This window comes from Streptomyces sp. NPDC002602 (assembly GCF_042889445.1).
In the GTDB taxonomy this organism is placed as follows: Bacteria; Actinomycetota; Actinomycetes; order Streptomycetales; family Streptomycetaceae; genus Streptomyces.
Genome location: NZ_JBIAQX010000018.1, coordinates 1 through 56,285, shown reverse-complemented (window position 1 = coordinate 56,285; position 56,285 = coordinate 1). Strand labels below are relative to the sequence as shown.

Sequence of the window (56,285 nt, the reverse complement as noted above, 5' to 3'; positions counted from 1 at the left end):
GACTGGTCACCAATCCGGCACCACCTCGCTACTGTGCGAAATAGGCTTCACCACATGGAACTTCGGAGCAGGCGGCCGGGAGGAAACAGGAGGTGCTGTGCTACTTCTGCGGAGGCACCACGGCGATCCTGGCCAACCGCCGGGGCCCACCGACCGAAGAACCGAGCACTGGTCTGAAACCCCATCCGCCGGCCCCGCAGCTGCACCACCGCCTCCCCGTCGCCGACGTCCAACAAGACCGGCGACGTCGCCGATCCCGGACCGAACCGAGCCGCGAACGACCCGACCGGCGAGCGCCCCAAGCCACCCGGCCGGCAACACCGACCGGTGAACTCACCGGTGAGTGAACCGGTGAGTTCAACAACCGGTGAGTTCGCCGCGCAGGGCCTGTGACTGGGCCGGTGACCCTGTTACCCGGCCAGTTACCGAGTCGGTTACCTCCGCGCCCGCTACAGGGCCTGACCAGCGGAAAGACGCCCCGCAGGGGCACTTGCGCACTTAGGTAACCGGGGTTGCACCGGAGGATGCGCGGTCATGCCGTCGCCCGCCCGGCCGCGACGCCGGTCCGAGTACGCCGGTCGTGGTCGTCGTGCCGGGACATCGGGAGTGGTCCTGACACCCGACGCGGACACCGCCGCGCGCGGCGAACCACTCCCGCCGAACCCGGCGGTGACGCCGGCGCATCAGGCGTCAGGACCCGGGTCCGACACGGACATCGCGGTCAGGGTCTGCCCGCACCGGTGTGGATCCCGGCTCTTCAACGACCCGGCGCGCCGCCGGTTGCGGACCGGCTCCCGGCGGTCGGTGCCGGCGGTTGGAGGCCGAGCTGGACCGCCGCCAGGGCGACCGCCTCGACCACCGACAGGCCGTCCCCGCCGTCGCGGCCGGCCTCCGCGCGCAGCCGGGCCGCCCGCGCCTCCAAACGCCGCGCCAACTCGTCCTGGACGTCGGAGAGGCTCCGGCAGCCACGCCGCCGCCCCGCGTAGTGATCCATGCCCGCCACCATAGGAAGTCCCCGCCCCCGTCCGCACACGTCACGCACGCGTGTCGGGCCCCCACCATCCCCGCGGCCCGAAGCCCGTGACGGTATCGACGAACAGCCGGCGACGTGGATCTTCGGCAAGGAAGTCCTCCTGCCTGCCGGCACCGTCGTCCGCGTCGACATGAAGGAAGAGGAGATCAAGGTCAACCTGACCAAGGAGCAGATCAAGAACTCCCCCGAGTACGACAAGGACAAGCACCGCGGCAACGCGGCCTACCGCGACCAGGTCGGCCAGTACTACGGCCGCAACATCGGCATCTGAACCACCTTGTGCCGCCGCGGCCCCGCGACACGCGGAGCCGCGGTCCGCACAGAACCGGTGCGCCATCGCGGGCCGACATCGGTTCCCCGTTGGCGGCTGATTCGGTGCCCGACTTGGCCGACGGAGCGGTCCTGACACCCGACAGCTTTCCCAGCACCGCGCAGCTGGTCAATCTGACAGCGTACGAAGCCGACGGGGAGAAGGTCGGCACCGATAAAGCAGCTCCCTGCCGAGAGTCGAGAGCCGACGACCCTGGCATGCAACGCGCCGGCCGACCAACGCAGCCACATACCGGCCGGTCTGTACCGAGGTGACGGCACACACGACGCAGCCCGCCGACGAGGCCATCGCACTGCTTTCCCAGCCAGAGCCGGAAGGCGACGGGCCATGGGCTGATGGGGTGGCGTTCCATGGTTTGCCCGGCCCGGGCACGAGGTGGCTCCGAGTTCAAGGTGAGTTCCGCCCCGAGGCTGGGCGGCGTCACGAGCCGAACCTCCGTGAAGGATGAACATGCGCACTCGCAGCACTGCCCTTGTCGCCTCCGCCGTCCTCGCCGCTCTCAGCGCCATCCCGGCCGCCGCAGCCTCCGACATCGACACCCCGCCCGCCAAGACGCTCCCGGCGATGGACCACCACGACCTCCGAGCCGTGGGACTGACCGGGGACCAGCGCCTGGTGGAATTCGACGTCGACCATCCCGGAAAGACGTCCTCGATCGGCCGGGTGTCCGGCCTGGCCGGAGACACCAGGCTCGTCGGGATCGACTTCCGCGTCCAGAACGAGAAGCTCTACGGCGTCGGCGACCGCGGCGGCATCTACACCCTCAACACCGACAACGCCCGCGCCACCAAGGTCTCCCAGCTCACCGTCGGCCTCTCCGGGGCCCAGTTCGGCGTGGACTTCAACCCGGCCGCCAACCGACTGCGCGTCATCTCCAACACCGGCCAGAACCTGCGCCACAACATCGACGACCCGGCCACGCCGCTGACCACGACGGTCGACGGCACGCTGACCAACCCCACCACGCCGCCGTCGACCGCCATGGGAGTGACCGGCGCCGCGTACACGAACAACGACCTGAACGCGGCGACCGCGACCTCACTGTTCGACCTCGACACGCTGGCCAACCGGATCTCGCTCCAGTCCCCGGCCAACGCAGGCACCCTCGCCCCGACCGGGAACCTCGGCGTCAACGCCGAACCCGACGCCGGATTCGACATCTACTACAACGCCAAGACAGGGACCAACACGGGCTTCGCGGCCATCAACACCGGCAACGGCTACGGCCTCTACGCGGTCAACGTCCTGACCGGCAAGGCCACCAGCCGGGGCGCCTTCCCCGACCGTCAGCAGATCACCGACATCGCCCTGCCCCTCAACCAGAACTGACCCACCGCTCCCAACCGGGTCGGGACCGCTCGGGGGCGGCCCCGACCCGGCACGAACTCCATGGACCCGGCGGACTGCGGGGCGAAAGAGTCTGGCGACCCAGGCACCGGTGAGGCCGTCTCCTCGACCTACGCTGTGATGCCCGCGGCCGTTGCCCACCCGATGTGGGGAGCCGTCTGGGGCGCAGGGCAGGACTGAGCGGTGTGGCAGGCCCGTCGCACACGAGAGCTGGTGTGTAGTACGTGCGTGCGCTCGGGATGGCAGGTGCGGCGCGGCATCCGGCCCTGCCACCCCGGTGCGCCGCGTGCGACCGGGCAAGAACAAGTCGGACAAGAACCGGGGCGAGGTAGCGGGGACCGCTCCCGTCAGCTTGCCGATGCGCTGCCGAACCGCCCTGAACATCGCGGCACGGTCCGTGTTCGGGCAACAGACGCGGTCGTAGCGCGGTTGGAGCGGCGACGAACCGGCATCATGCGGCGCCCGGGCCGCGCCCACCCGGCGGTCGCTCCGCCTCGGTGGCGAGGACATCGATCAGACGACGCAACGAGTGCAGTGCCAGGTCGTCGGCGGGAACGTGGCGCAGGACGATGACCGCGTTGTTGTCCAAGGCCCGCAGGAGGCGGCCGGCGTTTGGTTGTCGGCCTCGCGCAGGGCGGTGCGTAGCGATTCCTCCGTCCACGGCGTCCGTGCGAGGGCGGCGACGAACTCGGCCTCGCCGTCCGACGGTGTCCAGTGGCCTTGTTCGTGTGCGGTGAGCAGGCGGGTGGCGTCGTGTTCCAGCGCTCGCCAGGCGAGGTCGGCCGGGCCGAGTTCCTCGTGTTCGCGGCTGGGTCTGCGCGAGTGGCAGCGCGAGCACAGGTCCACCCGGAGGGCCGGACCGGAGGCTGGTCGAAAGGTGACTGTGCGCGCCGGTTCGGCGGGGCTCTGGTCGCGGTGCGAGCACAGGTGACACGCGGTCGCGGCGTTCGCCGGCCGTAGCGGCCTGACGTTGCCGGTGTGGGAGGTCGGATCGGTCATTCATGCCCAACGACGGACACCGGTGGCCGTAACGCACCGGGGCGGGCCCCGAGGCGGTCGCCTGAATTCCGCCGGGGACGAAACAGGTTCGCGGTCCGTCGCTCGACACGATCAGCCCTCGTGCGTGCAGGTGGGGAACGTCGTGGAGCGCCTTGGTGCACGGGAGGCGGGGTCCGACGATCAAGCCATGTCAGAGCGGTGGGCTGTCGGAGGCCAGGATCCGGGATAGAAGGTGCGCATGATGGCACCGAAGACGCCCTCATCATCCAGCACGTCGCCGAACGCATCCTGAAGGCCCGGATCGACCTTGCCGCAGGGGATGTCCGCGATGCGGTGCAGACGGCCTACGACGAGTTCCGTTACGCGCGGGTGCGTACCTATCTGCCGGTCCTGCTGGAACGCAGGGCAGGCGACCTGCTCCACAATGACGGGGATTCCCGAAGCCGCCTCTGACCGGCCCTCTGCCCGCTGGGGCGACGTACGGGTCCGCGCCCTGCCCGGAACGCGTCAACGTCGCACGACAGAGTTCGTGACCCGCGGGTCGGGACCGCGTTACAGGGCTGCCGTCGCCGGGGGTCCCCCGCTTACCGCGCGACGGCATCCCGGCGCTGGGGCCCTGCCCGGACACCCACCGCCGGGACACCCCGGCCACCACCGCCAGACGCTCAAGCGCTCGACCTCCTCCGTGCCGAGGTACCTGCCTGGCTTCCTCCCTCCATGCGTCGCTCAGGAGTGCCCCGGTCCGCGAACTGATCCAACGGCGGTGACCGCCTCGCAGGGCGAACAACCCCTTTAGTCCACAGCGCTCCTGGCGGGACTCTGTACCTGGGCCAGGCAGGGACACGGCCGCCGCCAACCCGGAGCACTCCGATGTTGGCGCCTGTGGCGGAGACGGACCCGCCCCACCTCATACCGGGGAGCCCAACCGACCTGTCGGTATGACTTCTTCCCCGACGCGCGGCAGGGCCGGACGAACCGCCACGACGCCATGTCCTCCACAGGCTGCCCCCGCGACTGCGGCCCGGCTCCTACAGGCATCCGGCCAGCAGCCGGGAAACGGCGTCCGCGGGCGGGAGGCAGGTGGGAGGAACGGGCAGGCCACGAACAGAGCGGAGGAAGATCGACTTCCGGGCCGCAAGCCGCTCCGCAAGACTGAGGGAGAACTGTTCCCGGAGGACTGGAGTACGCGATGGCGGAGGCCGAGGATGCGCTCGTCATCCGCGATGTCGTCGAGCGGTTGATGAAGGCACACCCTCAGCTGGATACCCGCCTGGTGCGGGTATCGGTGGAGACGGCGTACGAGGAGCTCCGGTACGCGCGCGTGCGCACGTATCTGCCGATCCTGATGGAGCGCCGGGCCAGGGACCTGCTGTCCCCCGACGAGCACACCGACCGGTAGTCAGTCCTCTCTGACCACCGCGTCGCGGGAGCGCTTCGACGCGGGCCGGGAGGGCGCAGCGTCTCGGCCCTGCTTGTCGTACCGGGAACCGACGGACCGCGGCGATGACCACCCCGGGCACGACGAGCAGGGATGCCTCGGCACGTACGGCCGACTGCCTCCGGTCAGCTCTGGGCCGCCTGGCGGATCAGGTCGGCGACGGCGTCGGGCTGCGAGACGTAGACGGAGTGGCTGCCTGCGACCTCCACGGTCTGCGCGCCGATCCGCTGGGACATGGCGTGCTGGGCCGGGGGCGGAATCATGCGGTCCTCGGTGGCGATCAGGTACCAGGACGGCTTCGACTGCCAGGCCGGCTGGGAGACCGCACCACCCAGAGCGTCGACGCCCCAGGGCACCTGCGAGTCGGCCATGAACTCGGCCTGCGATCGGGGCAGGTCGCCTGCGAAGGACTCGGCGAACTTGTCCCGGTCCAGGAACAGGAAACCCTCGTTGGGCGGCAGGATCGGCGGAACGGGTGCGCCGGGAGGCGGGTCGGCGATCAGGGTGCTGACCGACTCGCCCTTGTCGGGAGCGAACGCGGCGATGTAGACGAGCTTGGTCACCTTCGGGTGGTTGCCCGCCTCCGTGATCACCACCCCGCCATAAGAGTGACCGACCAGGGTCACCGGGCCCTCCAGTGCGTCGATCACCTGCCGCGCGGCGGCCACGTCGCCTTCGAGGGAGAGGGTCGGGTTCTGCACGACGGCAACGCGGTAGCCGTCGGCTTTCAGAGCGTCGTACACGCCCTGCCAGCCCGAGCCGTCCACGAACCCCCCATGGACGAGTACGACGTTTCCGCGACCTGCTGCTTCGTCGGTCATCAAAACCTCCGGTGCTCTACGGGCCGGCACCTGCACGACCCGTGCGGTGAACATACGAATGCGGCAGATTTCGCCGCTCTGTCATCGGACCACGAACGCGTCCCCCACTCCCGAACACCCGCCGCGGCCCAGGTGCGCCACCACCACGTCGGCGGCAGCCCATCCTCCCTGCCAGGCCGCAACGCGTGGCGCCCGTGAGGCCGGCACCGGAGTGCCGGGCAGGCATCCACCGGTCAGCAGGGCCGGTAGGACGAGATCTTGTCGTTGATCCACCCGGGGATCGTGGCCCACCACTCGCCGGGGCCGATCCTGAACTCCAGACCCCCGTAGTTCCTGTGCTCGTAGAAGCACATGGAGAGGTTCGTGCTGTTGCCGATGGAGGAGGTGGTGTCCTTCGCCGACCCCGTCAGCTCCGCGACCTGCACCGGCGCACCCCCCGGATACACCGGGATCGAATAGTTGGGGTTGGCGTAGATGAAGACGCCGCTGAACGCGGCGGCGGGAGTGGCGGTCCCCACCACTGCCGCCGTCGTGACAAGGGCACCCAAGACACCGGCCACCGCCAGACGCTGCTTGCTCTCTCGCAGGAACGACATGAACTCTTCCTTCTCTTCAGGAAAGGAGCCCGACCCTGGAGCGACGCAAGCCAGGCCGGATGAAAGCCGCACCGAGACGCCACGCAAGAACTTGCTGCAAACAGCCGAAGGATTTCACGAGGATGACGGACAGACAACACCCGCGCACAGACTGACAGTTCCCCATCCGGGCGCTCACTCCCGCATGCCATCGAGGGCGCCCACGAACACCACCCGCGGACGACGCCGGAACCACACGGGGCGGACCGGCCCCCGGCCGGCCGGCTTCGTGGACAGCTACAGGACACGCGCCGCCTCGACGGTGCCGGCGGTCGGGAACAGTTCACCGGCCCCGGTGAGGTCCAGAAGCCGGGCCAGTTGGGCGGGAATGGGGCCGGCCAGGACCAGGCGGCCGGTGCGCAGCAGGAGCAGCATCACGTTGAGCGTGGAAGAGTCGGCGAAGCGAATGTCGGTGACGTCCAGGACGATCCGTTTCACTTCGGGGTCGTCGGCGGCCGCGGTGGAGGCTGCTTTAAGGGGGCCGAGGGTGTCGGCGTCGAACTCACCAACGCAGACGATGACGCGCACCCCGTTGTCGTCAGGCAATACCCGTACCTGCTGTTCCACGAGCCGCTCCCTTTCGTCGGCGGCGCGCTGCCGCGCCCGGTTTCGGGTCAACCTACCCATGAAACAGACCGCACAAGGTAAGGGTCCAGGACCTTGACGGCGATGCCGCGCTGGAAGAGGTCGTTGAGGACGATCAGCTCTTCGAGACGGTTGCGGCCGAGGCGGTCGTGCGGCGCGGGTGCCTGCTTCGTCCGGCACGCAGGGGGCGCGCGCTGGTGGGGCGTGAGGTGTGCTTCGACGGTGTGTGTCGTGCGCCGTGGCGGGGGGTGGGGCCGGTCCTACGGTGCGGGTCGTCGTCCCCGTCACCGCCCTGCCCGGCCCGGAGGCCGGCGAGCCGACCACGGAGATGTTCGCCCTGGAGGCCCTCGGGCGGGTCTTGGTGGCCACCCTCCGAACCTGGGCGCAGGCGGGGCCGGAGGCCGCGGAGGGCATCGCCTGCGCCGTCATCGACTTCGTCCTGCAGTTCCTTACCGACGACCACGAGGACGTCGCCGATGTCCTGCGCCAGCTGGAGGCAGTGGGAGTAGGCCAGGGCCTCGATGCCCACCCCGCACCGGCCAGCGCCCACCTGGTGCGCCTCTCCATCGTGTAGTTCGCGGCGGAGACGACGGCGGTGCGCACCGCGCCCATCGGGTGGCCTCCACCCAATGGGCGCGGTGCACGCACCACCGCACCGCACCGCACCGGGGCGGGGCGGGGCGGGGCGGGGCGGGGCGGGGCGGGGCGGGGCGGGGCGGGGCGGGGCGGGGCGGGGCCATAATGCGCACCACCGTGCATTGCACCGCGTGCGCTTCCGTGTTGGCGCGGCCCTATCACACACCCCCTTGACCAGGCCCTGATCGGCGGCCGCAACCGGCTACGTCAAGGAGAAACGTGCCAGTGGAGAGCCCGGTCAAGGGGTGGCGCCGAGCGTGGACAAGGGGGTCGTCCGAACCTGGACAAGGGGTGGCTTGACGAGGGTGCTGATGGTCCGCACCCGGTGCGGTGCGGTGCGGGACATCGTGGTGCGCCCGCGAGTGGAGTCCACCGTCAATCGGGTGCGCACCGCGGTGGACTCCACCGCGTGATCCACCGCGTGGGTGGAGTCCACCGAGTGGAGTCCACCGCGGGGAGTGGCGTCCACTGGGTGGAGTCCACTCAGTGGAGCCACTCGATGGGATCCACCCGGTGTCGGCATCGGGTGGTCCACTCGGTGGACGATGCTGGGGATCGTCACCACAGCCAGGCGTTCGAGTGCCGCATCCGGGACAGAGCGCGGGCATCGCGGCGGGCCCCGGCGCTGCCGATGCGGTTCTGCCGGGGCCGGGGCCGGCGCGACTGGGCACCGTAGAACCGTCGGACACCGGCCGCCTTGAGCCGCTTGCGCTGCTTGGCCAGCTCCGCCTTCTTCGCCTTGATGGACTTCGGCTTCCGGGGCCGCTTCCAGATCGGCTGCCAGACCGGCGGCGGGCCGAACGCTCCGGCGCGCTCCTGGGCGGCCTCCTTCAGCCGGGCTGCGACGGCTTCGATCCTCGGGTCCGCGGGCGGCATGTCGGTCATGCGATTCCTCCGGTGGGTGGTGTCCGGCCCTGTGCGGGCTGGACAGGCTGCTGGGAGTACGGCGGTGGGGCCGTCGCCGGGGCGGGCTGTGATGCAAGGCGGGCGGCAGCTCGTTCGCGGACGCCGGCCTGGAGGCGGGCGGCCATCTCGGCGGCGGCGGCCTCCAGCGTCCGGCTGGTCTGCTCCGCCGCGGCGACGTCCGTCATCGGCCCCAGGTCCCGGCCGGCCCTCCGCCCGGGGCGGGGGCTCAGGGTGGCTGACACGGTGACATTGCGCGGCCGGGGCCGGGAGTTCAGCCGGTCCGCGCGGCGAAGCGCGTGGACGCGGGCGGTCAGTGCGGCAGCGGCAAGACAGGCTCGCTCGTACGGGGAGGCGGACCTCTTCCGGGTCAGCGCGCGCAGCACGGCCTGGTCCCCGATGTCGTGCGGGTACAGGGCGCGCAGGTCGGCGGTCATCATCCGCCGGCTGGCCGGGCGGGTGTAGCCGTCGATGGCCGCCTGGACTATCTCCTCGTCCAGGCCGGGCCGGTGGGGTCGGCCGCGAAGGACGTAGGAGAGCTGGCGGCGGGCTTCGGCGAGGAGGTGGTGGTGCTTGAACCCGCCGCGCATCACCGACACCACGGCGGCGACGTTGACAGCCGCCAGGGCGACGTCGACGACAGGGCGTACCCGGGCCCATATCGCCGCAGCCGCTGCTCGGGCGCGCTCCGCCAGCCGGTCGACGACGTCGGCTCCGTACAACCGACTCGCCGAATCCCGCCAGACGGCGCGCAGCTCGGAGAGCGAGCGCAGCTCCTTGCGTTTGGGTGAGCGGGTCTGGTCGGCGGCCTGGCAGGCGAGTGCGTAGGCGGCCCGCTCCCCCGGCGGGTGCCCTTGCCGGGCCTCGTACTCGGCGGTGAGGACGGGGAGCGCTTCCTCGATCTGTTGGCGGCGGGTGAACTGCCAGCCGATGAATCGCTGGTCGATCCCGGCGATCTCCATGACGGGGCGGCGACCGGGCGTCACCTCGCGCGGCTCCCACGCCCACCCGAGCCGGGCCGAGACCTCCTCCATGAAGAGCAGGGTGTAGAGGGTGTCAGCCGCGACGATGTGCGTCATCAGTGCGGCGGCTGTCTGGTTGCCCCACGTGCCGTCCGGCCGGCGGGCACGGATCGACACCACGGCGTGGTCGTGAAGCAGAGGCCGCGAATCGACGGCACGGGACTCGTAGTGGCGGAAGACCACGACGATCAGACCGTCGCGGACACGGGCGCGCCTCGTGCCGGCGCTCTTCCAGCGGATCTCCGCGACCGCTTCCTCGAGCCACGCCAGCGTCTTGTCCCGTGCGATGTCCTGGCACAGCTCCAGCACCCGGCGGGTCTCGTCGTCCATGAGGGCCCACGCGATGTGCACCGTCGACGGCGCCCGGAACACCAAGTCCATGCCCAGCCAGGCCGTCCGCTCCTTGGCCTCCTCGGTCTCGGGCGACTGGTTGTGCTCGATGGGCCTGCCCAGCACGGTCGCCCGCCGGGCCTTCGCCGGGGTGTCCCCCGCCGCCAGGCGCTCGCGTTCGATCCGGTCGGCGTCCGGGTGCCGGCCCTCGCCGAGGAGGAGTTCGGCCTGCCGCTCGCTCACCACGTCCCCGGCCGTAAGGCCGACCGCGGCCAGGCCCCGGCCCTTCCACACACCGGGCGGAACACCGGCCTTCTCCTGGGCGGCGCGCGCAGCGACGTGCCCGCAGGGCGCCGACCATCACACCGCGGAACAGGTACTGCACCCCGTCTCCCGGACGGACGTTACTTTTGCTGATCACCCGGTCATGGAAACCCGCTCATGACCTGCGCAGAGGCACGGGCCGGGGGTCGTCCCGCCGGGCGGGAAGCCGTCACCAACTCCTTACCCCCAGCGCCCGCCAGGCGGGCCACCGACGGCAGACCGAGACGGTAGCCCGCGCGCGCGTGCACAGTCCGCCGCACGAATCACGAACTGCTCCACGAAGACCCCTGCCCGCTGTGCCACCGACCGCTCCGGATCGAGTACGGCCGCACCCGCCCCTCCGCCCAACAGAGCCACCCGGCCTCCACCTGGATCACAGGGCTCCCATGTGCCAGCTGCGAGGCAGTACGCGCCCAAGAGTTCTAAGACTCAATGCGCACCCGCTACGAGAACTGACGGCAGCCGTGCGAATGCTGCGCCCCACCCACGGAATCCCACTCCAACCCAATCGAGCGTCATCGAACGCACACCAGCACACGACAGCCCCCACCACCCGCAACCGCTGAACAGACCACGTCACCGACGCCCTTCACCACGCACAGCCACCCGCCCCCGGCCACCTTGCGTTCCAGTGGTCGTCGCAACACCCCAGCTCAGGGGCTGCGATGGACTTCGAGATCCGGGAGAACCGGACGCCGGGCGGCGGGAGGCTGGTGCGGGAACGCGCCGCATACTTCGAGCTCATGGAGCAGGGCTACAGCACGAGGGATGCGGCGCGGATCGTCGGGATCAACCTGCGCACCGGCAAACGGTGGCGTAACGGCTGGCACTCACCGCCGCACGGCCAGAAGCCGGTCCCTCCCATCTTCGGGACCGGGCCGGCTTCCGCGTCGCCTGAGGCCGCCGACAGCCCAGGAACATCTCGGTTCCTGACCGAGTCCGAGCGGATTCACATCGCCGACCGGCTGCGGGAGAAGGCGTCGATCCGGCGCATCGCGTGCGAGCTGGGACGCAGTCCTTCCACCATCAGCCGAGAGGTCCGGCGCAACCGCCGGCCCATGCCCAAGGGCGGTTTCGCCTGCCAGCCGTTCCACGCCCACCGGCGGGCCGAACGGCGACGCGCCCGGCCCAAGACCGGGAAGATCGGGCAGAACCCCGAGCTGCGGGACTTCATACAGGACCACCTGACCCTGCGGTGGAGCCCGGAGCAGATCTGCCGGGTCCTGCGCGCCCGCTTCCCTGACCGGCCGGAGATGCACGTGACCCACGAGACGATCTACCAGGCTCTCTACGTCCAGGACCGCGGGGATTTCCGCCGGGAACTGACGCGGGCTCTTCGCACCGGACGGGCATACCGCCGGCCGCACCGTCACGCCGCCAAGCGCATTAGCCGCCCGGTCAAGAACATGGTGATGATCAGCGAGCGTCCCGCCGAGGCGGCCGACCGGGCGGTCCCGGGCCACTGGGAAGGCGACCTCATCATCGGTAAGGACGGCCGCTCCGCCATCGGAACCCTGGTCGAGCGCGCCACCCGCTACGTCATGCTCGTCCACCTGCCCCACGGCCACAACGCGCAAGCGACCCGCAATGCTCTCGCCACCGTGGAAACGCTTCCTCGGCACCTGTGGCGGTCACTGACCTGGGACCAGGGCTCGGAAATGGCCGCCCACCGGGCATTCAGGTGGCCACCGACATCCCGGTCTACTTCTGCAACCCGGCCAGCCCATGGCAGCGCGGTTCCAACGAGAACACCAACGGCCTGCTGCGACAGTACTTTCCCAAGGGCACCGACCTGGCGGTCCACAGCCCCGAGCACCTTGCCGCCGTGGCCGCCGAGCTCAACAGCCGCCCACGCAAGACGCTCGACTGGGAAACCCCAGCTGGACGCCTGTCTACACTGCTCACGACGCACTGAGCCGCTGGAGGTGTGGTGAAAGTCCCCGCAGAGCTGGTCGGTGCCCGTGTCACCCGCAGCGCCTTCGACTACCAGGTCCGGATCAGCTTCACTGATCACGAGCCCGACGGCCGTATCCGCCTCGAAGGCGAGCTCGTCATCGAAACGCCGATCACCTTCACCGATGCCGCCGCCACCCAGGCCATCCTCTTGCCCGGGGCGGGCACGGCCCTGGCGCCGCTCCTCGGCCTGTTCACCAAGACCGTCACCAAAGCCGAGGTCACAGGGCTCGGCACCCTGTCCCTCGGCTTTGACGACGGCACTCGACTCAGCGTCGATCCAGATCCCGACTACGAGTCCTGGAGCCTCACCGGCTCAGGACTCGAACCAGTCCTGGTAGGCCCAGGCGGCGAAACCGACTGGCAGCACTGAACACTTCACCTGTGTTGCAACGATCCCTGGAATCCGCCCACCGGCCGGGGGCTTCGTGCTTCCCGGAGGAGTTCACGTGTCCACGACGAGGCTCTGCCCCGCTTCACCGCCGACCACCGGGATGTCGTGCACTCCCCTGGCCGATGTCCATCGGAGTGTGATCAGGTCAGAACCGCGTTCAAGGCTCCGGTGACCGCAGCGGCGAGAGTGAGGACTGCGGCGAACGCAGTCGCCGCCACGAGGCACGCCGCCGGGTAGGTCGCGCCGTCGAGCCGGGCGAGCTTCGCCGCTGCCGCGGCAGCGATGAAGGCGGCGATCATGATCAGGCAGACGGTGAAGAGAACCACGGTCAGAGCAGGCATGTCGAACTCCCCGAAGAGGTGGAACGGCTGATGCACCGACCCTCGCGAATCGGGTGTGCGACAGGGTTCAGGCGGACGATGATGAACACTCCTGAACAGTCACGTGCACGTGGGCCGGGGGAATCATGAGTGGCGCAGGCGAGGACCATCCCGTTCCGGATGGTCAGCAGGACGCACTGGCGCGGTTGCAGGCCCAGATCACGGATGCCCTCGCCGCCTCCGGCCAGTCGGTGACCTGGCTGGCCGGTAAGTCCGGTCTGGGGCGTACGACGGTGAGCAATGTCCTCAACCGAGCGGAGATTCCGTCCGCACGGACAGTGGCGGCCTTGGCGCGGGTCTTGAAGCTCGGCGCGGAAGGCCTGCTGGAACTGCGCCGCCAGGCGGAGAAGGGAGGCGGTTTCCGGCCCAAGTCCGCCGGGGCCGAGCCGCCTGCCGGACCACGCTGGCAGGCCTCATCTGCCGCGGCTCATACGCGCGGGCTCCGTGTCCGTAACGAAGTACTCCCGTTCGAGGAACGCTATTGCCGCTTCGTGGCCGAGCTGCACGGCAAGCTCACTGTGGTGGGCCTCGATCTGAGCCACTCGGGCCGCGCTGCCTGGCCGCTCAACGCGGCTTATCTCAGTCTTGAGTTCGCGCAGCCGAATGACAGTTGGCGGATGACGGGGCTGCATTCAGGTTCTCCACCCGTGGTACGCCGTGCGGAGCAGGCACTTGCGGGAAACCCTCGCGTCCTGCTGAAGGGGCTCGCCGGCAGCGGCAAGTCCACGCTGCTCCAGTGGCTTGCGGTCTCAGCGGCTACCGAGTCTCTGCCTGGCGAGCTCTCAGACCTGCAGGGCCGCATTCCGTTCGTTCTTCCGCTGAGAACACTGGTCCGCCGCGGCCGGCTGCCCCAGGCGGAAGAGTTCCTGTCCGCCGTCGCTCCTCCCCTGGCTGCGCTCCAGCCCGCCGGCTGGGCGGACTCAGTTCTCTCAAACCGGGCGTTGGTGCTCGTTGACGGGGTCGATGAAGTTCCCAGGGAACTCAGGCACTCGACCAGCCTCTGGCTTCGAGAACTCCTCGCGGCCTACAAGGACCTGCGTGTGGTCGTCACGACACGGCCCTCCGCCGTTCCGGAAGGCTGGCTCTCACAGTACGGATTCACCGAACTCACCGTTCAGCCCATGACCGCTGCGGATACGCGCGTGTTCATCAGCCGTTGGCACACGGCCGCGCGCCACAACGCTGCAAGCGACGAAGAGCGCACGTACCTGCACCAGCTCGAAACCGCCATGCAGACCACGGTGCGCAGTGAGCGTGATCTTTCACAGCTGTCGACCACGCCGTTGATGTGCGCACTGATCTGCGCGCTTCACAGGGAGCGGCGCGGCCATCTGCCTCACGGCCGGATGGAACTGTACGCGGCGGCGCTTTCGATGCTCTTGGTTCGCCGGGATCACGAACGTGGCATCGATGTCCCCGAGGGTCTCCAGCTGACCCAGCAGCAAAGCGTGAGACTGCTGCAGCGGCTCGCCTACTGGCTGATCCGCAACCGGCAGACCGAAATGTCCCGGGGGACCGCCTTGGTGTTGCTGGCCGATGCGCTGCCAGCGATGCCGTCGGTAGCAGGTCAGGGCGATGCCGAATCGGCCCTGGCGCATCTGATCGGCCGTACCGGACTGCTGCGGACGCCTGCTGTCGACACGGTGGAGTTCGTCCATCGCACCTTCCAGGACTATCTGGGCGCGCAGGCAGCCATCGAAGGCCATGACAAGCCGCTGCTGATCAACCACGCCCACGACGACCAGTGGGAAGACGTCATCCGCATGGCCGTGGCCCACGCCCGCCCTGCCGAGGCCGATGAGCTGTTGCTAGGGCTCATCCAGCGGGGTGATCGCGAGGAACAGAACAGGGCCCGGCTGCATCTTCTGTCAGCGGCAAGCCTGCACTATGCCACCGAGGTCGACCCGCACATTCGCGGACTCGTCGAAGAGCGGGCCAGCGGATGGTTGCCGCCCCGGAGCGAGGAGGAAGCCGACCTGCTGTCCGCACTCGGGCCCGGAATCCTGGACCTGCTCCCCCGCACCGCAGAAGGCCTGGAAGCGGACGAAGCCGCAGCTGTCCTACGCACGGCTGCCTCCATCGGAGGCGACCAGGCATACGGAGTGCTCCAGCAGTTCACCTCCACGCTTCCATCCGGCGGGCTGGACACGCAGGCGGAGTATGCACTCAGCGTCGGATGGAAACAGTTCGACGCGTTCGAGTACGCGCGTGACATCCTGCTCCCCCGGCTCGCGGCTTCTGCCTCCCACAGCGTGACGGTGACGACCCGCGAACAGCTCGACGCGCTCACCGTGCTTCCTCCACTGCGCCGCGTCACGTTCCGAGGACCGTTCACCGCCGCGGAGATCGCCCCACACCTGTCCGTCGAGCATGCTTCGCACCTACAGATCTACGAGGGCGACGCGCTCGACTCGGTCCGGTTCGTGCGTGACTTCCCCTTGCAGGAACTCGCCTTATCCGGCTGCACGCAGATCACCCACCTCAAAGACCTGGCCGGCATACAGCTGCCTCATCTGCACCTGCTGCACATGGCCGACACGTTCGCTTTCGACGCCCTTGCTGACCTTCCGGCCCTCAATCGTCTTGCCCTCTACACCCTGCTGCCATGGAGAGACCTTCGTCATCTACCGGCCCGCTGCGAACTCACCGAACTGGCACTGGGAGGGAACGTGGCAGCCTCCATCATCGGAGTCTCCCGGTACTCCCGCCTGCAGGCACTCACCGTCAACCTTGAACTTGACGAAGTCGAGTGGGAAGAGATCGCGGCCCTGGCCCACCTGACAGTCCTGGGTCTCGGCGAGAACAGTCTCGACAATGCCCTCCCCATGCTGAGCATCAAGCACCTGAGCCTTGTCGGCCGGCGCAGCGACATCGCTCTCCACCGCATACCCGACTGCTTCCCCAACCTGGAGACCATCCATCTGGGATCTTGGGGCTGGGCACCCGACATCGCTCCTCTACAGGAACTACAGGGCGTCCGCATCACGATCTCCGGCGCCCAGCGCGTGGTTGGCCTCGACGGATTCCCACCCGGCACCGTCATCCTGCACCCCCGCCCACGTCTCCCCCCACCACCAGGTACGTCATAGTCAGCGTCCCGTCAGAGTGCCGTCCCGTGATCCTGTACCCCAAGTCGATCCGGCTCGCCGTGCACTCTCCAGCTCTCCAGCCGCACCCGGATCCATCCACATGCAGAGGCCGGACTCGGATTCTCACCGAGTCCGGCCTCTGCGTTCGGGCGCTGCTTGAGCACGGGCCTCGATCTGCGCTCCGTGTCGATCAGATAGCGCCCAGGTCGGACGCCACTGCGGCCAGGATCGCGGCAAGTTGAAGGCGCCCTTCTGGCGGGAGACCACGCGCGAGGTCAGCGACCAGCGCCTCCTTGCTCCCGCTGCGCTCGACATAGCCATGGAGGAACCGGCTTCGCTCTGATGGCCCCGGCGAGGTTGGCCCTGTCGCATAACGTGCGCCTCTGGCCGCTACTCGTCGACGACCGGGCAATGATGCACGCGCCTGCATACCAGTGACCGCCGGGCCACCGGCAACCGCTGTGCAGTGTCGTTTCGTCGGTGAACCTGTCGCCTCGGCCGGGTGAACCCGGCTTCAGAGGGCTGTTCCTGATGCCGGGTCGGCCGGTACAACCAGCCTCATGATGATCATGAAGTGGGCCGCGACCGTAGCCGCCGCGGCGCTCGCCCTGTCCCTGCCCGCCACGACCGCCCACGCCGCCGAAACCGGGCCGGCCGCCGCCCCGCAGGTCGTGCCGATCGGCGTCGCGGTGTCCGCTCTCCAGCTCGCGATCGAGGACCGGACCGGATACCAGCGCACCTCCTTCAAGCACTGGAACGCGGGCGCGAACCCGTTGGACGGCTGCAACACCAGGTTGGAAGTCCTCATCTCGGAGGCGGTCGAGGCCCCTGAGATCGGCCCCGGTTGCACGCTGACGGGCGGGGTGTGGTGGTCGTACTACGACGAACGACCCGTGACCCCGGCCGGGGCGCTGGACATCGACCACTTGGTCCCGTTGGCGGAGGCCTGGGACAGCGGAGCCTCCGCCTGGACGGCAGCGCGCCGGGAGGCGTACGCCAACGACCTCGGCCAGGAAACCTCCCTGGTGGCGGTCACGGCCCGCTCGAACCGTCAGAAGTCCGATCAGGATCCGGCGGAGTGGCTGCCGCCGTCCGCGGACGCGCTGTGCCGCTACGGCTCGGAGTGGACCGCGACCAAGCTCCGCTGGGGCCTGGCCGTCGACGAACTCGAGCGCGACCGCCTGCTGGACATCGCGGCCGGATGCGGCGGCACCGAAGTGGAGTTCACCCCCGCCCCGTAAGCAGACCGGCAGGATGGAGGGCCGTCGCCCCGCACGGGCGGCGGCCCTGCGTCGTCGACCCGTGCACGGGATCCGGCGCACGAGGTACTGCCCGCGGGGAACCGGACCCGGCGGCCGGGTATCACGAAGTACTCCTGCCGGCGGGGCCACACGCTGGCCACCCCCGTCACACCCTGGGCGTCGGCGAGCCGGTGTGATCGCCGGGCAGGGCAAGACGTGAGCCGAGGCGAAAGCGCATCTCACCCGCGGCCCGGCGAACCTCCTCGGAACGGGTCTCTTCCTCCAGGGCGCCGAGCAGCATCATGACCGCCCTGGCTTCGTCGCCGGTGAGGAGCTTGAGGCGGGTGTCTGTCGCGGCGTCCAGGAGTACTCCGAGGAAGTCTTCGTCGTCCATGTCCATACCCGGGACAACGCCGCGCCGCGGCCACCGGTCACCACCGAGCCACCCCGCCTGTGGAGACGGGGACACCCGCCCGCCGGGGACTCCCTTCAGTGCCGGCCTGTTGCTTCGAAGGCACGGTGCCCGAGTGGCCAGGCCCCCTCGCCGCCCTGCCGGCATCCATCGGACGGAGCCGTGGCCGGGGGCGGGTCGGTGGCCGTCGGTCAGCCGTGGGGGTGCCAGCCTCCGAAGCGGGCCAGCAGGCCGCGGATCGCGTCGACCGACAGGCCGAGATCGGCGGCTACCGTCTGCGGGTCCTGGTCGCGGGCGTCGTGGGCCGGCCAGTGCGCGGTGCGTTGGGCGATGAGTTCCAGGGTGCGGGCGGCTTTGATGGCGGCGGTCGGTGAGTCCTGGGCCAGGTTCTCGATCGCGGCGGTGACGGTCTGGAAGAGGGCTTCCAGCTCGGTGGGGAGGGGGATCGTGGTGGTGGCGACGGTGCGGAGGTGGGTGTCCCAGTCGTCCTCGCACCGCTCGGCGGTGGGCAGTCCGCTCTCGTGGAACGGGGCCTCCCCTGCTGTCGTCCAGTCGACGGTGTGGCGGGTTCCGGTCCAGCCGCAGGAGCACTCCGCGCGCAGCAGGTGTGCCTTCGGGCGCGGCTGGTAGGTGCCGGCGCCGTCGTAGACGCTCCAATGGCTCACTTCCCAGCCTGAGCTGCCCGATGCCGAGTCGAAGTAGACCGGTTTCGGGGCCGTCCCGTCATCGAGGAGCACGCCCACCCGGCCCTCGTGGGACGTCCGTACTCATCCGACGTCCACGTCTCGTCCGTCTCCACAGACACCTCCAACACCGTCCCACCGGGCCGCGGTCCACGACCCCGGGGACGACGATCCCGCACCCCGGGGTGCACGCGGGGCCGGAATCGGCGAGTTGACTCCGGACCACGATGAAGACCCCGGCAGGAAGCGGACCGGTGAACCGCCCGCCGCCGGCCCTGCACCGGGCCGGCGATCAGCGGTGATCTTCAGGGGGACATCGCCCGCCGTGTCACGGGACCGGGCCCTCGACATCGGGCGCGCGGGGGCGTGGAGCGCCTGGCCGTGCTTGGTGACCGGGGCTGGGCATGGGTGTGTGCCGGGCGGCTGGCGGACTGCCCGGCACACGCTCATCACGGGTTCGACCGCCGCCCGTTCACGAGCGGCAACCGTGGCCCGGGTTAGCGGCGGCGGCCCCAGGACTCGGTGTCCACCGTCCGGTTGCGGTCGTCGCGCAAAGTGGCGGTGTCGGAGCGGTTGTCCCAGACGTGATCGCGCTTGCCCTGGAAGAGGTCGGTGCGGGTGTCGCGGCCGGATCCGGTGTGGATGCGAATGGTGGCGTGGCCTCCGATGCGGGTGTCGTTGAAGCGGTAGCGGTTGCCGTCGGAGTCCCGCAGCGTCCAACCGCGCAGGTTGACCGGCTGGCGGGTGGTGTTGCGGATCTCGACCCACTCCCCGTTCAGGGAACGGTTGGAGCGATCGTCACGCCCGGGAGCGTCGGCCTGAACGCGGGAGATCTCCACCCGCGGGTACCGGTCATGACCCCGATCCGCAGCGGTGGCAGGCAGAGCGGCGGCGGAGACGATGGCGCCGGCGGCGAGGACGGTCGCAGCGACACGACGGGCGGTCGACGAAGCAGACATACGGTGACCCCTCAAGAACAGTGCCTCACCCGCCGATACGAATCACGTAGCGGTGCGGGTGCCCGACCCGTGGTGGGCCGAGGACCCAAACTCTCGACCCGACACGGGGCCCACCACAGCCCCCGACGAGGCCGGTTACCCACCCCGGACAATCCCGTCACACACACCTGCGCACTACACGCAGTGCTCGTGAGCGTGGCCCTGACATTCACTGACCGCTACACCCACCCAGGACGCACACGGCACGGACGATCACCGCGCACCGCCGCACCACCGGGCACATTCGATCACCCCATCACCCGACCGGAGCAGCAAGTTCCGTAACAGCCATTCCGCACGATTCTTCGCACGGACGCACGGAAACCGTGCCTCAGAACGAATCCGTCCACCTGCTCCGGTGAGCACCTCGGTGGTGAGCCGGCCCGCTACGCGCAGGGGTGCGCGGCTCGACCGGTGAGCGAGCTCCGAAGCCGACAGACCTCGCGCCACGACCAGAACGGCACTGGACGCCATCGCGCCCGGGGTGAGGCTGCACAGTGAAGGCGTCGGGCAGTGGCCCGGCCACCCCACCGCGGGGACCGGGGACAGCCGAGCGTCGAGCAGCGCAAGCACCCGGCCGCCCTCGACATCGACTGAGCACACCAATGGGAAGTATCAGTCCCTAAAGTCCCTGACAAAACCGGATGATTGATGACCAATCACCCTGATATTCGGCAGTCAGGCGGAGAGCGTCACCGCTGGTGTCCGGCATCCACACGAGGACCGGGCGCGACCCTCGGCGAGCGCCGGCCCCGAATCAGGGGGTGTCACCGCCCCAGATCCACGGCCCGAACGGATCACCCTCGTGGGGGCCGTAGTCCGCCCGGCCACCCGGCCCGTACCTCCCCAACGGCGCGATCAACAGAGCACCCGTGAAGAGTTCCTCGGGCATCCAATCCGTGACGTCGAACAACTGGCCGTCAAGGGGCCCGCCGAGCAACTCCCGATAGGTGCGTCCCGGGCGCGGGTAGGGGTGCGGGTCGTCGTGGTCCGCGCCGTACACCCGGGGCCCGGCAGCCTGATCGTGGTCCATGACCCCAGACTGCCCCACCGGCGAGGGCCCCTGGGGGTGAATGCGCGGTATCCGGCGGGGCCGGTGCGCCTCGCGCCGCGTGTTCGGTCAGCCGGCGTTGAGAATGTTCGAGTTCAGCTTGTCCACCATCGACCCCTCGCCGAGGTCAATGCCGCCCTGGTTGCCGACACCGCGCAGCCCAGCGCGGCCGAACTCGCCACCCGCGACCAGATCAGCACCCGCACCGCCCGCCGCCGCATCATCGCCGCCCGACAGCAGCTCGGCGGCACAGGCGACAGCACCGGCTGACACAGACGCACTGCACGGGAACCGCTTCCGACAGGCGTGGAGCCGGGTGCCGTCGTGCACCAGGGCGAGGACCTCGGACGGTGGGTGCGCTCAGTCCGGCTCGGCTGGGACAACCTCACCACCGTGCAGCAGTGGATATGCGAGCAGGTCCTCGGCATCGAGCCCGCCACCGAAGACGAGAAGCCGACCCCGCGCCGTACGCAGGCCGACAAGTGGGTCATGAACTTCGAGGCCGCCCAGCAGTTCTACGAGCGCGAGGGACACCTCCGGGTGCCGCGCAAACACGTCGAACGGATCGTCGGCGAGGACCAGGAGGAGCGGGAGCTCCGGCTCGGAGCCTGGATCGGGAACCAGCGCAGCCGGGCCGCGACCCTGTCCCAGGAGCGGATGGAACTCCTGTCCGCGATCGGAATGCGGGGGGCGTAGCCGCAGGTGTGGTGGTGGGCCAGGCAGAACTGACGCCCGGCCGACTCGTTGCCGCCCCGCACTCAATTCTCGCGCGTAAGGAACTCGTGGTCCAAGGTCGTCGCGAGAGCTCTGCGGACCTTGGCTTCCAAGTCCTGGTCTCCGAGTTCACCGAAGATCGCGGCCGCCGTGTCCTGGGCTTCGGTTGCTTCCTGGAACCGCTGCACCTTGCGTAGGGCGAGGCCGAGGTTGGCCAGCGCCATCGCTTGGCCGTGACGGTCATCGAGTGCGAGGTACTGGGTGGCGGCTTGATTGTGGGCCTTGATGGATTCTTCGAACTGCCCGATCTCCTGCAGGATGATACCGAGGTCGTTGAGAGCCTGGCTTTCGAGATGAGGGTCGCCGAGTTCAGCGAAGATGGTGGCTGCCTGAAAGAGAGGGGCCACAGCCTCCTCCAATCTCCGTACTTCGCGTAGGGCGAGCCCGAGGTTGGCCAGCGCCATGGCTTCGCCGTGGCGATCGCCGAACTCGCCGCAAATGGACAGGCTTAGGGTGTGCGCCTCGATTGCTTCCTCGAACCGCCCCAGTTCCCGCAGGACGATGCCGAGGTTGCCCACCGCCGTACCCTCGGCATGGCGGTCTCCGAAATCTCGGTAGATGGTGACGGCCTGGGTGTAGGCTCCGGCGGCGGCCTCGAACCGCTGCATACGCCACAGGGCGAGTCCCGAGTTGATCAGAGCCGTGCCTTCGAGGTACCGGTCGCGGAGCTCTCGGAAGATGGTGGCGGCCTGGGCGTGTGCGTCCGCCGCCTCCTGGAACCGTCCCATGTACCAGTGGACGTTGCCGAGGTTGGTCAGGGCTTTGCCTTCACTGCGGCGCGTGCCGAGGGTCCGGTCAATGGCCAGGCTCTGGGTGTGCGCGTCAATCGCTTCCTCGAACCGCCGCGCCTCCGTCAGGGCCAGGCCGAGGTTGGCCAGCGAGATTGCCTCACCGCGGCGGTCGTGGTGGCTCCGGTCGATGGCCAGGCTCTGGGTGTGGGCGTCCATCGCTTCCTCGAACCGCCGTACCTCGCGCAAGGCGGTTCCGAGGGCGTTCAACGCATTCGCTTCGCCTTGGTGGTCTCCAAGCATCCGATGGAGGTCCAGACAGGTGGTGCTGAGCGCGATCCAGTCGTCGAAGTACCGACGGAGTGCGAAGTACTGGGCGAGGGAGGAAGTGAGGGAGATGGTGACCGAGTGGTGGCCGAGGGCAGCCGCAGCAGTGGCGGTGGCAGTCAGGTTGGCGTGCTCGGCGTCAAGCCACCGCAGTGCGTCGGATCGGTCCTGGAACCGAGGTGAGCGGGAGCCCGGCAGGGTTTCAAGGTGGGTCCCGGCGGCCGTGCCGGTGTCCTGGTAGTGGGTGAAGAGACGAGTGCGGGCGGTGTCCCGGTGGTCGGGGGCGGCGTGGGTGCCGCCCAGTTCGTCCGCGTGGAGCCGGACCAGGTCGTGCATGCGCCAGCGGCCCCAGACCCGACCGGGTTCGATCAGGTGGGCCTCGGCCAGGTGCTGCAGCAAGGTCTCTGCCTGGTCCGTACCACAGTCGGCTAGGTGTGCTGCAGTATCGGTGGAGAGGTCGGGACCGGGGTTCAGGGGCATCAGGCGAAACAGCCGCGCCTGTCCGGGCGGCAAGAGCTGGTACGACAGGTCGAAGGCAGCCCGCACCGCGCGGTCAGGGCGGGATAGGCTGTCCAGCCGGGTGTGCTCGACCTGCAACGCAGTGGCCAGGGTCGCGGCGGGCCGCGAGGGTGCAGCGGCCAGGACGGCGGCGGCGATGCGCAGCGCGAGCGGCAGGCCCGCGCACAGGCGGGCGATCAGGGCAGCCGAGTGCGGGTCGTCTGCGAAGCGGCTGTCGTGGTCGCCTCGGGCGTGGCGAAGGGCCTGGTCGAGGACGGCGACGGACGAGTCTTCCGTGAGGATGTCGAGATCGTGAAGGCGGGCATCGAGACCGTCCAGGGTGTGACGGGAAGTCACCAGGGCGGCAGTGGTTCCGTCGGTGGGCAGGAGGGGAGCGGCCTGCGCGGTAGTGGAGGCGTTGTCGATGATCACGAGGATGCGCCGGCCATTGCCGGCGTAGGCCGCCAGGACACTGCGGTAGAGGCGTTGTCGGTCTTCCAGACCGTTGGGAATGTGCTCGCCGGGTACCGCAAGGGCGCGTAGCAGTCCTTCCAGTGCTCGTTCGGGGGTGAGTCGGAGTTCGGGGTCGTAGCCGGCGAGATCGGTGAACAACACTCCGCCCGGAAACCACCCGGGCCTTTCGATGGCTCGGCCGGCGGCCTGGATCACGAGTTCGGTCTTGCCGACGCCAGCCAAGCCGGAGACCGCGCTCACCAGCACTGCGCGCCGGTTTCCTGCTGTTTCGGCTCGTGGCGCGAGGTCTACCAGCAGCCTGTCGACGTGGTCGTCGCGGCCCGTGAAGGCGGAAGCGAGAGGAGGCAGCCCAGACAGCGCCGGAGCGTTCGCCACCGGCAGTTGCACGGTGATGTCCCGGCCTTGGATCACGGTGTGGAAGAAGGTGCCGCCGCTGATCGTGTTGCTGGTGGCCCCACCCTCACGGGCCTCGCTCATGCCGTCACCTCGACGGACCGGGCTCACTGCCTCCAGGAGTTCCCGGGACAGTGGGCGGCGGCGGGGGTGTGCTGGTCACGGTCAGCCCGGTGAAGTCCCGGCCCTGCAGGATCGGCCCGTGGTGGGTGCCGCCGATGACGGAGTTCGCCACCGCTCCGTCCCCGCCGCCCACCAGAGCAGCCTGCTTCTGCCAAGCTGCGAGGGACGCACGGAAGTCCGGGTCCACCGCGGCCCGCACCGCCAGCGCCGTACTCAGCGCCTGTGCCCGGCTCTGGTCGCTCGGCTCCTCACTCAGGCTCGTCAGCTCCGGCTCCCCGGAGCTGACCTCCACGGCCTGGGCTGCGCTGCTGCCGAACGGGCTGCGCACGAGCGCGCTCAGCCCCGCCCATGCCTGCCGGCCGAGCTCACCGCCGACTCCGCCGGCCAGCGCCGCCAACAGCCCCACAGATATCGGGTCCATTCCCCACCACCCTCGCTCTGAGCAACCGGTCGTACACAAGGGATGACGCGAGCCCGCGGCGCTGGGTTGCTACGCCGGACACACAAACGCCCACTCAGCCCCTGCCGGCAGGCACAGCCTGTCGCGACCTCACACCTTCCCGCCCGCGCCTCGGTTGAACCCGGCGGAAGGTGCCAGGCCGACCACGCCCCGGAGTGGGGCAGCGCGTGGGTGCGTTCACCGGCGCCTCGCTCTGACCATCTCGCCTCGCCCGAATCAGGCCAGGTAGCTCTGCGGTACGTAGTGGTGAAGTTTCGGTGCAGACACGTCGCTCAGGGTAGGCGCCCCGCCTGCGAGCGACTACGCAGTTTCCCGGTACTCCAACGGAGCTCCCCCGCCCGTCGCGTCCCAACCGCCCAGGAAGGCGGAGAGGGAAAGGCGTTGCTCTTCCTCGCGGGCGACCTGCCGGGCGCGGTCGACGTACGGGTCGACGGCCGCGAGGACCAGGCGTTGGACTTCGTCGGGCGGGAGGGCTTCGACTTCCCACTGGACGGGGTGGTCGATGTCGAAGCCGTGACGGCGGGCGAAGGCCGGCCATCTCGGGTCGTTGCGCTTGCCCTCGGTCGCGGGCAGGGCGTACCGCTGGACCTGTTCGTGGGTGAGCTGGACACGGCTGACCCGGCTCCAGCATCCCGTGCGTTCCACCGAGTCCCGTTCGACATCCTCACCTGAGCAGTCGAAATCGCCGACCAAGGTCAGATGTGCTTCCCTCGGGCAACCGAGCCCGGCCGGGGTGGCTGCGATCGCCCGATCAGGATCTGCGTGTGCGGCGAGTACTGCGGGTCAGGTGCCGCCGGTCCACACATCGGGGCCGCCGCCCTCCCACCGGATCGGCCCGTCTTCGGACAGGTCCACGTCCTCCAGGCCGGCCCGGCGCAGGAACTCCGACACGTCCCCGGGCGTGAACGCCCTGCGGAGGTCCGCATCCAGGCCGAGGGCGTGCACGGTGGCTTTCCGCCCGTCCCGCGGCGACACGGGATGAATCACGATCTCCGTCAGATCCGCCATAGGCTCCAGCGTGCAGCCGTCCGGATTGCACGGCATCCGGAGCGCAGCCCGCTCCGCACTCTGACCCGCAATGAAGAAGTTCCGCCCGAGAGCAAGGGCTGGTGCACGACGATCAGCGCGCTCGTCACGCCTTCCCGCGTGCTCCGAGGCACAGCTGGCCTCGGCGGAGCCAGCCAGCGCCACACCGTCCGCTCCGCGACGCCCATGCCCTCCGCGACCGTACGCACGTGCGCGGCCGTCAACGCCTCATCCCCACGCAACCGGGACAGCCGTTCGACGGCCCCCCGGCGCTTCTCCGCCGATACCCTCCCCATGAACCGAAGTGTCAGTGGCGGCAGAACCACCACGCCCGAACATCCGCCCGCATCCACACGACAGGGTGGAACTTCCCCTGAACCAATGGCGAGCGGGACCGCTGAACGCTATTTGCGGATCATCACCCGGCGCCGGGGAGTGTCACCTCGCTCGGCTTCGCGTACACGGGGTACCGGTAAGAACTCTGTCACCAGCCGCAAACGGCGGCATCCCTACGATGTGCCCAGCGGTACGTGTCTGCTCCGCTCAATCGACACGGGCGCTTGCCATGGAGGCGTAGGTGCGCCGTCTGGGTCCAGGCCGTACGGCCACAGCCTGCTGAAGATTCCCGGCTTCTCTGCTCGGCGATAGTGGGCTTGGGGACTGCCGTAGTCGGCGGCCTGCCGGGCCAGTGCTTGGGCTCCGTCCCTGTCCCCGGCCCGCTCCCGCTTCTCTGCCAGGAGGTACAAGGCAGCGGTGTCGCCGCGGTCGGCGGCCTGCCGGGCCAGAGTCTCGGCTCCGTCCCGATCCCCGGCCTCGTCTCGTTTCTCGGCCAAGTGAAGCAGGGCGTAGAAGTGGCCCCGGTCGGCAGTCTGCCGGGCCAGTGCTTCGGCTCCGTCTCGGTCCCCTGCCCGCTCCCGCATCACAGCCAGGTGGGACCGGGCGTTAGTGTGTCCGTGGTCGGCGGCCTGCTGGTAGAGGGCTTCGGCTCCATCCCAGTCCCCGGCCTCCCTTCGCATCTCGGCCAGGAGGAACAGGGTGCTGGAGTGGCCCCGGCTGGAGGTCTGCCGGACCAGTGCTTCGGCTCCATCCCGATCCCCTGCCCGCTCCCGCATCACAGCCAGGCGAAGCAGGGCGCTGGAGTGGCCGCGTTCGGCGGCCTGCCGGTAGAGGGGTTCGGCTCCACCCGAGTCCCCGGCCCGCTCCCGAATCCCGGCCAGTTGGTACATGGCGTCAGTGTTGCCGTGGGCAACGGCCTGCCGGTAGAGGGGTTCGGCTCCATCCGAGTCTCCGGTCTGCTCTTTCATCATCGCCAGGATGCACAGAAGGACACTGCTCTCGCCGCGGTCGATGGCCTGCAGGGCCAGTGCTTCAGCGCCCTCTTGGTCCCCGCCCTGCTGGCGTATCAGGGCCACGGAAAGCGGGGCTCCGGTGTGGCCGTGGGCGGTGGCCTGCACGACCAGTGCTTCGGCACCCTCCCGATCCCCATCCCGCTCCCGCATCCGGGCCAGGTGGTACAAGGTGTCGGGGCTGCCTTGGTTGGCTTTTTGCCAGGCCAGTGCTTCGGCGCCTTCCCGGTCCCCGGCGCGCTCCCGCATCCCGGCCAAGAAGTGCGGGGCGTTGGTGTGGCCGCGTTCCGCGGCTTGCTGAGCCAGTGCTTCAGCGCCTTCCCGGTCCCCAGATTCCTCCCACATCACGGCTAGCCGGTACAGCGCGTCGGGGTTGCCGTGGTGGGCGGCGCGCTGGCGGAGGCAGTGGGCCCATTGCAGGCGATGCTGGCTCTCGGCCGCATCGGTGAGGTTGCCGAGGTCGTCGGGGTCGGTGAGGTGAGTGTGGGCGGCGTGCCAGAACGACGCGGGCGGACACAGGTGCCTGCGGCTGGTGAGGCCGTGCTGTTCGAGGTAGTCGGCGAGTCGGAACACGGGTCCCGCGGTCGACGGGGCCGGGCCGCGAACTGCCGGGGACGGGGCGGGAGGACGTCGCCGGGTGCGGGGGGTGGTGCGGCGCAGGGGGGCCTGTTTTCCGTGGACGAGGGCGGCGAGTTCTGCGAAGGCGTGCTCGGCCCAGTCGTCTGTGAGCTGGTCGTAGTCGGTGTCGGTGAGGTAGTCGGCGGTGGCGTCGGTGAGGAAGGCCTGGGGGAGGTGGAGGCCGACGCCGAGGCGTCGGGCGTCCATCGCCGCTTCCAGTACCGCTGCGGCTGCCGGGGTCGCGTGCCGGTAGCGGTTGAGGAGTTCGGGGGCACCGGCGAGGTCCTGGGTGACCCGCCCCTCGGCGCCCGCACGGCTGAGGGCGCCGGCCCAAAGGCGGTCCCCGCCCTCAGCAAGAGCGGCCGCGGCGGACAGCGCCGGAGCATCGAACGTCTCGGGAACGCTCAGCACGCGGCCGGCCAGCAACTCCCGCACCCGGCTGTACGGATCCTCCTCACCTGGCGCGGGCAGGGCCGTGTACCGGGCGGCGTACTCGGGCCAGAGCGTGCCCAGCACCAGGACCGGCCCGCGCTCCACGGTCACCAGCAATCGGTGCACAGCCGCCGCAATCCGCTCGCCCGCCACGCGGTCACCAAGGTAGTGCTGGGCCTCGTTCAGCCACACCACGGTACGCGGCGCGACACGAGGCAGGTCCTGAAGGGCGTCCTGGGCGCGGGTCGGGTCGAAGGGATGCCACAGCCGCCACCCCTGCGCCGCGAGCGGCTGCACGGCCTCCCAGCACGCCCGCGTCTTCCCCGTCGACGAACCCCCTACCAGCACCACAGCCCCGCTGCGGCCAACTGCGGCGTCCTCCACTACCCCGGCCAAAACCCGGTCATGTTCGCGCCGTACATACCCGGGCAGCGTCCGGGCCTGCGGCCTGCCGGGCCCGGAGCCGGCGTCACCGGGCCCGGCCGGGTGGACCTCCAGGGCGTGCGGATCCCACTCACCGATTGACTGGCCCGGACCCGACCGCACCCCACCCCCAATGTCCTCGACCGCCCTCCGCTGCAACTCCCGCAGTTCCTCCATCGGCAGCTGCAGCGCACGGGCCAGGGCCGCCACCGTCTCGGACGAGGGCGCAGGCTTCACCGGTGAGAGCGCCTCCGACACCGTCGTGCGCCCCAGCCCGGCACGCGCGGCGAGATCCGTCTGGTTCAGGCGCATCCGGGCCATGCTGCCCTTCAGCCTCTCCCGCAGCTCGGTCAGCGCCGGATCTTGGCCGTTGTGCTCGTCGTGCATGGTGCGCGCCCCCCAGGACCGTCGTGTTCGCCGGTGTTCATCTTCCTCCCGGCGAACCCCGGCGAACGCGGTCTCCGCAACCTTCGACCACGTCAACAGCCAACGCCTAAGGGGAGATTGCCGTGACCGTCGCCGTCGTCCTGCTCACCACCGCATTCGTGACTGTCGTCGCGCTGCTTGCCGCTGCCGGCGCGGGCAAGCTCGCCCGCATGGACAACGCCAGCTATCCCACGGCCGTCACCCGCGCCGCCACCACCTTCGCCGGGGTCATCACCCTCGCCGCCGTCGTAGCTGGCACCCTCACCGCCCTCCTCACCTGACGACCAGCCCTCCTCCCCGTTTGCGGCTGGTGACCGAGTTCTTACCGGCACCCCTACACCCATAGGTCGAGCTCGACCTGCTCGTCACACTCCTCGCAGCGGCGGACGTCAACGTCGCCCACCACGCGTACGTGGATCATCCACGCGTTCCGGCCGCACTTCGGGCACGTCGTCTCGCGTGCCGTTCGTATGGGCTCGCCGTATCGGTTTGTCATACCAACATCCTGCCGGACGGGCTTCAGCGACCCACGTTTCCCTCATCAAAGGGTGTCGGCTGGTTCTTGAGGGTCTGGGGTTTTTGAGGGAGTTGTTGAAGGCCCTGGAGGCTCTTCCGGCGATCGTTGGCCGATCCTCAGAAAACGTTGGTTACTTGAGGGCACACTGGCGTCCGTGACAACCCTGACCGACGTGTTCGTCGCCGACAACGACCTCCTCGGCATCTTCCCGGCCCGTCCAACCGACATCCGCATCGGCTACGCCCGGGTCTCCACCGGCGGGCAGAAGCTCGACCGGCAGATCGACGCCCTCACCCTCGCCGGGTGCCGGCGCATCTTCCCTGAGAAGAAGTCCGGGAAGAACGACCTGCGCCCCGAGCTGAAGGCGTGCCACGCCTTCCTCCAGGCCGGGGACACCCTCGTCGTCCCCTCCCTGGACCGATACGGGCGCAGCCTCCAGAACCTGGTGAACATGGTCGCCGCCCTGCGCACGCGGCAGATCGGCTTCACTTCCCTCCACGAGAGTCTAGACACCACCACCCCGGGCGGGCGGCTCATCTTCCACGTCTTCGCCGCCCTGGCGGAGTTCATCCGGGAGCTGATCGTGCAGGGCACCAACGAGGGCCTGGCCGCCGCACGGGCCCGCGGCCGCGTCGGCGGCCGGCCTTCGGTCGTCAATGACAAGCTGCTGCGCGCCGCCCGCGACATGCTGCCCAACCCGAGAACAGCATCGAGACCATCGCGGCCCTGCTCGGCGTCTCGGTCGGCACCCTCTACAACCACATCCCTGACCTGAGAGAACTTCGTGGCTCCCGCGTCCCCTCCCAGCTAGACGGGAGCGCAATGTGATCCCCTCCCCACACGGCATGAAGGCCCACGCCGTCTTCGGCGCTCATCGGCCCGAAGAGCTCAGGCGTTCCTAGCCGTACGGGTAGGAGTCACCAACAACGAGCAGGTCCAGATCCACCCACCCGAAGCAAAGGACATTAGTGACTGAGACAACATGGCAGCTGGCCGCCGACGGACTTAGTCAGCTGTGCGCAGGACCGACGACCGAGCAACGCGCCATCGCAAACGCACTGGCGTTTCCCCTTGAACCGGGCACATCCAGCCCAGTTGCTGCTGCCCTACTCCGCGCTCACATCGCGAAACCGCTTCGGCTGCGGGAGCATCCGGCAATCGACGAGCCGGAGTACGACTACCTCGCCAGCGTCGCAGCCGAGACGAGCCTGCACGTCCCGGCCCTAGAGGAGATAGATAGCCGCGACCTTCTGAACGCGTGGCTCGAAGTAGCCTGGGCACAGCGAACGGTCCGTCACCTTGAACGTCTCCGGCCAGAGGTAGGCGATGTCGTCGTCACCTTGAGGAGGAGGAAACCAGATGAGGACCGGTACGGACAGATCAGCTCGATCAGCCTTAGAGGTCAGCTGTACTTCCGCGGTGGGCTCGGCAGGAGAGCCTGGCCCCATGCCGTTAAGCACCTCGCCCGAGCCGGCGACTCCGACCATAGCGAGCTCATTGCCAAGGCACGCGAAGAAGTTGCCTCCGAGGACCGGCACCCTGAGCGGGTCACCAACCGTGAGCTGGCACAGCTCGACAACTGGAAGGTACTGCGCCGTCCCTCAACGGCGGATTGTCAGGCCCTTCAAGAGGCGCTGGACAGCGCCACCGAGGAGCGGCCGATGCAGGTTGTCCTGGAGAACCACCCAACACTCCTCGCCAACGTGATCACGGGCAGCCACGGGGTCTGGGTTCGCCCCCAAGTTCGGTTTGGCGATCAATACGTCCCGGACTTCCTCATCGCCAGCCGGACCTCGGTGGGCTTGCGCTGGCACCTCGTTGAACTCGAGAGCCCCACCGAGCGGCTCACTAACCCCGGCAACCAGCGGGAATCTCCCACCCTGCGCCATGCCATCGACCAGATTCAGGACTGGCGCGAGTGGCTGAAGCCCAACCTCCTGGCCGCCCGGCAGACGCTCCCAGGCATCACCATGGACGCACGTGGGCTCATCATCATGGGGCGGGAAGATGTGGCCGACGGTGCCCGCGAGATCCGAGATCGCCGATCCGCCAACGACCGGATTGCGATTCGGACGTACGACTGGCTCCTGCGTGCTGCCGCGCGCGCCGACTCGACGCTCCAAGGACTACTCGATGGGGAAACCGGAGACCTCAGCCAAGACTGGTAGCTAGAGCTCGGCCAGCGAGCAGTCCACCGACACCGCTGACGTTCTTGAATGGCAGAACGACTGACGTTGTCGTGGCAGACGACAGTGCCGGGCGGTAGTGGACCGTCGCCATCATCCTTCTCCTTCTCGTCATTCACCGCCCCACACCGGGGCCAGGTCAAGGGGCCAGCGGGGGGAGCCAGCGTCGAGTGGGGCGCTGGTCAAGGGGGTTCGCTAAGGCCCCTTGACTGCAGGATTCTTCCGTTTCGAAGCGGGGCCCAGCGACGCTCGGCCCGGCGGACTGGTTGAAGGGTCAGCTCCCCGGCGCGTCGTCAAGTGGCGCGCCGGAGGAAGCTTGCCACCAGTTGAAGAGAGATCCCCGGACGATGTGTCCGAAGGTGTGCAGATGCATCGGCAGGTCCTTGGCGACCCAAGCCGCGTTGCTGGCAGTGGCAGCAATTCCCGACGGACGCTCGTCCAGCGCCGACCCACTACGCATCGGTTCTTGGCACAACGGGTGCGGGAATGGGACGCCTGCATGCAGTCTCTCGGACCGGTATCCGTAAACCTTGTCGATCGCCTTCCTCAGCTTGGGCCACTCCCATTCGACCTGTGCGTACGGCTCGGGCCGGAGTGAGGGCGGACCGGGCCGGTACTGTTCCACGCATGCCCGCATCGGTGCCAGCGTGACCGCCCGGGCCAGCAGCAGCGCGGCATCCACCGACTTCGTCGTCGGCTGAAGCACAGCCGCGGCGATCGTCCTGGTCGCGATGTCGGCCAGTCCGGTCAGCTCGACGCGGTCCACCACCCCGTTCTCCAGCCGGATCAGCACGTCGAACGGCGTGGAGTCGATTTCCATCAGCTCGCCCGGCCGGCAGACCACCACGTCCTCGAAGACGCGGTCGGGCTGGGTTGGCCAGAGCGCGTCGGGTGCGGGCCGACCCGGTCGTGTGGCGCCCGGCATCCAACCTGTCGAACAGGCGATAGAACGTGGCGCGCGACGGCATCGCGACCGGCGGGCCGTCCAGCTTGGCGACCGCATGCCCGACCTTCTCGAAGTAGTAGCTGACGGTGTGCGTCGACCTGCTGGCGGCGTCGCCCATCAGCTGCCGGAGCACCCCCACCACCCGTGGATCGACCTGCCCCGCCGCCTGGCGGCGCGGAGCCGCGTCTCCGTCGACCATGCCCAACACCCCTTGCTGCTGGTAGCGGCGCCGACGCCAACGGACCGTGTGCGGACTGGCCCGGCGGCCCGTCTCCGCACTCAGTTCGACGGCCTTCGCTGCCTCACGCCGCGTGAGCGTCTGCGTCGTCGGGTCGAACTCGGCCCTCGGGACGGCCCCGGCCGGGGCCTTCGGCGGCAGGCCGGTCAGCAGCTCGGTCATGTGGTGGTGCCACCACAGGGCCTTCTCTGCTTGCTCCGGCGCCACCCCGTCCAGCAGGCCGGTGGACAGTGCTGGCGCCGGTCCGCCGGAGCCGACCACCTCGAAGCCCTCCGACGTCATCAGCGTGGGCAGGTGCATCGCGCTGATCCGGCCCAGCTGGTCCGCCAGCCGGATGAGAACGCCGGACAGGCCGACGACGGTGTGCGGCTGGCCGTCAAACCGGACCCGGTCGCCCGGCCGCACCACCGCCAGACGCCTCAGCGCGCTCACGCCAGACTCACGATCGTGTCGCGCTGGAACGGGCTGCCCAGATCGATACGCAATCGGTGCCGCCAGAGCAGGTGGTAGAGCACCGGCAGCACCGCCAGGCAATCCCCGACCAGCTCGGCCCCGGCAAACAGACCCGTCGGAGTCTCGAACACCTCCAGAAGCCGGCCAGCGACCGGTTCCCGCAGGTAGCGCGGATGCCGGTAGCCGGCCAGCCACTTCACGTTCCCGAACAGCACAGGGTCGATCGCCCCGACCCTGCTGAAACCCCAGCCGGCCAGCTCGCAGGCCCGCAGGGTCGCCGCGAACGCCTCCGCGTCGGCCGGCTCGATCCGGTCGTCCGGGCGGACATCCATTACGACGGCGCCGCCGTTCGCGAGGCGGGCGAAGAAGTCCGGGACGTGCCCGCGCCGCCCCCGTGACCCTGGCCAGAACAGTCGGAACGGTTGCGCGGCCAGCCCCGTGACCTTGGGGTCAAAGTCCAGCAGCATCGCGTGGTGCCGCTCCAGCTGCGACTCGCAGGACAGCTGACCGCCGGTGGTCGCGGACCAGTAGTCCCGGGTCACCGAACCCTGCCCCGGGTAGGACTTCACCGCCCGGACCGGACAGAGCCTCTCGAAACCCAAAGTCCAGCAGGCCGCCAGCAACTCGCGCCGCTGTACCAGGTCTTCGTCGGCGTATGCGACCTCGAAGCCAGCCGCCCCTACGGCCCCGAAATCCACCCGACCACCTCACCCTCACCGCTCGCGGCATACCTATACTCGACCGAGGAAGCCACAAGCAATGGGCGTAATCGCGGGAAACAGGCTCAAACCGCCCGAGAGAGGTACCCGAACCTGAGACAGTCCGTCGTCACGAGGACCCGGCCGCATCAGGGAAGATCGTGTGGTCCACGTGCGACGAGCGGGGAGCCGCCGTCCTCCGGCAGAACAACGATGAAGCGCCAAGGGCCATCCTCAACGCGGGCCAAGCCGATAGTCGTAGCGGCGGCGAACGCGTCAGCGGCGGGCCCAGCCCCGTCCGTCAACTCATCAAGCTTCACATAGTGCTTCGCCAGGGATGCGGATGGACCGCTGATCCACAAGGCGACCTTTGCACCTCGACGAAGCGCGGCGAGCAGGTCATCGCGGGCTTGCCCCTGTGCGGCGCCCTGGACCTTGTCGTGAAGACGTTCCTGTGCGCATGGCTCTGTCGGTGCGGCCTCAGCCTGCTGGCGGCACCGCCGACACGACTGCAGGGCACCGGGATCGAACAGGTGCAGATACCGGGTGGTGTGCCGCGCCGATATACCGCACAAGGTTCCGCGCACGCCCACCGCGTGCTCGACACCGGGAACGCCGTTCACCTCGCAGGCACCGAACTGGGCTGGCTCCCGCGCTGCTGCGAACGACCAGCCGTCGGCCGGGACATCGATCATGCGGACGAGCATGCCACAAGCATCGGACGCGGCTCAGCCGTGATCTCGGGCATCGCAAGTTCAACCTGGGTGACAACATCGCTTGAGACCGTTCACGTCCTTCACCATAGGAGCGGCAACGTCCCCCGAGACCGGGGGGCGAACCCAACAAGATCATGTGAGACACCGGCAACATCGCGAGAGACGGGGCACTGACTTCGAACGGCGTAGCCCAGCTGGGCATTCGCCGGACGTGGGGGCGGCCTTCGTCTGATCAAGTGCTCCGACCAAGGATGCGCGTGACCACGACGAAGGCCGTGAGGGTGAGTCTGCTGCCTGATGCTGTCCGGAGGGAAGCGTCACGCGTCCGGGGCGAGTTCTACGAGTGTCTGATCGCTCTGCGTGACGAGTTGTTCGAGCTGGTGGACGCGGTGCTGTGTGCGGACGGTGCGGTGAAGTCCCCGGTGGGCTTGACGCTGCTGCCCGAGCATCGTCGTGGGCACGGAGCGATGTACGGCGGCTTGAACCACGGCCGGATCGACGTCGGTCGGCTGCGGACGGTGCTGGCCGGGCTGTCCCTGCCGCGCTTCGACGGAGGGCGCCTGGTCCTGGCGGTCGATGTGTCGCCGTTGCTTCGCTCGGACGCGCCGTGCTCGGCCGATCGGCTGTTCTGCCATGTCTACGGCCGGGCGAAGACGGCGTCGCAGTTCATTCCGGGCTGACCCTACTCCTTCGTGGCCATGCTGGAGCCGGGCGCCACGTCCTGGACCGCGATCCTGGACGCGGTCCGGCTGGGACCGGCGGACGACGCGACCGCGATCACCGCCGCCCAGCTGAGGGGAGTCGTCGAGCGGCTGATCGCAGCGGGCCAGTGGCAGACCGGGGACCCCCATATCGTGATCGTCAGCGACGCCGGCTACGACGTCACCCGCCTGGCCTGGGTCCTGTGCGACCTGCCGGTCGAGCTGATCGGCCGGGTTCACTCCGACCGCGTGATGCGTCTGCCGAAACCACCGAGGATGCACGGCGTCAACGGCTGGCCGCCCAAGCACGGCCCGGAATTCCGCTTCACCAAGCCGGAGACCTGGCCCCAGCCCGCGATCACCACGGTCACCGACACCACCAACTACGGAGAGGCCGAAACCCAGGCATGGGACCGGGTCCACCCAAGGCTCACCCACCGCTCCTCCTGGCTCGACCACGACGGCGAACTGCTTCTGGTGGAGGGCACGTTAATGCGGTTGAAGGTCGAGCATCTGTCGAAGGACCGGGATGCCCCGCCGGTGTGGTTATGGTCCTCCAGGACCGGCGCCACCCCAGATGATGTGGACCGTTTCTGGCAGGCATTTCTCCGCCGCTTCGATCTGGAGCACACCTTCCGCTTCGCGAAGCAGACCCTGGGCTGGACCACCCCGAAACTCCGTACTCCCGAGGCGGCGGACCGCTGGACCTGGATCCTGATCGTCGCTCATACCCAGCTCCGGCTTGCCCGGCCGCTCGCCGCGGACCTCCACCGGCCCTGGGAGAAACCCACCACCACCGACCGGCTCACCCCCGCCCGGGCCCGCCGGGGGTTCAGGAACATCCGCGCTCACCTCGCCTGCCCGATCAGTGTTCCCAAGCCCCGAGGAGCTGGCCCCGGACGGCCACCCAGCGCCAAGAACAAACACCGGGCACCCCGCTACGACGTCGGCAAAACCGTCAAACGCCCCGAGACCCTCAAGGCCATCGGCAAACCAGGAAGATCTTGGTAGATAAAGAACAAGCTGATGTCGAGCAGCGACCCGCCGACCAGCACGGCGTACGTCTGGTGCGGCAGCGAGCCCAGGTTGGGGTCGTCGTGACCGTGGCCGTACACCCGGCCTCTCAACAGCTGTTCGTCATCGGCGTTCATCCGGCCAGCCTTCCAGCCGCCACCGACGTCGCGGGCCTGGCGCGCCGGCCGCCGATGCGAAGAAACCTCTCCCCCACGGCTATCGCGTGGGTAAGACACCTCATGCAGTTAAGCCGTCAAGTCGTGGGGGTAGGCCGTCTCCTTCGGTGCTTGCCGCAGGTTCGCCCCTGGGTGTCGGCGTACGACTCAATCTGCCCGGTCGCGTACGAGTGAACGTGCTCAGGCTGCTCTGAACCTATGGCCACATAGACACAGAAGATGTCATGATGACATCATGAGTGTCGATGAGTGTACGAGGGATGAGCCCTCGTTGGGGCCTCTGCTGTACGAAGTGATCCGCAGCCTGTGGCCGCTGCACCGCACGGTCGTGCGTGCCGTGGAGCGGGAACTGATGCACACGGGGATGACAGCTGGTCAGCATGCGGTGATGGACGAACTGTGCAGGGGCGGCCCTCGAACGGTTCCTCAACTGGCCCGCGTGCTGGGCCTGGACCGGCAGCCGGTCCAGCGTCTGGTGAACGATGCGACAGCTCTGGGGCTGGCTGAGAGCGCCCCGAACCCGGAGCACCGGCGCTCGCGCCTGATCCGGCTCACCCCGAAAGGGGAAGCCATCATCAGGGGCATCCAGGAATCCGAGGAAACCGAACTGCGGCGCCGGCTGTCCGATCTGACCGCCGGGGACGTCACGACGGCTCTGCACGTGCTCCGTCGCCTCGGCGAGGAGTTCAAGGACCTTGCACAGGATGCCCCGCCGTACCCCACGGATCGAGGAGACGACCCACGATGACGCATGCGCGGACACACGCGGTCACAGCCACCACCGTACCCGTCGAGGCGGGCGAACTCTTTTGCGAGTCGGCCGGCGAAGGACCCCCCGTCGTACTGCTCCACGGCGGCATGCCCCTACGGGAAGATCCGCTACGACAACTTGCGGGCGGCGGTCGCCCAGGTCCTGGGTCGGACCAGGCGCCGGGTGGAATCCGAGCGGTGGACCGCGTTCCGCTCGCACTATTCGATCACCAGTTTCTACTGCCACCCAGGCATCGAGGGCGCCCACGAGAAGGGCGGGGTCGAGGGACAGATCGGGTGGTTCCGTCGTAATCACCTGGCCCCCATCCCGCAGGTGGCCACCCTCGCGGACTGAATCTGCTGGTCGAGCAGTGGGACCGTCAGGACAACGACCGCCGGATCCGGCTCCGCCCGAAGACCATCGGGGAGTACTTCCAGGCCGAGCACCCGCTGCTGGTCCCACTGCCCGACGAGGTCTTCGAGACCGGGTTCGTCTCTTCAGTGCGGGTGGACCGCTACGGGCAGGTCTCCGTGCGAACCAACCACTACTCGGTGCCGGTGCGCCTGATCGGCCAGATGCTACGGATCGTGCTGCACGCCTCCGAACTGGTGGTCTACGACGGCCCCAAGGTGGTGGCCAGACATGAGCGGCTGATCGCCAAGGGCGGATCACGCCTCGACCTGGACCACTACCTGGAGGCCCTGGTCCGCAAGCCCGGCGCCACGCCCTGGAACAGGCCCGCTCGGCCGGCAAGTTCACCCCGGTCCAAGACACGTGGTGGCAGGCCGCCTGCAAAGCCCACGGCGACCCGGAAGGCGCCCGGGCCTTGATCTCGGTCCTGCTGCTGCACCGGCACATGGCCCACGAGGACGTGGTCGCCGGGATCGCGGCCGCACTCAAGGCCGGCGCACTGACCGCGGACGCCGTCGCACTGGAGGCCCGCAAAGCCGCCGACACCGACACGGCCGCGCCCACCCCGCCCCAGGAGCGGACTACGCGTCCGGTGGCGGGCGGGGCGACGGTGACTTCGCTGACCGCGCGCCGGCTGGCCGCGCTGCCGCCCGACCCCAGGCCGCTGCCGTCAGTGGCCGCCTACGACGAACTGCTGCGGCTGCGCCGCCGGCACGCCGGACCATCCGCCAAACAGGGGGAATCATGACCGCAAGACGCAACCGGGGACTTACCGAGGAAGCCGCGGACGCGGCCGTGGACCAGGCATGCCGGATGCTCCGACTGCCCACCATCCGGGCCCAGTCCCCAGAGCTCGCTTCTGCCGCCGCACAGGACCAGATGACCCACCGCGGGTTTCTGGCCGAGCTGCTGATGTCGGAATGTGACGACCGGGCCCGGCGCCGCTCCGAGCGACGTATCAAGGCGGCCGGGTTCCCGCGGGATAAGTCGCTGAGGTCGTTTGATTTCGATGCGAATCCGGCCATCGACCCGGCCGCGATCCACACCCTGGCCTCCTGCAGCTGGGTCAAGAGGAGCATGCCGCTCTGCCTGATCGGCGACTCCGGGACCGGGGAATGACGCTTGCTGATCGCTCTCGGCACCGAGGCCGCGATGCACGGGTACCGGGTCAAATACGTCCTCGCGACGAAACTCGTCAACGAACTCGTCGAAGCCGCTGATGAGAAACTCCTCGCCAAGACCATCGCCCGCTACGGCCGCGTCGACCTTCTCTGTATTGACGAGCTCGGCTATATGGAACTGGACCGGCGCGGTGCCGAACTCCTCTTCCAGGTATTGACCGAGCGTGAGGAGAAGAGCTCTGTGGCGATAGCCCCCAAAGAATCCTTTGGAGGCTGGACGAAAACCTTCACCGACCCCAGGCTCTGCGCCGCCATCGTCGACCGCCTCACCTTCGGCGGCAACATCATCGAGACCGGTACCGACTCCTACCGCCTCGCCATCACCAAGGCCCGCGCCGAAGCGGCCGCGGCGGTCACGAGCTGACGTCTGTACTGGTCACAAGGCTAGGCCCTTTCCGGCGGATCATGTAACTACTAGGCTGCGACGATGGAACGCTTAACCGACGTGCCCGAGAGTCTTGCCCAGCCTGCAGATCGGGCCCAGGCGAATGACTACGACAGCTTCGCCGAGGCCTACTCGGCGGAGAACGAGATCAACCTGGTGAACGCCTACTACGAGCGGCCCGGGATGCTGGCCCTTGCTGGAGATGTGGCTGGTCGCCGGATCCTGGACGCCGGCTGCGGCTCAGGCTCTTTGTCCGCTGCACTGCGCGAGCGCGGTGCGGTCGTCACCGGCATCGACGCCAGCGCCGGGATGCTGGCGTTGGCCAGGCGGCGACTGGGTGACGACGTGGCCCTGCACGTGGTCGACCTGAGCGACCGTCTGCCGTTCGCCGACGGTGCGTTCGACGACGTGGTCGCGTCGCTGGTGCTGCACTACCTGGAGGACTGGGTTCCGACGCTGGCCGAGTTGCGGCGAGTACTCAGGCCCGGAGGCAGGCTGATCGCGTCGGTGGACCACCCTTTCGTGGCCTACGCGTTCCAGGATCCTCGGCCCGACTATTTCGCGACCACCAGCTATACCTTCGACTGGACGTTCAACGGGCAGTCCGTCCCGATGAGGTTCTGGCGCAGGCCGTTGCACGCGATGATCGATGCCTTCACCACCGCCGGCTTCCGCCTATGCGCCATCAGCGAGCCGCAGCCCGACCCGGCCGCCCGTGAGCTGTTCCCCGACGACTTCCATGACCTTTCGACCAAACCCAACTTCTTGTTCTTCGTCGTCGAGGTACCGCCGTCGGCTACCGGCTCGAACGACTATTGAACTGCATTGGGTGATGTCGGGACCGCCGCCCGGCATGAGTCGCCCGTCTCGCGGGCCTATGGTGTTGCCCGGGCGGTCCATCGGGAGAAGATCTTCCCGTGAGCCAGCCCCTGCCGCAGTTGCCGAAGCCCGAGTTCGTCTTGATTCACATCGAGGCCCCACCCGAGGTGCCCGCCCAGATTGCTGTCGTTCTCGGTGGGACTGGCGTCCCAGGCGACTTGATCGGATACGAGTACCGGCCGCTGAGTGAGCCAGTGTTCCTCGGGGGGATCGGTGAGCGGGGGCTGGTCGCCATCGCGACGAATGGTCTGTTCGGACGCATCGCCGTCGACGTGGCCACCGGTCACGTGGTGCAGATTCCCAAGATCGATTCAGTGATGACCAGTCACGTGAACAGCGATCTTGGCTCCTTCAACCGATGCGTCGCGGCCGTGATCGCACGCTTCCCGTTCTACGCGGAGGGCGACGAGGACAGGTACGAGGAGGTTGCGGAAGAGCTTCGCGATCTCATTTCCGCCATCGACGAGACCGCTCTCGTGCGCAACGGGTTCTGGGAGACGTTCTGCGACGACGTGGCGATCGGGGACTATACGGACCGGGATGGGTGATCCAGCAGCGATCCCCGACTTCGGTCCGCCGTCCAGGCTCGGGCCGGTGGCAGCGATGCAGCCGTCGACGAGGGGCATCGCTCCACTGAAGCGGCCGCTGCCCGGAACCGCCGAATCATCGGTCTCTCACGCGTCCGAAGTGGAGTCACTTCTCACATTCCGATCTTGTCCCTGAGGCCCCTGAGCGGAGTCAAAACTGAGCGACCACTGGAGTCAGTTGTCACTGACACAGCCAGGTCGCGTCGTCCCTGGCCTGCGCGACCGCCAGCTCGGCGACGGCGAACGTGCCATCGTCCACGAGAACGTCGCCCGGGTTCGGGCGACCCTGGACTGGATCGAGACCGCGGTGGACACCGGCAAGGTGAACATCGACGGCGAGCTGGCCCGCCTGCTGGAAGGTGAGTAGGCGATGCCCCGCGCTTCCGAGCGCAGGTCACCCGCCGCCCAGCGACACGCCGACACCTTCCGGTTCGTGCTCTTCGAGGCCCGGCCAGCCGGTCTGACCTTCCCCCAACTGGTCAGATCCAGTGAGTTGTCGTCTCACCAGACCCGCTCGGGCTTGGCCTGCCTGCGGGACATCATCACCGAACACGGCTGGCCGCCGCTGATCTGGACGAGGCCGGATGGCTACAGGTTCTGCGCCGATCCCACCGAACTCCAGGCATACGAGGTCGCGGTCATCCGAGGAAGCCCACCGAGATCCGCCGGTTCATCACCGCAACCGTCGCCCCGCACGCCGCTCTCCAGCCCAAGGGCAGGATCCGACACCTCAACACCCAGCTCAGCTCGGTCGAGTCCACGCTCGACGTGATCGCCGACTTCACCGACGCCTGACCGGCGGAGCCAGCCGCTTCGCGGCTGGCTCCGCCCCGATTCTCGGGGAGGGAACGTTGCCACGCAGACGCTGCTACCCCTCCGACATCTGGGACGACGAATGGGCCCTGATCGAACCGCTGTTGCCGATCGCCGCCTGCGAGACCCCGGTCGGAGGCCGCCCGGAGAAGCGCCCCCGCAGAGAGATCGTCGACGCCATCCGCTACATCGTCGACACCGGATGCAAATGGCGGGCACTGCCCCAAGACTTTCCGCCCTGGCGCACGTGTTACGGCTTCATGGCCCGCTGGGCTGCCGCCGGTGTCATCGGACAGATCCGTGACCAGCTCCGCAAGCGGATCCGCCGCGAGATGGGCCGGGCTCCCGGAGCGGTCGCCACCGTCATCGACTCCCAGTCGATCAAGGCCGCCGACACCGTCGGCAAGGATTCCCGCGGCTACGACGCCGGCAAGAAAATCAACGGCCGCAAACGGCACCTGGTCGTCGACACCAAAGGCCTGCCACTGTTCGTCATGGTTACCCCGGCCGACATGACCGACCGCAACGCGGCCAAGGAAGTGCTGTTTCGGATGCGGCTGATGCACCCCGAAATCACCATCGTCTGGGCCGATTCCGCATACGCCGGACAACTCGTGACCTGGGCGAAGACCTATCTCAACCTGACGATCAAGACCGTCAGCCGCCCGAAGAACGTTCCCGGGTTCGTCGTTCTGCCCGGGCGTTGGGTCGTCGAGCGTTCACACGCCTGGATCATGCACGCCCGCAGGCATGCGCGGGACTTCGAACGCCTCATACAGCACTCGGAATCGCTCATTACCTGGGCCGCGATCACCTTGATGACCAGGCGCATCACCCGCCGAAGCTCTCGCAGGAGCGGACAGCCGACCTCCCGCGAGGCCCACCGCGACTGATCCGATCGGCACTGACGGTCAGCAGTGCCACGGAGAAGTCACCGGGACCTCAAGTCAGCCCAATTCTCGCACCACCACGACGACTTCATCAGCGCAACCGGCAACATCGAGACCGGTGTTCTGTTGCCCAGAAATCCCAGGTCGCGCTGCCGGACGGCATAGCCGGAGTCTTCCTGCGTCCACCAGGCCGGCACGCTCTGTTCGACGGGTCTGTAGTGTGCGGCAATGACAAGAGGCGAGCGGCTCGCGGAGCAGTTGGATTGGTACTGGCGCAAGAACCTGCGGCCACGGCTGGACGGTCTTACCGACGAGGAGTACTTCTGGGAGCCGGTGCGCGGCTGCTGGAGCATCCGCCCACGTGTCACGTCGGCCGCACCGATGTCGGCGGGTTCAGGGGGGGTGGACGATGGACTTCGCGTCCCCTGCCCCGGAGCCGGCGCCGGTGACCACGATTGCCTGGCGGCTGGCGCACGTCATCGTCTCGTGCCTGGCCTATCGGGTCGAGTGGTACTTCGACGGCCAGGACTTCGACGCCGAGGTGTTCGCCTACGCGGGGACCGCTGACGAGGCGCTAAAACAGCTCGATGAGATGTACGGGAGATGGAACGCGGGGGTCCGCGAACTCTCGGACGCCGACCTAGACAATCCGCCCGCGATGGGTCCCGAGCCGTTTCCCATGGAGAACAGGGTCCTGCACGTCAACAGGGAGCTGATCCATCACGGCGCCGAAATTTCCCTGCTGCGCGACCTCTACCGCTGGCAGGACGGAGCCGCACCGCACCGAATATGAGCCGGGTGCGGTGCCAAGCAGCAGTCGACCAGCCGCCCCCGCCACCCAGACCCCGTCGTTCGAACTCTGAGCTGGGCAAACGCCCAGACGCCGCAGATGGTCATGTCATGCTCAGCTCAGAAGCAGGCACTAACCTTGTCGTTTAACGTCCGGCCTACACATGCTCAGTACAAGTCGTCGAGTTGGTGTACGAGGTTCCGAAGCTCGCGAGCTCGGCGGCGGGACATGCCATGTATCACGGCGTCCAAGAACTCTCGGGCTTCGAGTGGACTTCCGCAGCCTTGCCAACGACCGCAGCAGTCCTGCACCCACTCGGTGTAGAGCCTGTGGTGCGGGCTGTGAACGAACTCTCGCCAGAGTCTGAGTGCGTCGGCCGTGCCGCCTAGCCAGAGGAATTTCCGGCACGTCTCGAGTCTGGCGATTTCGGCGTGAGCCGGTGAGGACAGGCCGGCAATGGGGGTGCGTGGGGTGAGCTGGTGCCGCTGCTGCTGCTTGGCGCGGACACGCCCAGGCCGTCTACGCGGCATAGGCCTTTCTACGGAACGTCATATGGTGATCCTGCCAGAGACGACGGCGTCGTGGCACCTCAGTTCGGGGTCAGGCCCATGCGCCGCGACTGTGTCGCTCGGCCCGTTGGCGCTCTGACCTGTTTCAGCTGACTCTCCGGGGTTTGGTGCCTGTCTTGTGGTGGGTGGGTCGTCGGTAGGGCTGGCCGGTGACGAGGTCGACGGTCAGGTCGAAGGTGTCGAACCCGGTCTCGGTGCGATGGGTGGGGTGCTCGAAATTGACGTACCAATTCCGCAGCCCGGCCGCGGTGAAGAAGGCGTTGATGCTGAACCACGCCGCCGGCGGCTTCCACAGCAGCAGCTCCGTCTCCTGCCACACCCCGGGTACGAGCTCCCACTCACCCGTCGCCATCGCGTCGAACGCCTCGGTGCGCACCGACCGGTCGCCGTCGACGCGGGCTTTGGCGTACAGGGCCGGCCACCGCGTCTGGGCGCCGGGCGCGCAGGCGGTCACCAGCGCCTCACCGGTGTCGGCGACAACGCGTAGCGCCTGCTCGCTCCACACCCGCCCGGAGCGGTGCACATCGCGCCGCACCACCGTCGCCCCCGCCTCGAAGGTCTCCACCGCCTGCCTCCCTCGTACGGGCCCGGCCGGAACATCCGGCAGGACGGGCACCACCCTGAGCGCACTCGGCCGGTGCGGGCAAGCCGCCGTTCGCGGCGGCTTGCCCAGGCTCCCCCTGGGCTTGCCCAGCCGCTCGGGCTTGCCCCGCAGGCGGAGGACGCTACCCCGCTGGTGTGGGCTTGCCCTGAGAACCTTTGTGCCTGCCCATCCCTTGGCTGGTCATCCGGAACGCCGTGACCGGTCCGTCACGCCAGGGAAGGCGAGCAGGGTTAGATCGCGCGCGAGAACATCTGCTCGCCGGGAAGCGGGGAGGCGCCGACATCGCGGTGCCTGGAACTGCCGGGAAGGATGACCGGCTGCCCCGGGGCATGGATGGTGAACCCGTGGCGCCGGTAGAACCTGGCCAGGTCGTCGTCTCCGGCGGTGAACTGCCCGTAGGCGAAGAACGCGCGGTGCTCACGGTGGGTTGCCAGGGCCTTGATGAGGAGAGCTGAGGCGATCCCCTGACGGCGGTGGTCGTCTGCAACGGCCAGGGCGCGGATCTTGACATAGGCCATAGCAGTGGCCCCCAGGGTTACGGGGTCTGCTCCGTCGCGCTCCATTCCGCCAAGGACGGACAGGGGCGGAATACTGGAGGAGGCGCCCACGATGCGTGCGGTGGGCGTGTGTTCGGCGACCAGGAATACAAACCGCCCGGTTCCGAACCGGCTCATGAACGGGCCGCCTTCGTCGATGAGTTCCCGCATGGCCTCGCGGTCGTCGAAGTCGCCGTGCCCTTCCATGGCAAGAGCGGCGAGGTCGGTGAATGCCTTGCCCTCTCCGGGGCGGGTCTCCCTGATCTGGATGTTGTCGGGGAGCTCGTCGAGGCGGCGGCGTCGGGGTTTGCCAGGCTTGTGTCGTCCCACGGGCGTCCTCTCGGGTTGTGGCAGACGGCTGTGACCGCGCCGAGCCGATCACCAGGGCGCCCGGTGGTCAGCGGGAGGCCCAGTTACCAGTAGGCCGAACGCCGTACTTTGATGCGGGTCAATGCGGTCATCACGCCGCCAGAGGCGCGGATGATGGCGCATTTCTTTCGTCTCCAGGCAACTCTCAGCCCTCCAGCATCCCGCCGAACCCGGGGGTCGAGGCCAGGACTTACGCCGATGTCCTGCGCACAGGACGCAAAGGGCCGCAGGTACCGGCCCCTGGGCAAGCCGCCCTCGCGGGTGGCTTGCCCAGTCGTTCAGGCTTGCCCGGCTGCCGGCTCCCACAGCGGGCGGGCACGCCCGGTGCCGTCGCAGTGGGAACACCGGCCACCCCCGGGCGTGCTGCAGACGCCGATGGTGCCGACGGCGTGGCGCAGGAGCCGGGTGAGGCCGTCGACGTGAGCCGGGTGCAGGGCGAGTTCGTGGCGCTTGCCGACCAGGACCTCCAGTGCGACCCCGGGCCCTGCGTAGCCCAGTTCGGTGGTGACGCCGTGGGTGACCGTGCGGATGAGGTCGTGGAGGTGGCCCATCGTCTCCATGCCGGACAGCTCCACCCGTGCGGTGAAGAGGAGGTCGTCCGGGTTGGTGAGGGACAGCAGCGCCTCCGGTCGCTCGAACGGGACGAGGCGGCAGACCGGGTCGTGGTGGGACGCGTGAAGGTGCGCCAGGGCAAGCCACATGTCGCCCGCGTCGCTCTGCCCGAGCACGGCCGGGTTCTCCTGCTTGTTTCGTCTCATGACTCCGGTGTACGGCCAGCACGAGGACGCCGGCCGGGTCCGGGCCGTCGCGTCCCAGACGGTGACGCCACGACCTCGGGAGCCATCCCGCCCTGCGGCCCGCACGGTGGGCAAGCCCCTCGTGCGGTGGGGCTTGCCCACCGAGACCCGTGACCGGCCCGTCTCCGGCAATCGGTCAAACGGCACGTCAGCGCCGTGACCGGCCCGTGCAACTGCCGACCGAGCCGGTGACCGGTCATCGGTCACCGTCATCGGTCATCCACGGCCTCGCCGGGCAGCGCCGGGCGGACCGTGACCGACGCCGCTCTGCCGGCGAGCCCCGGCCGGGGTGGGCAAGCCCGGTTCGGGGTGGCTTGCCCAGGCTCCCCTTGGGCTTGCCCAGCACCGTTCAGCGGCCGGCGGGCTCGGGGTAGCGGGCGCGGCGCCGGTCCGGGTCGTCGACCCCTTGACCGCTGTCTGACCGCCTCACCCGGACGGCGTCTATGCCCCAACAACGCCTTGACCAGGCCGATTCATCCGTGACCGGCACCACCTTCCCACCACGGGTTGCCGGGTCCGGTGTGACGACGCAGCCCAGTTGGCAAAGGGACTGCTCTGCAGCCCCTGGTCAAAGCGTTGTCACGCTTCGCTGGCGGGGGGGGGCTCCCGCATGCACTTCTCCACGGTGCCGCGCAGATACGCGAAGTGGCTGCGGCCCCTACGGATGCAGGGCTGTACGCACAGTTGCGGCTAAGCCGTCGACGGCATTCCAGAACGCGATGATGGAGTGATCGAGTTCGTCCGCCACAGCAGAAGTGTGGAGGGCGTCGTCCAGGAGCTTGAACGTGCTGGTTGACGTGCTTTGCACCTGCGCGGCAGCGGCCCATACCGCGTCGGGTCCTTCGAGCCTGACGGTGTGCAGGGCCGGCAGGAACTGACGGTCGGCGGCCGCTGTCTGCGCCTGGTGGAGTGCGGCACGTGAGCTTCCACGGCCGGTGACCCAGCTAGCGAGGATCGCGGTTGCCCCTGTGATCACAGCTATCCACAGCGTGTTGTCCGGGCCGTCAGCGCGTCCGGTCCGATGATCGGCAGGGGCCGGGCCGCCGACAGGCTGTTGGTCTCGCGGTACTTCTCGCTCAGCAGGGAGCACGAGGGGCAGAATCCGCCGCACGTCGTGGCGGTGGTGAACTCCTTCGGGACGGCGCCGTGCAAGCCGCGCAGGCCGCCGCCGTCCGGGATGCGTCGCAGGTAGGAGTCATCGTTCGCGCGCTCGATAATGGTGCGCAGTCCGCCGGTGAAGATGTTCCCGAAGCCGAGGGCCTCGGGGACGTCGAAGGAGGCGCACGCGTAGATGCGGCCGTCCTCCTTCACCAGGCCCGAGGTCAGGATGTGCCGCTCGACCGCCCCCGCGATGTGCGGGTCAACCCGGGAACGGAGCGCGGTCTGGCGGTGATAGCCCCCGGCGGCGTGCGGCGGACGTCCGTGTGTTTCGCCGCGTACTTCCCCAGGAACGGGCACCTCGCCGCGGCCGGCGATGAAGCCAATAGATTCGGCTCCGAAGGGGAAGTGGGTCAGTTGCCCGGCGAGGTGAGTGTCGGTGACGGGTCCCAGACGATGAGCTCACCGTCCAGGGCCAGGCCGTGCGGGCGGCGAACAGCGCCTCCAGGCGGGTAGGGATGAATGGCAGCGAGGTGTCCGGGGTCGACCTGGCGTGCGGGTGGCTCTGCGGGCCGCGATGGAGGCGGCGCGCAAGAACGGCAGCGGCTGACGAGCAGCGTGCTCGCCGGCTACCGCCGCCAGGGAGGACACGGCGTCGTTCAGTTCACGGGCCCGACGTCGCGGACGATGCGCCGGCCCCGATCGTCGCCGTCCACGCGCTGATGCCGCTGATCAAGGCGCTGCCCGGGCGGGGCATCGACATCTCCAAGCTCACCACGAACGGCGTGTGGGGCGCCCGGCGCCGCTGTGAGCGGACCTTCGACAAGCTGGAGAAGGCGGGTTGAGGCGGCGTACGCCGGTTGAAGGTTCCGATGGCGTGGGTCAGCTCATCCTGAGGACCGGACTGAGCTCGTCGACGTATGCGGCGTCGCGCATCCCCACAAGGACGTGCTGAAATCCCTGTGTGAGCGGAAATCGGCAGGCTTGCAGGGCCAGATCCTCGTCCGATGAGATCAGCCCTTCCACGGCGAGGCGGGCCCGTACGTCCGCGGAGTCATGCCACATGCGATGGCGGGCCTGCGACCTGCAGGCGGCATGCAGGCGTCGAACGGCGTTTGCCATGTCTCCGGGCACGTTCCCCTCACACAGGGCGACGACGAACGGCGACACCTGTCTTTCGAAGATCTGGTCGACCAATTCGGGGTGATGGATCTTGTCCCAGCTGTCCCGGAAGAACCTCATCAGCGGAAAGTCGTAGACCGCGTGGTCTGCATTCGACTGCTCCAGCTTCGTGGCGATGAGGAGCCTGAACGACTCGAACGCTCCGATGTCCCCCTCTGTCCCGCCGAGTGGTTCACCACTGCCGGTGAGTCTGACCGGCGCTCCGTTCGAAAAGGCGTTGAGGGGCCTGTTGGCCATCAGCGTTAGTCCGGCGGTTCGGCCGAGGTCGACAACACTGGTCGATGCAGGCGGCATAACCGCCGCAGTGTCACGCTCGAGAAGGTTGCAGGGGGTTTGAAGGATTCGGAACGCGTTGCTACCGGACGTGGCTGTCGCAATGGACAGAACGCGAGGAAGCGAGACTTCCGGACTCTCGTCCTCACCAGCGTGTGCAACAACGGAGTTCGAGCTCAGTCCGTAGCACTGGATGACGCCGCGCGCGACGCACTCCTCCAGGAACTCAAAGGCTGCACCGATCTGGCGGTAGACATCGTCCGCGGATGTGTCCACCCTCGCGTTCTCCGGGTTGTGGAGAAGGAGGGCACCGATCCGATCCACTCCCATGCGGGACAACGACAGACGCAGGCTCGCCCGGAGTACGTCCACATGCAACGAGTAGTAACTCTCGGTACTCCGCGGCGACAGGAGGCGTTCTGGGACCCCGAGGGCGGACAGTTCGCGTCTGAGTGCCGGAGCGACGTAACCCGCCTTGGTGACGGTGAAGACCGGCCCGGACCACTCCCTGAGCACGTGACCCACCAAGGTCTCCGACTGGCCGTCCATGTAGTTGCCAGCCGTGTCGATCAAGGTACAACCGACGTCGAGCGCATGCTTCATGGCTGCCGCGTGTGCCGACCGGGTGGCCGACACCCGATAGCAACCGAATCCGAGCGGGCCGGCGTCGTCCAGTGGCAGGACGGCGCCGTGTGCTGGCTCCTCGCGAAGGTTGACCTGAGACACGGGCATCATTGGGCTACCCCCGGGCGCCGATGGGATTGAGCTGAGAGAATCGCTCGTACGAGAAGTTGTAGCCTTGGCCCGCCAGGTCCACTGTGCCCAGCCGCGACGCATGCCGGATCGTCAAGTCCGTCCAGATGACGCGCAGTTGGGCCATCAACTCTCGGCCGTCAGCCGCAAAAACTCCGAGTTCGGACAGGAGTCTAAGGTCCGAGGTGAAGCGGGCGAAGATGAAATTGAATCGCCCGAGCAGCTCGTGCTGACGGCAGGCGTCCTCGAACACACGCCGCTCGAGACAGAGCGCCAGACAATGAGACATGAGGGCCTCTGTGAAGATCCCATGCAGCGCCACGTACAGGCTCCGGCGGTCACGGACCTCTCCCGTCAGCTCACCCACGGTCGTGCCGGACGGAACCCGGAAGTACGCTTCCTGATCCAGCGTGGCAGCCGCGAAGGCGACATGGCCTCCTTGGTGGGCCAGATCCTCGATGAAGAACGCTTCACTACGCCCCAGCCCGATGTTGCAGAAAACTGTCCCCTGAGCCCTGGTAGTGGCGAAGGAGTTGGATGCGGCGGACTCGAACAGAACCACTCGCCGGAGCACCGACGTCAGGATCCCATGAAGCTCCGGCCACACATTTCCGATGATGTCGAGGCTGTTCTGGACAATCACGGCGCAGAGCTCGGACGAAGCAGCGATGGTCTCGACGGCTTTCTCGTCCGATGCGTCGAAGAGCGCGGCCACGAGGGGTGATCCATGGCTCATTACCTCGATGTCACCGTTCACGAGGCGGCAGGGCCGGTACGGACGCCTTTCCACACCCGAGTCCTGCACCTGGTACCAGGCGGCTCCCTGCTTCCCGGGGACGCAGCGCAATTGCACCGCAGAACCGGTCGCCTCGACATACCCGGCCCCGGGCAGGTGGACCACACCCGTGCGATCGGCTACGGCGGGGATCCGGTCGGGCCGCCGCGAGGCCGGAAGATGGCCGGCGATGATCTGGTCCAACGACGCGCGCCGTGGCCCGTCCGGTAGGGAGAAGTACGTGAACAGGAAGGGCTCGAGCACGTACGTCTGATCACGGTGCTCGAACTGCGACACCACGTCGGGCCGGAACCGTCGCAGCAGCTCCCCCATAATGCCGGCGAACTCCTGCTGCCCAGCCTTGATCCTCGACTCAAGCTGCATGAGCATGTCCACCTGGCACCGATCCTTGAGAGCGTTCCGATTTGGGTGCTGGGCTCGGAGCCGCGGTCGTCACCGGGCGGCGGCGACCGCGGCTCCGGACACTGCTACTAGCGAGCGAACTGCGGCGAGAGGACCCTCACCTGATTCTCAGACGTGTGGGCCAGCTGGGCGTCCAGCTTCTGGAACACCGGCACCAGCTCCTCGATCCACACTCCGGTCTCCGCGAAGATGTGCGTGTGACAGCAAGCGAAGGAGCCGCCATTGAACTTCCCCACCAGTTCCTGGATCTCGGGGCTTTCCTTACGGTCCAGAAATTGTTGGATCGTCAGCTTCTGCGAATCTGCCATGGGAATACCTCCTGGTGTGTCCGGCTGCTCTCTGCAGCCAGTTCAGCGCGTGGAACCCGACGCCGACCGGAAGGGGCTGATTTCTCCGGCCAGATCGCCAACGTGTCCGCCGTCCGAACGGCCGCCGGGTGGCGACCAAGGGGTTTCGCCCGTCAGTGGTCCCTCGCAAGCATTTCGTCGTCTCGGCAACAGCCGGCGTACCCCTGCGACACATATTCATGCCCCCGGAGCAGCGTCTGGCTACAATTGGGGCATTCCGCAACGATGGAAGGGTTGATGCGCAGCAGCGCGGAATTCTTGAGTGAAAAGATGCGGCTCACGGTTTCTCTGCCGTGCTCACGGATGCCTTGCTGTAGGAACTCGAAGGCTCCATACAAATGACCGCATTCGCACGTCACACGGTTGGAATAGAAGGATCCGATGTCCTCCAGCCCGAGTTCCGAGCGGATCTTCCCGCGCTCGTCGTCGGTCACGAGCTGGAGTCCTCTCTCCTTCACCCGCTCGGGGGTCCAGTACCACGACCTGATCGCCTCAGCCTGGTCGGGAGTGACGTAGAGCGTTGCCGACCTGCCATCCCTGATCATCTGCTTGATCAGGCCGACCACCGTGCTGTTGTCGGCCGAGATCACTGCCTTCCCAGTCGCTGCGACCGCTTCGACAGCGGAAAGAACGGAACCCTCCACAGGTGACCTCCTGGCGCAAATGGGCGCTCGTCGAACTCGGGATCGGGCGATGGACTACATGTCCTGTGATAACGCACAGTCCAACGCCACACCCCGCCAACGCGCTGCCGTTGACTACTGTGGGTGACATGGGCTGCGCCGGGTGGTCCCTTCGTCTGATCATGACCGAAGGCCCGGCACACTCCTGAGGTGCTGGACGAAGGGAGGGACGGGTCGTGTGGGCACGACCTGCGAATCTTCGTGTCGAGGACGAAGACGTCGACACACAGCAGCGCACTCGCAGGTCAGGTGGCGTTCCTCCAAACTTCCAGGCGAGTGGAAGCTAGTGCTGTGACCGCATAGGTTCACCGGTTCTGGGTGGTGGTTGGATGGGGTGGTTGGGTCTGAGTCGCTGTATAGGGAGGCGTTTGGGGGGGGCGTCGGTGCGGGTCCGGAGGTTGTCGGATCAGGAGGGGCAGAAGCTGCAGCGGATCGTGCGGCGGGGCAGTACGAGCACGGTGCGCTATCGGCGGGCGATGATGCTCCTCGCGTCGGCGGGCGGGAACACCGTTCCGGTCATCGCCCGGCTCGTCCAGGCGGACGATGACACCGTCCGTGACGTGATCCACCGGTTCAACGAGATCGGGCCCGCATGCCTGGACCCTCGCTGGGCGGGAGGCCGTCCCCGCCTGCTGAACTCTGACGACGAGGACTTCGTCGCCCAGACGGCCACCACCCGCCCGAAGAGACTGGGCAAGCCCTTCACCCGCTGGTCGCTCCGGAAACTCGCCGACCACCTCCGCCACGAAGCCTCCCGCCCGATACGCATCGGGCGGGAGGCCTTACGCAGACTCCTGGCCCGCCGCGGCATCACCTTCCAGCGCACGAAGAGCTGGAAGGAATCAAGCGATCCGGACTTCGAGGCCAAACTCGATCGGATCGAGTACGCGATCAACGAACGGCCCGACTGCACCTTCGCCTTCGACGAGTTCGGCCCCCTCGGTATCCGTCCGACCGCCGGCTCCTGCTGGGCGAACACGGGCCGGCCCGACCGGTTGCCGGCCACCTACCACCGCCACCAGGGTGTCACCTATTTCCACGGCTGCTACTCGGTCGGTGACGACACCCTGTGGGGCGTCAACCGACGCCGCAAGGGAATCGCCCCCACCTGGGCCGCATTGCGAACGATCCGAGCGGCCCGTCCGGACGGGGCACCGATCTACGTGATCCTCGACAACCTCTCCGCTCACAAGAACTGGCGGATCCGCCGGTGGGCGACGAACAACAAGGTCGAGCTGTGCTTCACCCCGACCAACGCGTCCTGGGCCAACCCCATCGAAGCCCACTTCGGACCATTACGACAGTTCACCCTCGCCAACTCGAACCACCCCAACCACATCGTCCAGACCGTGAACTGCACAAATACCTCCGCTGGCGCAACCAGAACGCACGCCACCCCGACGTCCTCGCCGCCCAACGACGCGAACGCGCCCGCATCCGAAGCGAGAAGGAAATCCGCTGGGGCGGCAGACCACTCAGCACCACGGCGTGACACACCCAGAACCGGTGAACCCATGCGGTCACAGCACTAGGTCCTCTGGCTCCGCGAACCCACTGGATGATCATTTGCCAGACAGGGCCTGGCGCACTGCCCTCCGTTATCGCCAGCGCCCTCGCACATCCGCGCGTTTCCAGCGTCCTGGTGACCCGGCGCGGCCTCACCCCGCTTCACCGAGCTGAAGCCTTCAGCAGCCGCGAGGCGAAGCAGACGGGCTTCAACGTGCTGATCGCGAAACGGACTCGCCCTCGCCTTCCACCACGCCATCGCCGGGGAGCAGGACAAGGCCCGCGCGGTCATCGACAGGCTGAACGCGCTCGCGCGAACCGGCGACTACACCTACTACGCCGACATCGCCCGCTACGTGGCCGGCCTACCTCTGCCCGCGCCGTCTTCCACGATCTGGTGTGACGAACCGGATTCCGTGCGTTCCCGCTGGCACCAGGTCGTCCAGGACCGTCGAACGAGGCTCGGCACAGCCCATTAGGCCGGCAGACAGGCGGCCTGGCAGGCAGGAGCGCCGCGCTGCTGATACGTGGACGCGTTCCAAGGTGTCGGGGTCAAGCCTGCCCGCGAACAGGCTGGTCGGCGACCTGTTCAAGGAATTCTTGAAGCATCTGCCGCAGGATCTCGGGGTGTTCCAGGTGTACGTCGTGCCCCGCTCTGGGGACGCTCACGGCCACCGTCCCGGGTCGCTGTTGGAGCATGGCTTGCGTCTCGTGCGCGGGGATGATGCCGGATTGCCCCAGGATGACCAGCGTCGGGCAGGTGATGGTTGTCCAGTCGTCCCAGAAGGAACGCCGGGCATTCTCCGTCAGCGCTTCGACCATCACGTGACGGTCGAAGCGCGGCCACCAGCCGCCGGGGCGCTCTTCCAGTCCGGCCGCCCAGGCCTCGCCGACAGCACCGCCGCCGAAGAACTCGACGGCGACCTGGCGCGAGGGGAACGGCGTCGGCCACGCGTCGAGCGCTGCGTCGATCTCGGCCTGCACGTTCGGGTTGGAGCCGCCTGGTCCCGCTTCGATGAGGACGAGCGCGCGCAGCAGGTCGGGGTGGGCGGCGGCGGTGAGCATGGCGGTGTGGCCGCCCAGCGACTGCCCCACCAGGGCCGGCCGACGCAGGTCGAGTTGTCCGATGACAGCGACGACGTCGGCCACGTACGCAGCGCGGGAGACATCGCCCGGTCGGCGCTCGCTCGCGCCGTGGCCGCGCTGGTCGACGGTGACGACCCGGTAGCGGCGGCTCAGGTTCCGGGCGAGGGTGTCCCATTCGCCTGCGTGGCCGGCCAGTCCGTGCAGGAGGACGACCGGGGGGCCTGATCCGCCCCAGTCGCGGCAGGAGATGCGGACGCCCTCGCGTACCACGGTGCGGTCGGTCCAGGTCATGCCGGGTTCTCCAGGAGGTGGGCGCGGTCTGTGAGGTGGGGTGCTTCAGGCGCTTGTCGGGACAGGCGCCCCGCTTCAGGAGGGGCGCGTCGCCTTGCCGTCGAGCCAGAGAGTGTCGGAGTCGTCGCGGTGCGAGCCGGTCGTGCCGACGTGTTTCGCGTCGATGCGGGGGCCGTGCTTGATGACGTGGACCAGCGCCATGCCGTGGCCGCGTCCCAGGTCGTATTCCTCCTTGAGCCACGTGAGGATCGTTCCCGCCTTGGTGGACGGGGCGTCGAAGCCGCGCTCCTGTGCCAGTGCGATGAAGGCGCGGGGGGTCAGGCCGGTCTTGGTCTCGATGGTGTCCAGGTAGGCCTGGAACGACATGGGGTCCTTCTCTCCGATGGTTGATGGCTGGGGCCCGTGGGCAGGTCAGGCGGGCTGGTAGGTCAGGTCCAGCACGCCGGTGGAGAAAGTGGCCGAGGCGGTGAGCCGCAGGGGGGTCCGGCCGGTGCCGTCCGGGAACAGACGCTTGCCGGTGCCCAGCACGATCGGGTTCACCAGGAGCCGCAGTTCGTCGAGGAGGCCGGCTTCCAGGAGGGTTCGGGTCAAGGAGATGCTGCCGGAGACGTTGATGTTCCCGCCCGGCTGCTGCTTGAGATTCTTGAGGAAGGTGATGACGTCGCCGTCGATGACGGTGGTGTTGTTCCAGCGGGCCTCGTCCAGGGTGGTCGAGGCGACCAGCTTGCGGATGCCGTTGAGCGCGTCCGCCATCGGGCCGGTCCGCTCCGGCCAGGCCGCGGCGAACGCCTCGTAGGTCAGGCGCCCCATCAGCAGCGTGTCCGCTCCGGCCTGCATCTGGGCGAGGGCCGCGCCCATCTCCTCGTCCAGGTAAGGAAAGTGCCACTGTTCCGGCGCTTCCGCCACGCCGTCCAGCGACACGAACAGCCCCGCCACGATCTTGCGTCCTGCGGTCGTCATGACCGATCCCCCCGTTGGTGATGGCGCCAGGCTCGCCCTGGCGTTGGTACTGGACCGTACAGTACTCAAACGAGTACTGAGCAGTCCAGTACTCTTCGAGGAGCATCAAGGAGGCTGGCATGCAAGCACCCGAGGACGGCCGCTCGGCCCGCAAGCGCAAGGCGATCATGGAGGCGGCCACCGAGCTGTTCCTGCGTAAGGGATACCCGGGCACCAGCATGGACGAGATCGCCGCGACGGCCGCGGTGTCCAAGCAGACCGTGTACAAGCAGTTCACGGACAAGGAGACGCTGTTCGGTGCCATCATCACCAACGCCAGCAGCAGGGTCGGCCTGTTCGTCGAGGTCATCGACGCCTTGCGCGACACCGATGACCTCCGCGGGGACCTGACCGGGCTCGCCCGGCGCTACATCACCACCGTCATCCAGCCCGGAGGGCTGCAACTGCGCAGGCTGCTCATCGCGGAGGCCGACCGCTTCCCCGAGGTGGCCGCCGACTACTACCGGCGCGCGCCCGAGCGGACCATCGCCGCCCTGGCGGCCTGCTTCGAACACCTCTCGGCACGCGGGCTGCTGAAGTTGGACGATCCGGTGCTCGCCGCCCGTCACTTCGCCTGGCTCATTCTGGCCATCCCCATGGACCGCGCCATGTTCTTCGCCCGCGACGACATCCAGCCCCCGGCCGAACTCGAACGGCTGGCCGACGAGGGCGTTCGTGTGTTCCTCGCCGCGTATGCAGATCGATAGGCGGTCAAGCCGCGCACGTCTCACGGGGGCGGTGCCGGGGAACCCGCCGCCTATGCCTGCGGATCGCCGCCCCCTGGCCCTGGACTGACTGCCGCGTTCAGCCGCCTGATCGCACTTCCCCGACTGGCCCCTGACCCTCGGCATTCTCAGCGTCCGAGACGGGGGGCCACCTCAGCTCAGCCAAATCCGAGCGAAACAGGGAGACTAAGGGCTGTCCCGTAAGTGCTGGTCATGGGAGATGCCGCTATGTTGCTTGGGCTGGCTGCCCTGCGGGGCTCCCTGGACGGCCGTGTTGTCAGCGG

At 68.4% G+C, this 56,285-nt stretch carries 53 protein-coding genes and 9 pseudogenes; 28 read left to right on the top strand and 34 right to left on the bottom strand.

What is annotated here, in order from left to right:
- Positions 1–757 precede the first annotated feature (757 nt).
- A complete protein-coding gene (locus ACFYW3_RS32725; RefSeq protein WP_389388170.1) occupies positions 758–994 on the bottom strand; it encodes a hypothetical protein in 237 nt (78 codons plus the stop codon).
- A 115-nt stretch (positions 995–1,109) separates the two neighbouring features.
- Here ACFYW3_RS32725 and ACFYW3_RS32720 point away from each other — a divergent pair.
- Both ACFYW3_RS32720 and ACFYW3_RS32715 read left to right on the top strand, forming a co-directional pair.
- Positions 1,110–1,304, top strand: a pseudogene (locus tag ACFYW3_RS32720) (PRC-barrel domain containing protein); the annotation flags it as partial.
- Between the two features lie 510 nt (positions 1,305–1,814).
- Positions 1,815–2,693 (top strand): DUF4394 domain-containing protein, encoded by an 879-nt coding sequence (locus ACFYW3_RS32715; RefSeq protein WP_389388169.1) that lies wholly within the window; start codon positions 1,815–1,817, stop codon positions 2,691–2,693.
- Positions 2,694–3,162: 469 nt separating this feature from the next.
- On the opposite strand, the gene ACFYW3_RS32710 is transcribed toward ACFYW3_RS32715, so the two are convergent.
- A complete protein-coding gene (locus ACFYW3_RS32710; RefSeq protein ID WP_389388168.1) occupies positions 3,163–3,300 on the bottom strand; it encodes a hypothetical protein in 138 nt (45 codons plus the stop codon).
- Between the two features lie 389 nt (positions 3,301–3,689).
- Between ACFYW3_RS32710 and ACFYW3_RS32705 the strand changes: the two genes are divergently transcribed.
- Positions 3,690–4,163: a three-helix bundle dimerization domain-containing protein gene (locus ACFYW3_RS32705; protein ID WP_389388167.1), complete on the top strand. Its 474-nt coding sequence runs from the start codon at positions 3,690–3,692 to the stop codon at positions 4,161–4,163.
- 736 nt (positions 4,164–4,899) lie between these two features.
- Positions 4,900–5,109: a three-helix bundle dimerization domain-containing protein gene (locus ACFYW3_RS32700; protein ID WP_389388166.1), complete on the top strand. Its 210-nt coding sequence runs from the start codon at positions 4,900–4,902 to the stop codon at positions 5,107–5,109.
- Positions 5,110–5,273: 164 nt separating this feature from the next.
- Here the strand turns inward: ACFYW3_RS32700 and ACFYW3_RS32695 are convergent, their stop codons facing one another.
- The 3 genes from ACFYW3_RS32695 to ACFYW3_RS32685 form a co-directional block, all read right to left on the bottom strand.
- On the bottom strand, positions 5,274–5,969 hold the full coding sequence (locus tag ACFYW3_RS32695) for an alpha/beta fold hydrolase (protein WP_389388165.1): 696 nt from the start codon (positions 5,967–5,969) through the stop codon (positions 5,274–5,276).
- Between the two features lie 233 nt (positions 5,970–6,202).
- Positions 6,203–6,565: a hypothetical protein gene (locus ACFYW3_RS32690; protein ID WP_389388164.1), complete on the bottom strand. Its 363-nt coding sequence runs from the start codon at positions 6,563–6,565 to the stop codon at positions 6,203–6,205.
- A 276-nt stretch (positions 6,566–6,841) separates the two neighbouring features.
- Complete coding sequence (locus tag ACFYW3_RS32685) at positions 6,842–7,222, bottom strand: STAS domain-containing protein (protein ID WP_389388163.1); 381 nt, start codon at positions 7,220–7,222, stop codon at positions 6,842–6,844.
- Positions 7,223–7,454: 232 nt separating this feature from the next.
- Between ACFYW3_RS32685 and ACFYW3_RS32680 the strand changes: the two genes are divergently transcribed.
- Positions 7,455–7,763, top strand: a complete 309-nt coding sequence (locus ACFYW3_RS32680; RefSeq protein ID WP_389388162.1) for a hypothetical protein — start codon at positions 7,455–7,457, stop codon at positions 7,761–7,763.
- A gap of 620 nt (positions 7,764–8,383) precedes the next feature.
- Here the strand turns inward: ACFYW3_RS32680 and ACFYW3_RS32675 are convergent.
- Positions 8,384–8,710 (bottom strand): hypothetical protein, encoded by a 327-nt coding sequence (locus ACFYW3_RS32675; RefSeq protein ID WP_389388161.1) that lies wholly within the window; start codon positions 8,708–8,710, stop codon positions 8,384–8,386.
- Positions 8,707–10,374, bottom strand: coding sequence for a MobF family relaxase (mobF, locus tag ACFYW3_RS32670; protein ID WP_389388160.1), 1,668 nt, complete (start codon positions 10,372–10,374; stop codon positions 8,707–8,709). The genes ACFYW3_RS32675 and mobF overlap by 4 nt, the downstream gene beginning before the upstream one ends.
- Before the next feature lie 773 nt (positions 10,375–11,147).
- On the opposite strand from mobF, the pseudogene ACFYW3_RS32665 reads away from it, so the two are divergent.
- Positions 11,148–12,319: pseudogene (locus ACFYW3_RS32665) on the top strand (IS30 family transposase).
- A gap of 12 nt (positions 12,320–12,331) precedes the next feature.
- On the top strand, positions 12,332–12,730 hold the full coding sequence (locus ACFYW3_RS32660) for a DUF6188 family protein (RefSeq protein ID WP_389388159.1): 399 nt from the start codon (positions 12,332–12,334) through the stop codon (positions 12,728–12,730).
- 161 nt (positions 12,731–12,891) lie between these two features.
- On the opposite strand, the gene ACFYW3_RS32655 is transcribed toward ACFYW3_RS32660, so the two are convergent.
- Positions 12,892–13,092 (bottom strand): hypothetical protein, encoded by a 201-nt coding sequence (locus ACFYW3_RS32655; RefSeq protein ID WP_389388158.1) that lies wholly within the window; start codon positions 13,090–13,092, stop codon positions 12,892–12,894.
- Positions 13,093–13,217: 125 nt separating this feature from the next.
- Between ACFYW3_RS32655 and ACFYW3_RS32650 the strand changes: the two genes are divergently transcribed.
- Positions 13,218–16,220, top strand: coding sequence for an NACHT domain-containing protein (locus ACFYW3_RS32650; protein ID WP_389388157.1), 3,003 nt, complete (start codon positions 13,218–13,220; stop codon positions 16,218–16,220).
- 563 nt (positions 16,221–16,783) lie between these two features.
- Positions 16,784–17,461 carry an HNH endonuclease family protein gene (locus ACFYW3_RS32645; RefSeq protein WP_389388261.1) on the top strand — a complete coding sequence of 226 codons (678 nt, stop codon included), beginning with the start codon at positions 16,784–16,786 and terminating at the stop codon, positions 17,459–17,461.
- Between the two features lie 166 nt (positions 17,462–17,627).
- On the opposite strand, the gene ACFYW3_RS32640 is transcribed toward ACFYW3_RS32645, so the two are convergent.
- The 5 genes from ACFYW3_RS32640 to ACFYW3_RS32620 all read right to left on the bottom strand — a co-directional run bounded on the left by ACFYW3_RS32640 (position 17,628) and on the right by ACFYW3_RS32620 (position 20,878).
- Complete coding sequence (locus ACFYW3_RS32640) at positions 17,628–17,855, bottom strand: hypothetical protein (RefSeq protein WP_389388156.1); 228 nt, start codon at positions 17,853–17,855, stop codon at positions 17,628–17,630.
- A 209-nt stretch (positions 17,856–18,064) separates the two neighbouring features.
- Positions 18,065–18,538, bottom strand: a complete 474-nt coding sequence (locus tag ACFYW3_RS32635) for a hypothetical protein (protein ID WP_389388155.1) — start codon at positions 18,536–18,538, stop codon at positions 18,065–18,067.
- Between the two features lie 515 nt (positions 18,539–19,053).
- Entirely contained in the window at positions 19,054–19,515 is a 462-nt protein-coding gene (locus tag ACFYW3_RS32630) for a lamin tail domain-containing protein (RefSeq protein ID WP_389388154.1), read from the bottom strand.
- A 796-nt stretch (positions 19,516–20,311) separates the two neighbouring features.
- On the bottom strand, positions 20,312–20,587 hold the full coding sequence (locus ACFYW3_RS32625) for a hypothetical protein (protein ID WP_389388153.1): 276 nt from the start codon (positions 20,585–20,587) through the stop codon (positions 20,312–20,314).
- Between the two features lie 87 nt (positions 20,588–20,674).
- Entirely contained in the window at positions 20,675–20,878 is a 204-nt protein-coding gene (locus ACFYW3_RS32620) for a hypothetical protein (protein WP_389388152.1), read from the bottom strand.
- Positions 20,879–20,959: 81 nt separating this feature from the next.
- On the opposite strand from ACFYW3_RS32620, the gene ACFYW3_RS32615 reads away from it, so the two are divergent.
- Positions 20,960–21,301 (top strand): helicase associated domain-containing protein, encoded by a 342-nt coding sequence (locus ACFYW3_RS32615; RefSeq protein WP_389388151.1) that lies wholly within the window; start codon positions 20,960–20,962, stop codon positions 21,299–21,301.
- 62 nt (positions 21,302–21,363) lie between these two features.
- Here ACFYW3_RS32615 and ACFYW3_RS32610 read toward each other — a convergent pair whose 3' ends face one another.
- From ACFYW3_RS32610 to ACFYW3_RS32590, 5 genes are all read right to left on the bottom strand, one after another.
- Positions 21,364–23,883 (bottom strand): tetratricopeptide repeat protein, encoded by a 2,520-nt coding sequence (locus tag ACFYW3_RS32610; protein WP_389388150.1) that lies wholly within the window; start codon positions 23,881–23,883, stop codon positions 21,364–21,366.
- 4 nt (positions 23,884–23,887) lie between these two features.
- Complete coding sequence (locus tag ACFYW3_RS32605; RefSeq protein ID WP_389388149.1) at positions 23,888–24,343, bottom strand: hypothetical protein; 456 nt, start codon at positions 24,341–24,343, stop codon at positions 23,888–23,890.
- A gap of 339 nt (positions 24,344–24,682) precedes the next feature.
- Positions 24,683–25,027: a hypothetical protein gene (locus tag ACFYW3_RS32600; protein WP_389388148.1), complete on the bottom strand. Its 345-nt coding sequence runs from the start codon at positions 25,025–25,027 to the stop codon at positions 24,683–24,685.
- 138 nt (positions 25,028–25,165) lie between these two features.
- A complete protein-coding gene (locus ACFYW3_RS32595) occupies positions 25,166–25,390 on the bottom strand; it encodes a hypothetical protein (protein WP_389388147.1) in 225 nt (74 codons plus the stop codon).
- Between the two features lie 527 nt (positions 25,391–25,917).
- Complete coding sequence (locus ACFYW3_RS32590) at positions 25,918–28,614, bottom strand: helix-turn-helix domain-containing protein (RefSeq protein ID WP_389388146.1); 2,697 nt, start codon at positions 28,612–28,614, stop codon at positions 25,918–25,920.
- A 122-nt stretch (positions 28,615–28,736) separates the two neighbouring features.
- Here ACFYW3_RS32590 and ACFYW3_RS32585 point away from each other — a divergent pair, with 122 nt between their 5' ends.
- The 3 genes from ACFYW3_RS32585 to ACFYW3_RS32575 all read left to right on the top strand — a co-directional run bounded on the left by ACFYW3_RS32585 (position 28,737) and on the right by ACFYW3_RS32575 (position 31,338).
- The gene (locus ACFYW3_RS32585; RefSeq protein WP_389388145.1) at positions 28,737–28,934 is read left to right on the top strand and encodes a hypothetical protein; all 198 of its coding nucleotides are present in this window, start codon (positions 28,737–28,739) and stop codon (positions 28,932–28,934) included.
- 390 nt (positions 28,935–29,324) lie between these two features.
- Positions 29,325–29,945, top strand: coding sequence for a recombinase family protein (locus ACFYW3_RS32580; RefSeq protein ID WP_389388144.1), 621 nt, complete (start codon positions 29,325–29,327; stop codon positions 29,943–29,945).
- A 193-nt stretch (positions 29,946–30,138) separates the two neighbouring features.
- A complete protein-coding gene (locus ACFYW3_RS32575) occupies positions 30,139–31,338 on the top strand; it encodes a Shedu anti-phage system protein SduA domain-containing protein (protein ID WP_389388143.1) in 1,200 nt (399 codons plus the stop codon).
- Between the two features lie 292 nt (positions 31,339–31,630).
- Here ACFYW3_RS32575 and ACFYW3_RS32570 read toward each other — a convergent pair whose 3' ends face one another.
- The 3 genes from ACFYW3_RS32570 to ACFYW3_RS32560 all read right to left on the bottom strand — a co-directional run bounded on the left by ACFYW3_RS32570 (position 31,631) and on the right by ACFYW3_RS32560 (position 34,398).
- Entirely contained in the window at positions 31,631–32,281 is a 651-nt protein-coding gene (locus ACFYW3_RS32570; protein ID WP_389388142.1) for a hypothetical protein, read from the bottom strand.
- A gap of 687 nt (positions 32,282–32,968) precedes the next feature.
- Positions 32,969–33,691 carry a TnsA-like heteromeric transposase endonuclease subunit gene (locus ACFYW3_RS32565; RefSeq protein ID WP_389388141.1) on the bottom strand — a complete coding sequence of 241 codons (723 nt, stop codon included), beginning with the start codon at positions 33,689–33,691 and terminating at the stop codon, positions 32,969–32,971.
- A 149-nt stretch (positions 33,692–33,840) separates the two neighbouring features.
- Positions 33,841–34,398, bottom strand: a complete 558-nt coding sequence (locus ACFYW3_RS32560; RefSeq protein ID WP_389388140.1) for a hypothetical protein — start codon at positions 34,396–34,398, stop codon at positions 33,841–33,843.
- Positions 34,399–34,658: 260 nt separating this feature from the next.
- On the opposite strand from ACFYW3_RS32560, the pseudogene ACFYW3_RS32555 reads away from it, so the two are divergent.
- Positions 34,659–36,119, top strand: a pseudogene (locus tag ACFYW3_RS32555) (NF041680 family putative transposase).
- A gap of 23 nt (positions 36,120–36,142) precedes the next feature.
- Here the strand turns inward: ACFYW3_RS32555 and ACFYW3_RS32550 are convergent.
- A pseudogene (locus ACFYW3_RS32550) lies at positions 36,143–36,358 on the bottom strand (hypothetical protein); the annotation flags it as partial.
- A gap of 175 nt (positions 36,359–36,533) precedes the next feature.
- Between ACFYW3_RS32550 and ACFYW3_RS32545 the strand changes: the two are divergent.
- From ACFYW3_RS32545 to ACFYW3_RS32495, 11 genes and pseudogenes are all read left to right on the top strand, one after another.
- Positions 36,534–37,046, top strand: a complete 513-nt coding sequence (locus ACFYW3_RS32545; protein WP_389388139.1) for a MarR family winged helix-turn-helix transcriptional regulator — start codon at positions 36,534–36,536, stop codon at positions 37,044–37,046.
- A gap of 186 nt (positions 37,047–37,232) precedes the next feature.
- The gene (locus tag ACFYW3_RS32540; protein ID WP_389388138.1) at positions 37,233–37,403 is read left to right on the top strand and encodes a hypothetical protein; all 171 of its coding nucleotides are present in this window, start codon (positions 37,233–37,235) and stop codon (positions 37,401–37,403) included.
- Between the two features lie 146 nt (positions 37,404–37,549).
- Positions 37,550–37,879 (top strand): hypothetical protein, encoded by a 330-nt coding sequence (locus ACFYW3_RS32535; protein WP_389388137.1) that lies wholly within the window; start codon positions 37,550–37,552, stop codon positions 37,877–37,879.
- Positions 37,876–38,208: a hypothetical protein gene (locus ACFYW3_RS32530; protein WP_389388136.1), complete on the top strand. Its 333-nt coding sequence runs from the start codon at positions 37,876–37,878 to the stop codon at positions 38,206–38,208. The genes ACFYW3_RS32535 and ACFYW3_RS32530 overlap by 4 nt, the downstream gene beginning before the upstream one ends.
- Positions 38,205–39,005 (top strand): annotated as a pseudogene (istB, locus tag ACFYW3_RS32525) (IS21-like element helper ATPase IstB). Before ACFYW3_RS32530 ends, istB begins: the two are co-directional and overlap by 4 nt.
- 63 nt (positions 39,006–39,068) lie before the next feature.
- Positions 39,069–39,845, top strand: coding sequence for a class I SAM-dependent methyltransferase (locus tag ACFYW3_RS32520; RefSeq protein ID WP_389388135.1), 777 nt, complete (start codon positions 39,069–39,071; stop codon positions 39,843–39,845).
- A 98-nt stretch (positions 39,846–39,943) separates the two neighbouring features.
- Complete coding sequence (locus tag ACFYW3_RS32515) at positions 39,944–40,453, top strand: SUKH-4 family immunity protein (protein WP_389388134.1); 510 nt, start codon at positions 39,944–39,946, stop codon at positions 40,451–40,453.
- A 235-nt stretch (positions 40,454–40,688) separates the two neighbouring features.
- Positions 40,689–40,859: pseudogene (locus ACFYW3_RS32510) on the top strand (DUF6192 family protein); the annotation flags it as partial.
- A 3-nt stretch (positions 40,860–40,862) separates the two neighbouring features.
- Positions 40,863–41,287: pseudogene (locus ACFYW3_RS32505) on the top strand (RacP protein).
- Between the two features lie 56 nt (positions 41,288–41,343).
- Positions 41,344–42,198 (top strand): IS5 family transposase, encoded by an 855-nt coding sequence (locus ACFYW3_RS32500; RefSeq protein ID WP_389388133.1) that lies wholly within the window; start codon positions 41,344–41,346, stop codon positions 42,196–42,198.
- Between the two features lie 225 nt (positions 42,199–42,423).
- A pseudogene (locus ACFYW3_RS32495) lies at positions 42,424–42,988 on the top strand (DinB family protein).
- A 651-nt stretch (positions 42,989–43,639) separates the two neighbouring features.
- Here the strand turns inward: ACFYW3_RS32495 and ACFYW3_RS32490 are convergent.
- From ACFYW3_RS32490 to ACFYW3_RS32470, 5 genes are all read right to left on the bottom strand, one after another.
- The gene (locus tag ACFYW3_RS32490) at positions 43,640–44,119 is read right to left on the bottom strand and encodes a DUF402 domain-containing protein (RefSeq protein ID WP_389388132.1); all 480 of its coding nucleotides are present in this window, start codon (positions 44,117–44,119) and stop codon (positions 43,640–43,642) included.
- 269 nt (positions 44,120–44,388) lie between these two features.
- Complete coding sequence (locus ACFYW3_RS32485; protein ID WP_389388131.1) at positions 44,389–45,024, bottom strand: GNAT family N-acetyltransferase; 636 nt, start codon at positions 45,022–45,024, stop codon at positions 44,389–44,391.
- A gap of 317 nt (positions 45,025–45,341) precedes the next feature.
- The gene (locus tag ACFYW3_RS32480) at positions 45,342–45,821 is read right to left on the bottom strand and encodes a hypothetical protein (RefSeq protein ID WP_389388130.1); all 480 of its coding nucleotides are present in this window, start codon (positions 45,819–45,821) and stop codon (positions 45,342–45,344) included.
- A 697-nt stretch (positions 45,822–46,518) separates the two neighbouring features.
- A complete protein-coding gene (locus ACFYW3_RS32475; RefSeq protein WP_389388129.1) occupies positions 46,519–46,836 on the bottom strand; it encodes a hypothetical protein in 318 nt (105 codons plus the stop codon).
- Positions 46,837–46,838: 2 nt separating this feature from the next.
- Entirely contained in the window at positions 46,839–47,171 is a 333-nt protein-coding gene (locus ACFYW3_RS32470; RefSeq protein ID WP_389388128.1) for a hypothetical protein, read from the bottom strand.
- A 509-nt stretch (positions 47,172–47,680) separates the two neighbouring features.
- Here ACFYW3_RS32470 and ACFYW3_RS32465 point away from each other — a divergent pair.
- Positions 47,681–47,803: a hypothetical protein gene (locus ACFYW3_RS32465; protein ID WP_351757348.1), complete on the top strand. Its 123-nt coding sequence runs from the start codon at positions 47,681–47,683 to the stop codon at positions 47,801–47,803.
- Positions 47,804–47,840: 37 nt separating this feature from the next.
- Here ACFYW3_RS32465 and ACFYW3_RS32460 read toward each other — a convergent pair whose 3' ends face one another.
- The 4 genes from ACFYW3_RS32460 to ACFYW3_RS32445 form a co-directional block, all read right to left on the bottom strand.
- Positions 47,841–49,139, bottom strand: a complete 1,299-nt coding sequence (locus ACFYW3_RS32460) for an aldo/keto reductase (protein WP_389388127.1) — start codon at positions 49,137–49,139, stop codon at positions 47,841–47,843.
- Between the two features lie 13 nt (positions 49,140–49,152).
- Positions 49,153–50,337, bottom strand: a complete 1,185-nt coding sequence (locus tag ACFYW3_RS32455; RefSeq protein ID WP_389388126.1) for a hypothetical protein — start codon at positions 50,335–50,337, stop codon at positions 49,153–49,155.
- Positions 50,338–50,432: 95 nt separating this feature from the next.
- Positions 50,433–50,672 (bottom strand): hypothetical protein, encoded by a 240-nt coding sequence (locus tag ACFYW3_RS32450; protein ID WP_351757356.1) that lies wholly within the window; start codon positions 50,670–50,672, stop codon positions 50,433–50,435.
- A gap of 152 nt (positions 50,673–50,824) precedes the next feature.
- Complete coding sequence (locus tag ACFYW3_RS32445) at positions 50,825–51,355, bottom strand: hypothetical protein (protein WP_389388125.1); 531 nt, start codon at positions 51,353–51,355, stop codon at positions 50,825–50,827.
- Positions 51,356–51,723: 368 nt separating this feature from the next.
- On the opposite strand from ACFYW3_RS32445, the pseudogene ACFYW3_RS32440 reads away from it, so the two are divergent.
- Positions 51,724–52,886: pseudogene (locus ACFYW3_RS32440) on the top strand (IS630 family transposase).
- A 566-nt stretch (positions 52,887–53,452) separates the two neighbouring features.
- On the opposite strand, the gene ACFYW3_RS32435 reads toward ACFYW3_RS32440, so the two are convergent.
- The 3 genes from ACFYW3_RS32435 to ACFYW3_RS32425 all read right to left on the bottom strand — a co-directional run bounded on the left by ACFYW3_RS32435 (position 53,453) and on the right by ACFYW3_RS32425 (position 55,237).
- On the bottom strand, positions 53,453–54,277 hold the full coding sequence (locus ACFYW3_RS32435; protein WP_389388124.1) for an alpha/beta fold hydrolase: 825 nt from the start codon (positions 54,275–54,277) through the stop codon (positions 53,453–53,455).
- Between the two features lie 75 nt (positions 54,278–54,352).
- A complete protein-coding gene (locus ACFYW3_RS32430; protein WP_351757362.1) occupies positions 54,353–54,643 on the bottom strand; it encodes a DUF4287 domain-containing protein in 291 nt (96 codons plus the stop codon).
- 45 nt (positions 54,644–54,688) lie between these two features.
- Positions 54,689–55,237, bottom strand: coding sequence for a dihydrofolate reductase family protein (locus ACFYW3_RS32425; RefSeq protein WP_389388123.1), 549 nt, complete (start codon positions 55,235–55,237; stop codon positions 54,689–54,691).
- 119 nt (positions 55,238–55,356) lie between these two features.
- Between ACFYW3_RS32425 and ACFYW3_RS32420 the strand changes: the two genes are divergently transcribed.
- Entirely contained in the window at positions 55,357–55,983 is a 627-nt protein-coding gene (locus tag ACFYW3_RS32420) for a TetR/AcrR family transcriptional regulator (RefSeq protein ID WP_351757368.1), read from the top strand.
- Positions 55,984–56,285: the final 302 nt, after the last annotated feature.

What these genes read in the sequence shown, in the direction of transcription:
- ACFYW3_RS32610 (WP_389388150.1), bottom strand. Translation starts at nt 23,883, where the DNA reads ATGAGCGAGGCCCGTGAGGGTGGGGCCACCAGCAACACGATCAGCGGC.
- ACFYW3_RS32520 (WP_389388135.1), top strand. Translation starts at nt 39,069, where the DNA reads ATGGAACGCTTAACCGACGTGCCCGAGAGTCTTGCCCAGCCTGCAGAT.
- ACFYW3_RS32645 (WP_389388261.1), top strand. Translation starts at nt 16,784, where the DNA reads ATGATCATGAAGTGGGCCGCGACCGTAGCCGCCGCGGCGCTCGCCCTG.
- ACFYW3_RS32715 (WP_389388169.1), top strand. Translation starts at nt 1,815, where the DNA reads ATGCGCACTCGCAGCACTGCCCTTGTCGCCTCCGCCGTCCTCGCCGCT.
- ACFYW3_RS32435 (WP_389388124.1), bottom strand. Translation starts at nt 54,277, where the DNA reads ATGACCTGGACCGACCGCACCGTGGTACGCGAGGGCGTCCGCATCTCC.
- ACFYW3_RS32650 (WP_389388157.1), top strand. Translation starts at nt 13,218, where the DNA reads ATGAGTGGCGCAGGCGAGGACCATCCCGTTCCGGATGGTCAGCAGGAC.
- ACFYW3_RS32425 (WP_389388123.1), bottom strand. Translation starts at nt 55,237, where the DNA reads ATGACGACCGCAGGACGCAAGATCGTGGCGGGGCTGTTCGTGTCGCTG.
- ACFYW3_RS32560 (WP_389388140.1), bottom strand. Translation starts at nt 34,398, where the DNA reads ATGCTCGTCCGCATGATCGATGTCCCGGCCGACGGCTGGTCGTTCGCA.
- ACFYW3_RS32690 (WP_389388164.1), bottom strand. Translation starts at nt 6,565, where the DNA reads ATGTCGTTCCTGCGAGAGAGCAAGCAGCGTCTGGCGGTGGCCGGTGTC.
- ACFYW3_RS32545 (WP_389388139.1), top strand. Translation starts at nt 36,534, where the DNA reads ATGAGTGTCGATGAGTGTACGAGGGATGAGCCCTCGTTGGGGCCTCTG.
- ACFYW3_RS32630 (WP_389388154.1), bottom strand. Translation starts at nt 19,515, where the DNA reads ATGTCTGCTTCGTCGACCGCCCGTCGTGTCGCTGCGACCGTCCTCGCC.
- ACFYW3_RS32655 (WP_389388158.1), bottom strand. Translation starts at nt 13,092, where the DNA reads ATGCCTGCTCTGACCGTGGTTCTCTTCACCGTCTGCCTGATCATGATC.
- ACFYW3_RS32625 (WP_389388153.1), bottom strand. Translation starts at nt 20,587, where the DNA reads ATGGACCACGATCAGGCTGCCGGGCCCCGGGTGTACGGCGCGGACCAC.
- ACFYW3_RS32450 (WP_351757356.1), bottom strand. Translation starts at nt 50,672, where the DNA reads ATGGCAGATTCGCAGAAGCTGACGATCCAACAATTTCTGGACCGTAAG.
- ACFYW3_RS32595 (WP_389388147.1), bottom strand. Translation starts at nt 25,390, where the DNA reads ATGGCGGATCTGACGGAGATCGTGATTCATCCCGTGTCGCCGCGGGAC.
- ACFYW3_RS32480 (WP_389388130.1), bottom strand. Translation starts at nt 45,821, where the DNA reads ATGAGACGAAACAAGCAGGAGAACCCGGCCGTGCTCGGGCAGAGCGAC.
- ACFYW3_RS32420 (WP_351757368.1), top strand. Translation starts at nt 55,357, where the DNA reads ATGCAAGCACCCGAGGACGGCCGCTCGGCCCGCAAGCGCAAGGCGATC.
- ACFYW3_RS32695 (WP_389388165.1), bottom strand. Translation starts at nt 5,969, where the DNA reads ATGACCGACGAAGCAGCAGGTCGCGGAAACGTCGTACTCGTCCATGGG.
- ACFYW3_RS32640 (WP_389388156.1), bottom strand. Translation starts at nt 17,855, where the DNA reads ATGGACGACGAAGACTTCCTCGGAGTACTCCTGGACGCCGCGACAGAC.
- ACFYW3_RS32430 (WP_351757362.1), bottom strand. Translation starts at nt 54,643, where the DNA reads ATGTCGTTCCAGGCCTACCTGGACACCATCGAGACCAAGACCGGCCTG.
- ACFYW3_RS32590 (WP_389388146.1), bottom strand. Translation starts at nt 28,614, where the DNA reads ATGCACGACGAGCACAACGGCCAAGATCCGGCGCTGACCGAGCTGCGG.
- ACFYW3_RS32570 (WP_389388142.1), bottom strand. Translation starts at nt 32,281, where the DNA reads ATGCCGGGCGCCACACGACCGGGTCGGCCCGCACCCGACGCGCTCTGG.
- ACFYW3_RS32700 (WP_389388166.1), top strand. Translation starts at nt 4,900, where the DNA reads ATGGCGGAGGCCGAGGATGCGCTCGTCATCCGCGATGTCGTCGAGCGG.
- ACFYW3_RS32675 (WP_389388161.1), bottom strand. Translation starts at nt 8,710, where the DNA reads ATGACCGACATGCCGCCCGCGGACCCGAGGATCGAAGCCGTCGCAGCC.
- ACFYW3_RS32605 (WP_389388149.1), bottom strand. Translation starts at nt 24,343, where the DNA reads ATGGACCCGATATCTGTGGGGCTGTTGGCGGCGCTGGCCGGCGGAGTC.
- ACFYW3_RS32465 (WP_351757348.1), top strand. Translation starts at nt 47,681, where the DNA reads ATGCCGCTGATCAAGGCGCTGCCCGGGCGGGGCATCGACATCTCCAAG.
- ACFYW3_RS32725 (WP_389388170.1), bottom strand. Translation starts at nt 994, where the DNA reads ATGGATCACTACGCGGGGCGGCGGCGTGGCTGCCGGAGCCTCTCCGAC.